Source organism: Fontibacillus forbon (genome assembly GCF_046559655.1).
Lineage (GTDB): Bacteria > Bacillota > Bacilli > Paenibacillales > Paenibacillaceae > Fontibacillus.
Window position 1 is genome coordinate 286,998 of record NZ_JBKGFV010000003.1, and the last position, 57,671, is coordinate 344,668.

At 52.1% G+C, this 57,671-nt stretch carries 51 protein-coding genes (2 of these 51 cut by a window edge); 30 read left to right on the forward strand and 21 right to left on the reverse strand.

Annotation, left to right across the window (positions count from 1 at the left end):
* Both ACLB09_RS13435 and ACLB09_RS13440 read left to right on the forward strand, forming a co-directional pair.
* Window positions 1–1,450 carry the 3' portion of a protein adenylyltransferase SelO gene (locus ACLB09_RS13435; RefSeq protein ID WP_410770342.1) on the forward strand. Its footprint begins 23 nt before the window's first position, so 1,450 of the gene's 1,473 nt are visible here — the last part of the coding sequence; its start codon lies off the left edge, out of view; the stop codon is at window positions 1,448–1,450.
* Window positions 1,451–1,703: 253 nt separating this feature from the next.
* Entirely contained in the window at window positions 1,704–4,088 is a 2,385-nt protein-coding gene (locus tag ACLB09_RS13440) for a GH36-type glycosyl hydrolase domain-containing protein (protein ID WP_410770343.1), read from the forward strand.
* Window positions 4,089–4,190: 102 nt separating this feature from the next.
* Here ACLB09_RS13440 and ACLB09_RS13445 read toward each other — a convergent pair whose 3' ends face one another.
* Together ACLB09_RS13445 and ACLB09_RS13450 are read right to left on the reverse strand one after the other, a co-directional pair.
* Entirely contained in the window at window positions 4,191–6,053 is a 1,863-nt protein-coding gene (locus tag ACLB09_RS13445; RefSeq protein WP_410770344.1) for a sialate O-acetylesterase, read from the reverse strand.
* A 108-nt stretch (window positions 6,054–6,161) separates the two neighbouring features.
* The gene (locus ACLB09_RS13450; protein WP_410770345.1) at window positions 6,162–7,076 is read right to left on the reverse strand and encodes a phosphatidate cytidylyltransferase; all 915 of its coding nucleotides are present in this window, start codon (window positions 7,074–7,076) and stop codon (window positions 6,162–6,164) included.
* Between the two features lie 96 nt (window positions 7,077–7,172).
* On the opposite strand from ACLB09_RS13450, the gene ACLB09_RS13455 reads away from it, so the two are divergent.
* Entirely contained in the window at window positions 7,173–7,715 is a 543-nt protein-coding gene (locus ACLB09_RS13455; protein WP_410770346.1) for a hypothetical protein, read from the forward strand.
* A gap of 95 nt (window positions 7,716–7,810) precedes the next feature.
* Here ACLB09_RS13455 and ACLB09_RS13460 read toward each other — a convergent pair whose 3' ends face one another.
* Both ACLB09_RS13460 and ACLB09_RS13465 read right to left on the reverse strand, forming a co-directional pair.
* A complete protein-coding gene (locus tag ACLB09_RS13460) occupies window positions 7,811–8,542 on the reverse strand; it encodes a glycosyltransferase family 2 protein (RefSeq protein WP_410770347.1) in 732 nt (243 codons plus the stop codon).
* Window positions 8,539–9,273, reverse strand: coding sequence for a glycosyltransferase family 2 protein (locus ACLB09_RS13465; RefSeq protein WP_410770348.1), 735 nt, complete (start codon window positions 9,271–9,273; stop codon window positions 8,539–8,541). Before ACLB09_RS13465 ends, ACLB09_RS13460 begins: the two co-directional genes overlap by 4 nt.
* A 244-nt stretch (window positions 9,274–9,517) precedes the next feature.
* On the opposite strand from ACLB09_RS13465, the gene ACLB09_RS13470 reads away from it, so the two are divergent.
* The 3 genes from ACLB09_RS13470 to ACLB09_RS13480 all read left to right on the forward strand — a co-directional run bounded on the left by ACLB09_RS13470 (window position 9,518) and on the right by ACLB09_RS13480 (window position 11,203).
* Window positions 9,518–9,928 carry a VOC family protein gene (locus ACLB09_RS13470; protein ID WP_410770349.1) on the forward strand — a complete coding sequence of 137 codons (411 nt, stop codon included), beginning with the start codon at window positions 9,518–9,520 and terminating at the stop codon, window positions 9,926–9,928.
* 163 nt (window positions 9,929–10,091) lie between these two features.
* The gene (locus tag ACLB09_RS13475) at window positions 10,092–10,685 is read left to right on the forward strand and encodes a bifunctional transcriptional activator/DNA repair enzyme AdaA (protein WP_410770350.1); all 594 of its coding nucleotides are present in this window, start codon (window positions 10,092–10,094) and stop codon (window positions 10,683–10,685) included.
* On the forward strand, window positions 10,682–11,203 hold the full coding sequence (locus tag ACLB09_RS13480) for a methylated-DNA--[protein]-cysteine S-methyltransferase (protein WP_410770351.1): 522 nt from the start codon (window positions 10,682–10,684) through the stop codon (window positions 11,201–11,203). Before ACLB09_RS13475 ends, ACLB09_RS13480 begins: the two co-directional genes overlap by 4 nt.
* Before the next feature lie 43 nt (window positions 11,204–11,246).
* Here the strand turns inward: ACLB09_RS13480 and ACLB09_RS13485 are convergent, their stop codons facing one another.
* Window positions 11,247–11,657 (reverse strand): VOC family protein, encoded by a 411-nt coding sequence (locus tag ACLB09_RS13485; RefSeq protein WP_410770352.1) that lies wholly within the window; start codon window positions 11,655–11,657, stop codon window positions 11,247–11,249.
* A gap of 263 nt (window positions 11,658–11,920) precedes the next feature.
* Here ACLB09_RS13485 and ACLB09_RS13490 point away from each other — a divergent pair, with 263 nt between their 5' ends.
* From ACLB09_RS13490 to ACLB09_RS13505, 4 genes are all read left to right on the forward strand, one after another.
* Entirely contained in the window at window positions 11,921–12,352 is a 432-nt protein-coding gene (locus ACLB09_RS13490; RefSeq protein ID WP_410770353.1) for a YciI family protein, read from the forward strand.
* Complete coding sequence (locus ACLB09_RS13495; protein WP_410770354.1) at window positions 12,349–13,623, forward strand: RNA polymerase sigma factor; 1,275 nt, start codon at window positions 12,349–12,351, stop codon at window positions 13,621–13,623. The genes ACLB09_RS13490 and ACLB09_RS13495 overlap by 4 nt, the downstream gene beginning before the upstream one ends.
* Before the next feature lie 134 nt (window positions 13,624–13,757).
* A complete protein-coding gene (locus ACLB09_RS13500; RefSeq protein WP_410770355.1) occupies window positions 13,758–14,162 on the forward strand; it encodes a VOC family protein in 405 nt (134 codons plus the stop codon).
* A 37-nt stretch (window positions 14,163–14,199) separates the two neighbouring features.
* The gene (locus ACLB09_RS13505) at window positions 14,200–14,541 is read left to right on the forward strand and encodes a DUF1801 domain-containing protein (protein WP_410770356.1); all 342 of its coding nucleotides are present in this window, start codon (window positions 14,200–14,202) and stop codon (window positions 14,539–14,541) included.
* A 1,129-nt stretch (window positions 14,542–15,670) separates the two neighbouring features.
* On the opposite strand, the gene ACLB09_RS13510 is transcribed toward ACLB09_RS13505, so the two are convergent.
* Complete coding sequence (locus tag ACLB09_RS13510) at window positions 15,671–19,408, reverse strand: glycosyl hydrolase family 18 protein (RefSeq protein WP_410770357.1); 3,738 nt, start codon at window positions 19,406–19,408, stop codon at window positions 15,671–15,673.
* A 399-nt stretch (window positions 19,409–19,807) separates the two neighbouring features.
* Between ACLB09_RS13510 and ACLB09_RS13515 the strand changes: the two genes are divergently transcribed.
* The 3 genes from ACLB09_RS13515 (at window position 19,808) to ACLB09_RS13525 (ending at window position 23,490) form a co-directional block, all read left to right on the forward strand.
* Window positions 19,808–20,824, forward strand: coding sequence for an SDR family oxidoreductase (locus tag ACLB09_RS13515; RefSeq protein ID WP_410770358.1), 1,017 nt, complete (start codon window positions 19,808–19,810; stop codon window positions 20,822–20,824).
* Window positions 20,825–21,021: 197 nt separating this feature from the next.
* The gene (locus ACLB09_RS13520; protein WP_410770359.1) at window positions 21,022–22,317 is read left to right on the forward strand and encodes a GntP family permease; all 1,296 of its coding nucleotides are present in this window, start codon (window positions 21,022–21,024) and stop codon (window positions 22,315–22,317) included.
* Between the two features lie 30 nt (window positions 22,318–22,347).
* Window positions 22,348–23,490, forward strand: coding sequence for a glycerate kinase family protein (locus tag ACLB09_RS13525; RefSeq protein ID WP_410770360.1), 1,143 nt, complete (start codon window positions 22,348–22,350; stop codon window positions 23,488–23,490).
* 60 nt (window positions 23,491–23,550) lie between these two features.
* Here ACLB09_RS13525 and ACLB09_RS13530 read toward each other — a convergent pair whose 3' ends face one another.
* Window positions 23,551–24,582, reverse strand: a complete 1,032-nt coding sequence (locus ACLB09_RS13530; protein ID WP_410770361.1) for a CdaR family transcriptional regulator — start codon at window positions 24,580–24,582, stop codon at window positions 23,551–23,553.
* A gap of 364 nt (window positions 24,583–24,946) precedes the next feature.
* On the opposite strand from ACLB09_RS13530, the gene ACLB09_RS13535 reads away from it, so the two are divergent.
* The 6 genes from ACLB09_RS13535 (at window position 24,947) to ACLB09_RS13560 (ending at window position 31,288) form a co-directional block, all read left to right on the forward strand.
* Entirely contained in the window at window positions 24,947–26,011 is a 1,065-nt protein-coding gene (locus ACLB09_RS13535; protein ID WP_410770362.1) for a hypothetical protein, read from the forward strand.
* Between the two features lie 30 nt (window positions 26,012–26,041).
* Window positions 26,042–26,623: a 4Fe-4S single cluster domain-containing protein gene (locus ACLB09_RS13540; RefSeq protein WP_410770363.1), complete on the forward strand. Its 582-nt coding sequence runs from the start codon at window positions 26,042–26,044 to the stop codon at window positions 26,621–26,623.
* Window positions 26,624–26,634: 11 nt separating this feature from the next.
* The gene (locus ACLB09_RS13545) at window positions 26,635–28,266 is read left to right on the forward strand and encodes an AAA family ATPase (protein WP_410770364.1); all 1,632 of its coding nucleotides are present in this window, start codon (window positions 26,635–26,637) and stop codon (window positions 28,264–28,266) included.
* An 18-nt stretch (window positions 28,267–28,284) separates the two neighbouring features.
* Entirely contained in the window at window positions 28,285–28,920 is a 636-nt protein-coding gene (locus tag ACLB09_RS13550; RefSeq protein WP_410770365.1) for a DUF2997 domain-containing protein, read from the forward strand.
* A 430-nt stretch (window positions 28,921–29,350) separates the two neighbouring features.
* Window positions 29,351–29,860, forward strand: coding sequence for an SRPBCC domain-containing protein (locus ACLB09_RS13555; protein WP_410770366.1), 510 nt, complete (start codon window positions 29,351–29,353; stop codon window positions 29,858–29,860).
* A 363-nt stretch (window positions 29,861–30,223) separates the two neighbouring features.
* Window positions 30,224–31,288, forward strand: coding sequence for an LLM class flavin-dependent oxidoreductase (locus ACLB09_RS13560; protein ID WP_410770367.1), 1,065 nt, complete (start codon window positions 30,224–30,226; stop codon window positions 31,286–31,288).
* A 120-nt stretch (window positions 31,289–31,408) separates the two neighbouring features.
* Here ACLB09_RS13560 and ACLB09_RS13565 read toward each other — a convergent pair whose 3' ends face one another.
* From ACLB09_RS13565 to ACLB09_RS13580, 4 genes are all read right to left on the reverse strand, one after another.
* Window positions 31,409–32,344 (reverse strand): helix-turn-helix transcriptional regulator, encoded by a 936-nt coding sequence (locus tag ACLB09_RS13565; RefSeq protein ID WP_410770368.1) that lies wholly within the window; start codon window positions 32,342–32,344, stop codon window positions 31,409–31,411.
* A gap of 97 nt (window positions 32,345–32,441) precedes the next feature.
* Entirely contained in the window at window positions 32,442–32,570 is a 129-nt protein-coding gene (locus ACLB09_RS13570; RefSeq protein WP_410770369.1) for a hypothetical protein, read from the reverse strand.
* A gap of 105 nt (window positions 32,571–32,675) precedes the next feature.
* Window positions 32,676–33,518, reverse strand: a complete 843-nt coding sequence (locus tag ACLB09_RS13575) for an aldo/keto reductase (RefSeq protein ID WP_410770370.1) — start codon at window positions 33,516–33,518, stop codon at window positions 32,676–32,678.
* A 61-nt stretch (window positions 33,519–33,579) separates the two neighbouring features.
* On the reverse strand, window positions 33,580–34,812 hold the full coding sequence (locus ACLB09_RS13580) for an MFS transporter (protein ID WP_410770371.1): 1,233 nt from the start codon (window positions 34,810–34,812) through the stop codon (window positions 33,580–33,582).
* 142 nt (window positions 34,813–34,954) lie between these two features.
* Here ACLB09_RS13580 and ACLB09_RS13585 point away from each other — a divergent pair, with 142 nt between their 5' ends.
* A complete protein-coding gene (locus ACLB09_RS13585) occupies window positions 34,955–35,329 on the forward strand; it encodes a winged helix-turn-helix transcriptional regulator (RefSeq protein WP_410770372.1) in 375 nt (124 codons plus the stop codon).
* A gap of 531 nt (window positions 35,330–35,860) precedes the next feature.
* On the opposite strand, the gene ACLB09_RS13590 is transcribed toward ACLB09_RS13585, so the two are convergent.
* Complete coding sequence (locus tag ACLB09_RS13590) at window positions 35,861–36,295, reverse strand: MarR family winged helix-turn-helix transcriptional regulator (protein ID WP_410770373.1); 435 nt, start codon at window positions 36,293–36,295, stop codon at window positions 35,861–35,863.
* A gap of 117 nt (window positions 36,296–36,412) precedes the next feature.
* Here ACLB09_RS13590 and ACLB09_RS13595 point away from each other — a divergent pair, with 117 nt between their 5' ends.
* The gene (locus tag ACLB09_RS13595; RefSeq protein WP_410770374.1) at window positions 36,413–37,000 is read left to right on the forward strand and encodes an NAD(P)H-dependent oxidoreductase; all 588 of its coding nucleotides are present in this window, start codon (window positions 36,413–36,415) and stop codon (window positions 36,998–37,000) included.
* Window positions 37,001–37,036: 36 nt separating this feature from the next.
* Here ACLB09_RS13595 and ACLB09_RS13600 read toward each other — a convergent pair whose 3' ends face one another.
* From ACLB09_RS13600 to ACLB09_RS13610, 3 genes are all read right to left on the reverse strand, one after another.
* Entirely contained in the window at window positions 37,037–38,563 is a 1,527-nt protein-coding gene (locus ACLB09_RS13600; RefSeq protein ID WP_410770375.1) for an aminotransferase class V-fold PLP-dependent enzyme, read from the reverse strand.
* A 141-nt stretch (window positions 38,564–38,704) separates the two neighbouring features.
* A complete protein-coding gene (locus ACLB09_RS13605) occupies window positions 38,705–39,184 on the reverse strand; it encodes a DsrE/DsrF/DrsH-like family protein (RefSeq protein WP_410770376.1) in 480 nt (159 codons plus the stop codon).
* A 93-nt stretch (window positions 39,185–39,277) separates the two neighbouring features.
* Window positions 39,278–40,336, reverse strand: coding sequence for a stalk domain-containing protein (locus ACLB09_RS13610; RefSeq protein WP_410770377.1), 1,059 nt, complete (start codon window positions 40,334–40,336; stop codon window positions 39,278–39,280).
* 230 nt (window positions 40,337–40,566) lie between these two features.
* Here ACLB09_RS13610 and ypfJ point away from each other — a divergent pair, with 230 nt between their 5' ends.
* Together ypfJ and ACLB09_RS13620 are read left to right on the forward strand one after the other, a co-directional pair.
* Complete coding sequence (gene ypfJ / locus ACLB09_RS13615) at window positions 40,567–41,406, forward strand: KPN_02809 family neutral zinc metallopeptidase (RefSeq protein WP_410770378.1); 840 nt, start codon at window positions 40,567–40,569, stop codon at window positions 41,404–41,406.
* A 71-nt stretch (window positions 41,407–41,477) separates the two neighbouring features.
* Window positions 41,478–41,762 (forward strand): alpha/beta-type small acid-soluble spore protein, encoded by a 285-nt coding sequence (locus tag ACLB09_RS13620; RefSeq protein WP_410770379.1) that lies wholly within the window; start codon window positions 41,478–41,480, stop codon window positions 41,760–41,762.
* 203 nt (window positions 41,763–41,965) lie between these two features.
* Here the strand turns inward: ACLB09_RS13620 and ACLB09_RS13625 are convergent, their stop codons facing one another.
* Window positions 41,966–42,496 carry a hypothetical protein gene (locus ACLB09_RS13625; protein WP_410770769.1) on the reverse strand — a complete coding sequence of 177 codons (531 nt, stop codon included), beginning with the start codon at window positions 42,494–42,496 and terminating at the stop codon, window positions 41,966–41,968.
* Window positions 42,497–42,684: 188 nt separating this feature from the next.
* Between ACLB09_RS13625 and ACLB09_RS13630 the strand changes: the two genes are divergently transcribed.
* Both ACLB09_RS13630 and ACLB09_RS13635 read left to right on the forward strand, forming a co-directional pair.
* On the forward strand, window positions 42,685–43,338 hold the full coding sequence (locus ACLB09_RS13630) for a glycosyltransferase (RefSeq protein WP_410770380.1): 654 nt from the start codon (window positions 42,685–42,687) through the stop codon (window positions 43,336–43,338).
* A gap of 155 nt (window positions 43,339–43,493) precedes the next feature.
* Window positions 43,494–44,714 (forward strand): stalk domain-containing protein, encoded by a 1,221-nt coding sequence (locus ACLB09_RS13635; RefSeq protein WP_410770381.1) that lies wholly within the window; start codon window positions 43,494–43,496, stop codon window positions 44,712–44,714.
* A gap of 101 nt (window positions 44,715–44,815) precedes the next feature.
* Here ACLB09_RS13635 and ACLB09_RS13640 read toward each other — a convergent pair whose 3' ends face one another.
* Together ACLB09_RS13640 and thrC are read right to left on the reverse strand one after the other, a co-directional pair.
* Window positions 44,816–45,382, reverse strand: a complete 567-nt coding sequence (locus ACLB09_RS13640; protein WP_410770382.1) for a DNA-3-methyladenine glycosylase I — start codon at window positions 45,380–45,382, stop codon at window positions 44,816–44,818.
* Between the two features lie 608 nt (window positions 45,383–45,990).
* Complete coding sequence (thrC, locus tag ACLB09_RS13645; protein ID WP_410770383.1) at window positions 45,991–47,382, reverse strand: threonine synthase; 1,392 nt, start codon at window positions 47,380–47,382, stop codon at window positions 45,991–45,993.
* Window positions 47,383–47,548: 166 nt separating this feature from the next.
* Here thrC and ACLB09_RS13650 point away from each other — a divergent pair, with 166 nt between their 5' ends.
* Entirely contained in the window at window positions 47,549–49,063 is a 1,515-nt protein-coding gene (locus ACLB09_RS13650; RefSeq protein WP_410770384.1) for a sensor domain-containing diguanylate cyclase, read from the forward strand.
* A gap of 12 nt (window positions 49,064–49,075) precedes the next feature.
* Window positions 49,076–49,621, forward strand: coding sequence for a hypothetical protein (locus ACLB09_RS13655; RefSeq protein WP_410770385.1), 546 nt, complete (start codon window positions 49,076–49,078; stop codon window positions 49,619–49,621).
* Here ACLB09_RS13655 and ACLB09_RS13660 read toward each other — a convergent pair.
* Both ACLB09_RS13660 and ACLB09_RS13665 read right to left on the reverse strand, forming a co-directional pair.
* On the reverse strand, window positions 49,608–50,498 hold the full coding sequence (locus ACLB09_RS13660; RefSeq protein WP_410770386.1) for a GNAT family N-acetyltransferase: 891 nt from the start codon (window positions 50,496–50,498) through the stop codon (window positions 49,608–49,610). The genes ACLB09_RS13655 and ACLB09_RS13660 overlap by 14 nt on opposite strands.
* Complete coding sequence (locus ACLB09_RS13665; protein ID WP_410770387.1) at window positions 50,485–52,614, reverse strand: S-layer homology domain-containing protein; 2,130 nt, start codon at window positions 52,612–52,614, stop codon at window positions 50,485–50,487. The genes ACLB09_RS13660 and ACLB09_RS13665 overlap by 14 nt, the downstream gene beginning before the upstream one ends.
* Window positions 52,615–52,864: 250 nt before the next feature.
* On the opposite strand from ACLB09_RS13665, the gene ACLB09_RS13670 reads away from it, so the two are divergent.
* Window positions 52,865–54,283: a hypothetical protein gene (locus ACLB09_RS13670; RefSeq protein WP_410770388.1), complete on the forward strand. Its 1,419-nt coding sequence runs from the start codon at window positions 52,865–52,867 to the stop codon at window positions 54,281–54,283.
* Between the two features lie 570 nt (window positions 54,284–54,853).
* Here ACLB09_RS13670 and ACLB09_RS13675 read toward each other — a convergent pair.
* Window positions 54,854–55,525: a hypothetical protein gene (locus ACLB09_RS13675; protein ID WP_410770389.1), complete on the reverse strand. Its 672-nt coding sequence runs from the start codon at window positions 55,523–55,525 to the stop codon at window positions 54,854–54,856.
* Between the two features lie 686 nt (window positions 55,526–56,211).
* Here ACLB09_RS13675 and ACLB09_RS13680 point away from each other — a divergent pair.
* Both ACLB09_RS13680 and ACLB09_RS13685 read left to right on the forward strand, forming a co-directional pair.
* Entirely contained in the window at window positions 56,212–57,468 is a 1,257-nt protein-coding gene (locus tag ACLB09_RS13680) for an acyltransferase family protein (RefSeq protein WP_410770390.1), read from the forward strand.
* Between the two features lie 55 nt (window positions 57,469–57,523).
* Window positions 57,524–57,671, forward strand: partial view of a Bax inhibitor-1/YccA family protein gene (locus tag ACLB09_RS13685; protein WP_410770391.1) — the 5' portion only. The gene runs 596 nt beyond the window's last position; only the first 148 of its 744 coding nucleotides appear in the window; the start codon lies at window positions 57,524–57,526; its stop codon lies beyond the right edge, outside the window.

Below are 57,671 nucleotides of genomic sequence, written 5' to 3' on the forward strand. Positions count from 1 at the left end.
GGAAGCAGGATGGAATTTCGATAACAGTTACGCTACTTTGCCGGAATCCTTTTTTGCCAAGCTTCCGCCAACCCCGGTGCGGTCACCGAAGTTGGCGAAGTTAAATCACTCGCTGGCCGAATCATTGGGCCTGGACGTTCAGGCGCTGCAAAGCGAAGAGGGCATAGCCGTGCTGGCGGGCAATGCGGTGCCGGAAGGGGCGCTGCCGCTTGCCCAGGCCTATGCCGGGCACCAATACGGCTACTTCACGATGCTGGGCGACGGCCGGGCCGTGTTGCTGAGCGAGCATATCACCCCTTCGGGCGCGCGGGTCGATATTCAGCTAAAAGGCGCGGGAAGAACGCCCTATTCCCGTTCGGGCGATGGCCGGGCGGCGCTCGGACCGATGCTGCGCGAATATCTCATCAGCGAAGCGATGCACGCGCTAGGCATTCCTACGACGCGAAGCCTGGCGGTGGCATCGACCGGACAGCCCGTGATCCGGGAGCAAGATCTTCCCGGCGCGATCCTGACGCGCGTGGCAGCCAGCCATATTCGGGTCGGCACTTTTCAGTACGCCGCGCAGCGGGGGATCGACGATCTCCGGGCGCTGGCCGATTATACGATCCAAAGGCATTATCCCGAGGCGGAGAGAGAGGATCACCGCTATCTTGCCTTGCTCAAGAAAGTGATCGAACGCCAGGCCGGGTTAATCGCCCAGTGGCAGCTCGTAGGATTCGTGCACGGGGTAATGAACACCGATAACATGACCCTTAGCGGAGAGACCATCGACTACGGTCCATGCGCGTTCATGGATACTTATGATCCGGCAACGGTGTTTAGCTCCATTGACCGCCATGGCCGCTATGCTTACGGCAATCAGCCGAAAATTGCAGCGTGGAATCTGGCGAGGTTGGCGGAAAGTCTGTTGCCGCTGCTCGATGAAGACGAGGATAAGGCTGTCAAAGCGGCCGAGGACGCGATTGAGGAGTTCGCCGAACTATTCCACCGGAATTGGCTGGCGGGGATGAGAGCGAAGCTGGGGCTGTTCAATGAAGAGACGGAGGATGAGGCGCTGATCAAAGACCTTCTCCGTTTGATGAAGGAACATCAAGCGGACTATACCAATACGTTTGTCTCGTTGACGTTTGGCCCTGCCGAGAACAACGTCTTGTTCGGCGCGGAGGAGTTTGCCCGCTGGCAAGAACAGTGGCAGGTAAGACTAGGCAGGCAGCAGGAGAACGAGGCTTCCCGGCTTAAGCTAATGCGCAGCAGCAATCCGGCGGTCATTCCCCGCAACCACCGGGTGGAAGAAGCTTTGGAAGCCGCGGAGAAGCAAGGGGACTACAGCGTGATGGAGCGACTTCTCGAGGTTCTCTCGAATCCGTTCGCGCACTCGCCCGAGCAGGCTGAATACGCCGAACTGCCTCCGCAATCGGCTTGTGCTTACCGGACGTTCTGCGGCACTTGATCAAGAAGCCGCAGAGCAGTTTACCGGTCGAAATATGAAGCGAATCGGCAAGTCAAGCAGGATCAGGACTTTCTAAAGAGCACCTTATTCGGGTGCTCTTTTTTGCTATTTGCGGCATAACGATTGTCTGAGCCAGGATGCCATATAGTATAATACACTAGAGAATTCCAAGTGGATTGATAGACCTTACCGGCACGCCATACTTCCAATCTGCGAACTTCGTACCGAAGACTATATGGAAAAGAGGTATACAATGATCAGAGCGTCGGAAAATCAGGAGTTTTATGAACTTGCGAGCCCGACCCTTCTTCCGAAGGCTTCCGGGTTTCTATGGAACGAGAAGATGATGATTCATATGAACTGCCGGGGATATGCGGTGGCTCAGTACATGCAGCCTGAACCGGCGAAATATTCGCATGCGCCGAATCTGGAAGCAAAGACGTTTATGCAGCCTGAACAGCCCTACTATGCGCATCATCCCGGCCGGTTTGTGTACGTGAAGGATGAGGAGAGCGGGGAGATTTTTTCGGCGCCCTACGAACCTGTCCGCGTACCGGCGGATCGCTATACCTTTGCCGTGGGGAAGAGCAGCATCGTTTGGAAGGTGGAATGCGGCGGCGTTCTCATCGAAATGAGCCTCAGTTTGCCTAAAGAAGATCCTATGGAGCTTTGGCGCGTGAAGGTGACCAACCTTTCGCAAAAGCAAAGAAAATTGAGCATTTATCCATACTTTACGGTCGGTTATATGTCCTGGATGAATCAGTCCGGGGAGTACCATGAGGAGCTGCAAGCGATTGTCTGTTCTTCGGTTACGCCTTACCAAAAATATCAGGATTACGCCAAAATCAAAGAATTCAGCGATAAAACCTTCTTGCTGGCGGACCGCAAACCGGTCGCCTGGGAAGTGAACCAGGAAGCGTTTGAAGGAGAAGGCGGCATTACGGGGCCGTCGGCCCTCCGCGAGGAGGAGCTGTCCAAAGGGGACGCGCGGTACGAAACGCCGGCGGGCGTCCTGCAGTATCGGATTGAGTTGGCGCCGGGCGAAGAAGAAGCTTACCGGTTTATTTTCGGCCCGGCCAAGAACGAGGAACAAGTCGCTCAAATCCGCAGCGATTATTTTATAAAGAGTAACGCGAACGGCGAGGACGGCTTCGCGGCGGCGGAGCGGGAATACGATCAGTACATCCGGGAGGGCAGAGGATGCATTCAAATCGCGACCCCGGATCCCGACCTCGATAATTTCGTCAATCACTGGCTGCCTCGGCAAGTGTATTATCATGGGCAAACAAATCGTCTCACGACCGATCCCCAAACCCGCAATTTCCTTCAGGATCATATGGGGATGAGTTATATCAAACCGCGGTTGGCCCGGGAAGCCTTCCTCATTGCGCTCAGCCAGCAAAAGTCCAACGGTTCGATGCCGGACGGAATTATTCTGCATAAGGATGCCGAGTTGAAGTACATTAATCAGGTTCCGCATACGGATCATTGCGTTTGGCTCCCCGTTTGTCTTAGCACTTATCTGGACGAAAGCAACGATTATTCGATCCTGGATGAACAGGTTCCTTATGCCGACGGGGCGGAAACGGAAACCGTTCTTGAGCATATCCATAAAGCGATGCGGTGGCTTGCAAGCGACCGGGATGAGCGGGGATTGAATTATATCAACCAGGGCGATTGGTGCGATCCGATGAATATGGTGGGCTACAAAGGCAAAGGCGTGTCGGGATGGTTAACCATCGCTACCGCTTATGCTTTTAAAGTATGGGCGGATATTTGCGAAAGCGGCGGACATGCGGAGATCGCCAAGGAATACCGGACGGCGGCGGAAGCCACCAATGAGGTCATCAACCGCTATTTATGGGATGGCGAATGGTATGCCCGGGGGATCACGGATGACAATGTGGTATTCGGGATTAGCACGGATCAAGAAGGCCGGATCTTCATCAATCCGCAAGGCTGGTCGCTGCTTAGCGGTGCCGCCGATCCGGAGAAGAAGGAGAAGCTGATGCGCGCGGTGACCGAGCAGTTGGAAACGCCGTACGGGGTTGAAAAGCTGGCGCCATCCTACACTTCGATGCGGGAGGACGTGGGCCGGGTTACCCAGAAGCATCCGGGATCGGCCGAGAACGGCGCCGTCTATAATCATGCCGCGGCATTCTATATTTACGCGCTGTACGCCGTAGGAGAGAAGGACAATGCGTATCGTCTGCTGAGAAAAATGCTTCCCGGGCCAACGATGGAGGATATCGTCCAACGGGGCCAGTTGCCGGTCTTCATCCCGAATTATTATCGCGGAGCCTATCGGCAATTTCCGCGTACGGCCGGGCGTTCCAGCCATTTGTTCAATACTGGTACGGTGCCATGGGTATACCGTTGCCTGATTGACGGCCTGTTTGGGGTTCAAGGAACTCCCGACGGCATCCGTATCCATCCGCAGCTTCCTGCCGAATGGAGCGAAGCCGCGGTACGGAGGGATTTCCGGGGCGCACAACTTGTTATCGAGATGAAGCGGGAACCGGGTGTCCAATCGACGGAGGTCTATGCCGACGGAATATATTTGGAGGATGGTATCCTTAGAAATATAACGCCGGATACCGAGTATAACATCCTGGTGAAATTACCGGAGACGGTGTAGTCCGAATTTCGATACGAGCACCAGGCATTGCAGAATAGAAAGAAGCTCTCTTATCCGTCGCTTTCATCACGGATAAGAGAGCTCTTTTTTTGCTATATCACTTTAGGATTCGGTAGTAAACGGCACGGCCGGTAATCCTTCCGCGTTATACAAATTGGCACTCGCCGGATTGTTAGACCAGGCATATCGCACATGAGCCGGTTGCTTGATAGAGTCATGCGTGACGATGACGATGTCGCCGTTAATGATAGCCTCAGCAGGCACAAAAACCCCGTCGGAACCGCATACTCTGAATCCCTGGAGTTTGCTCTCTCCGTTTCGCGTGCCAAGTCCGCCCCCCGTATGGTCAAAATGCAAATGAATGGCGTCGCCGATACGCTCCAAATGCGTGAACATCGGACCGCTATACACCAGATCCTCGTGGTATGCGATTTTTCGGGCACTAAGAGACAGCCGTTGTCCGAGCGTCTTTTTGTCCTGCGGGTGCAGATCGTTATATTCGCCGATATCCATCGCCACGGCCATGGCGGTGCCCGGAATCTTCAGGCCCTTTCTTTGTTCCTCCCGGAGTTCGGCCCAGTTGTGCTGGCGATCATCCTCCTGCCCCAAATTGGCGAGCTGTGTGAACACAAACGGGAAATCGCCGATATTCCAATTGGCGCGCCAATCCGTAACCATCGCTTCGAACAGATCGCCGTATCCGGCCGGATGCCCCGTATTGGATTCTCCTTGGTACCAGGCCACGCCTTTGATCGGGTAATTTCGTAAAGGCGAGATCATGCTGTTGTAATTGCCGGACGGCATATACTGAAAAAAGGTCTGGGATTCCAAGGTTTCCGTGACCGCGCCCACCCGGTATTTCCATACCCCTTGCAGATCGATCTCTTGCCCGTCAGTACCGGTAATAAGCTTGTAGGGCATGTCTTTAATAAACTCGCCCGTATTATGCGTACTGATGACGCGCACGGCGATGGAATTTTTCCCGGGATTCAACAGCCTTTCCGGAAGTGCATACCGCCGAGGCGGATACATGTACCCTGTGCTGCCGATGAGCGTGCCGTTAATATAGGTATCATCGGCGTCGACGATCGTGCCAAGCTTCAAGCGAGCCTCGCCGTTCAGCACGGAAGCAGGCAGGTCGAATTCTTTTCTGAACCAGACGGCGCCCCGCACCGACTCCAGCTCGCTGCTTTCCCAAGAGCCCGGAAGCTCGAAATCCGCCCAGTCGGCCGTATTCCAAGATTCGGCGTACCAGCCTTCTTTTAACCCCAAATCGGTATCATTTAGATGCGTATACCAAGCTTGATTACGTTCTTCATCTCTCCGCTTGGTATCGCTTACATATGCATCGTCTTTGCATTGTTCCAATACGGCCTCATACCCGCCGATTTGCCGGAGCGTGGGCTCGCTGATCCAGGACTCGATCGGCGTTCCGCCGACCGCGGTTAGAATCAAGCCGATAGGCACCCGGTACTTTTCATGCAATTCCTTGGCAAAAAAGAAGCCGGCCGCGCTAAAATTCAGCACGTCGTCGGAAATGGCACGGATCCATTGGCCTCCGGTCAGCTCATGCTGCGGAGCATGGAAATTGTAACATTGAGGCACCGAGAACTGGCGGATCATCGGCAGGTTTACGTTTTTTACCTCATCCGCCAGCAAATCCAGCGTTCTTCGGACAGGCAACTCCATATTGGATTGTCCGCCAAGCACCCACACCTCACCGACGAGAATGTCGCGGATGACCGTGTCCTCGCCGCCGGCGGAAATGATCATTTCAAAGGGGCCTCCCGGCTCCATTTCGTCCAAAGTGATCCGCCACTCCCCGTCGGGACCCGACTTCGTTTCGTATACTTTTCCTAGAAAAGAAATTTGTACGTCTTGGGGGCCGCTTGTTCTTCCCCATAAGTTTACTTTCGCGTTTCGTTGCAATACCATGCCATCACTCAGGATGCTGGATAAGTTCATGGTTCTCCACCTTTCAGAAGGATAGCTGAGTTGATTAGTATTTCATTCGCTGGTCTTCGCGCGATCTCCTTCTGATATCGGTTAATTTGATACGCCTTCAAGTTCCGGTTACATGAAATCAAAGAAATAGCGGATGACGTGGAAAAAGACCGGCGAGGTATAGGTTAAGGTGTCGACCAGGCTTAAGTAGCTTTTTTTCAGGGCTTGGGATTTATCGTCATCGCCGATCAGCATATCCCGCTTCAGCACGGAAACCGTCAGGCTGCCGAAAAAACCGCTCGCGCTGACCAGCATGCCGGACAAGAATCCGAACAGTGGATCAAGCGGCGTCAGGTACGGGTAGATGAGATAGGACGCGGCCGTCGTCAAGACAAATGCGCAGGCGAAGCCCTCCCAGGTCAAATGCGGGTTGGCCGTCGGCACGACTTTCCGCTTTCCGAATGAGACCGAGGCCAGGTAGTGCACGATATCATTCAACTGCGTCAGTACCACGAGGAAAAGGACCAGTCCCGCGCCATATTGCGGGGTGGCAAACTGATAATAGGCCAGGTGGCTGAGACCGAACACCATCAGCATGAGTCCCCACTGGACCCGGCTGACGCTGCGCAGAAACCCGACCGTTCCTTTGTTGATCATCCGGGGGAGGGGCAAGAGCAGGAATACATAGACCGGAATAAAAATAATGAACATGCCGTACCATTCGATATAAATCCAGTAAAATTGCACGGGGATGGATAAATACGCCCACAGAAACAGTCGGCGGTCGGCCTTTCTGGAGCGGATCATGGCGAAGTATTCCTTCAGGGCAAAGAAAGAGAGGATCATGAGGGCAAGCAGGGACACGACCGGATTGAACAGGGTAGCCAGGCAAAGGATCAAAAACATGCCCCACCAGGTTCTAAGGCGGCCTCCAAAGGCCGAGTAGTCTTTGTCCGGACGCGCTCTGCGCGTAAAATAATAAATCACGTGGATAGCTGCCAAGACTACGAATATGATAATTAACGTGAAAAGCAAGCTGTTCATTGCAATCACCCACTTGTCGCAAGGTAGGATTCCATGAAAGGGTTCCTATGTTATTATGAAGGAATAGTCCAAACTTGATAAGGGGAAATTTCGTAAATGGTAGCTGATCGCTCGGTTTTTATCTTGCTAACGAATACGGGGACGCTTTTTACGAAAATGATTCAAGGCTACACGAGAGCGCCCTACAATCATGCTTCGATTTCCTTTAACCGGGAGCTTTCGGAGCTGTACAGCTTCGGGAGAAAGAACCCGAACAACCCTTTGAACGGCGGATTCGTGAAGGAGGACATCTCGACAGGAACGTTCAGCAAGTATCCGAACACGACCTGCGTCATCTACGAACTGCACGTTACCGACCGGGAAGTCGAGAAAATGAAGCGGGTTCTGCAGCTATTTATACGCAAGCACAACAAGTATATATACAATATTCTAGGCGTGATCGGCATCGCGTTGAAAGAACCGGTCGAATTCAGCAACTCCTATTTCTGCTCGCAATTCGTCGCGGAAATTTTGGAGCGGTCCGGGATCAAGCTATGGAATAAGCTGCCCGCGCTGGTAACGCCGGACGATTTCCGGCAGAGCGAACGGCTGCACTTGATCTATGAGGGGAAATTGAGCCAGTACAAGCCCGGGACTTGAAGGCGGGGGAGTCTCCTTCACAACAATTACGAAGAGCCGCAAAGGGATCATCCCTTGCGGCTCTTATGCTTCCAAGAGGCCACGGCGAAAGCGGGTTAGCTTCGGCCGCGGCTCACGAATCTAAGTTTATTCGTCACTTTCAGGACCTTCACATGCCGGGTTAAAAGCGTTCTGTTGCTGACGATCCAGGTATGATCCTTGGAGTTGCTTCGGCGCATGGCGAGAAAGTTGGCCGGACTCCCCGAGTAAATTCTAAAGCCTTTGGCCCGGCTTCTGGAACAAAACCGTACGCATTCTCCCCGGGTCTGGTTGGGGAAGCGAACTTTGCTGAACACATGCCGTTTTACGAGCAACGTGGCTCCCTGAACGACAGACACATATTGATTCGCCTTGTTATTGTAACGATGCAGGAGAATCTTTTTCCCGCTCAGGCTCATATAATGGGATCTCTTTCCCGCGATATCGGCTTTCGACTTTATGAGGGTGCGTACACTGTCGCTCAAGTAGCCCGGAGCATAATAATCGTCATCATCGAATTTGGCAATGAGGCCGTATTTGGATAGCCCGACTCCATAATTAAGGCAACTGCCAAGCGATACATGATCCGGCAAGCTATAAATTCTAACGTTTTTATATTTCGCCGCTGCTTTTCTGTATTCGCTCACTTTCAAACTTTTGTGATTCAAGATGACTATCAGCTCTTTGTTTCCATAACTCTGTCTGCCATAGTTTCGAAAAAGGGATTTCATGCAGTACTGCCGTTTGGTGCAAGTGATGATAGAAACGCCGTGTTTACCACGAGCTCGGATGGGACGCGGCATGATCATACGCCCTTTCGATTTCTTCGTACGAATTTCTTGTAATTTCGGACACCGGGTATTACCTTGTGGTAAGCGATCAGTTCCCGGTCGCTGATGACCCAGGTATGATTGGCCGAGTTCTTTCTGCGCACCGCCGCAAAATGAAATCTGCTTCCCGAATAAACTTTGTATCCTCGCTTCCTGCTTCTCAGGCAAAAAGCATCGTCTTCGCCGACGCTCCTATTGGGGAATCGCACACGATCCAACACTTTCCGTTTGATGACGAGCGTGGCGCCGGGAAGCTGGGCTACGGGACGGTTCTCATCCCCCGGAAAGCGGAGAATAAGCGTCTTTGATCCGCGCAAATACATATAGTGCGACCGTTTTCCGATGACATCGGCGTTCGTTCTTCGAAACGCACGGAGGCTGTCCTTCAAATAGCGGGGAGCGTAATAATCATCATCATCGAACTTGGCGATATAACTGTACTTCGCCTTCTTGACCGCATAGTTTAAACAGGCACCGAGAGGAACCCGTCCCGGAATACGGTATACGTGGATGTTCCGATGTTTGCTGGCTAATTGTTCGTAGGGTGCAAGAGATATTTTACTACTATTGACTATAATTATAAGTTCTTTATGGGGGTGGGTCTGTCTGGCAAAATTGTGGAACAGGTTCTTTAAATACCCTTTGCGATTCGTGCAGGTAATAATGGAAACTCCCTGCGGTCTTTTGGCGTTTCTTGGGCCGGCTCCCATTACATCGCTCCCTTTTTCGTGATATTCGATAGTGTCTACTTCACAATATGTCAGGGCCAAGCAAGGGTAACGGCATAGCCACAAAATGAAGAATAAGCACAAGGGCTTAAGGCAAGGGGCCAGCAGGGTTTTATTCAGTTTGAAAAATACGGTAAAAAAACAGGAGAATGCTTCAAATTTATAGTATATAAATAAGGTAGAGTCATTTGCGCCTATCGATATCAAAATAATGGGAGGTTTGCCAATGAGCGAACAACGGACAACCGGGGAGGACTTGGCACGAACCAGCCCGGTCAAGAACAAGATCGGATCCGTATTCGTGCCGGTCCGGGATATCGAGAAATCCCGCGCCTGGTATTGCAAGATCCTTGGCTTGAAGGAAGAAGCATGCGAGATCGCCTTCGGACATCTATGCCGGCTTCCGATGGAGGGGGCCGGGATCATGCTCGATACGATGCCAAGGTGGGGCGGTGACCTGCCCGGTGGTGCGCCTTCGATTGAGACTCCCGCTTTTATGCTGCTCACCGGAGATTTGAAAGGCTCGTTTGAATACATGAAAGCACTCGGAGTCGAATTCGTTACGGACATTGAACACGATCAATGGTTTGTCATTAAGGATCCGGACGGGAATAAATTGATGATCTGCCGCGAATAAGAAGGAAGAGGGCCTCCGATTGGGAGGCTCGTTCCCTTTAAGACCATAAGCGCAAGAATCAGGACGAAAAGAATGTCTGATTCTTGGTAATATAGGTTCATGGCATGACGCGCTAGGTAGCTATAGCATGGGGTTTTTGGCTTCGGGAAGGGGAGGAGAACGGATGGTGCAGCAACTGAATCTTTCTTTTGACGAAATGTGGGAGAAGATTATCGCATGTGATCCAACCTATGACGGGTTGTTTTATACGGCCGTGAAAACGACCAAAATATTTTGCCGTCCGTCCTGCAGATCCAGAAAACCCAAGAAGGAAAACGTGGAGTTTTACTATGACATTCGGCAGGTTGAACAAGCCGGGTTTCGTGCCTGCAAAAGGTGCCAGCCCGAGGTGGTGCATTCCCCGCATACCGGAATCATCACGGATACGATTCAGTTTTTGGTCAACCACTATAAACAAAGACTGGTCTTGCAGGATATCGCCGACCATGTCGGGATAAGTTCATTTTACCTCGAACGTTTGTTTAAACAGGAGACATCGGAAACACCGCGCACGTATTTGGAGAAAATCAGAATCGATAAGGCGGCGCATCTTATAACCAGTACCAATCAGACTAATCTTGAGATTTGTTACGAAGCGGGCTTTCAGAGTCCCTCAAATTTCTATAAGGCATTCCGCCGTCTGAAGCATTGTTCGCCTAATGAATATCGTACGCATACAAGAATGGAGAATAGGTCAAAAGAGGGGGCTCCGCAATGAAAAAAGTGCATAAGCTGGATTACGTATCGCCCATTGGGATGATTGAAATACTGGGTACGGATGAAGCTGTCTATTCGATCCTGTTTTGTGATCGGGAGACGGCGGAGAATACGATTCAGGAGGATACCCCGCGGGCATTGGCGGAATGTTTCGAGCAAATCGATGAATATTTTAAGGGGGAACGCCTTACCTTTTCCTTCCCCTACAGCTATGAAGGAACCGATTTTCAAAGGACCGTGTGGCAGGCTTTAACCGGCATCCCCTATGCGCAGACGGGTTCTTATAAAGACATTGCGGTATCCATTGGCAATGAAAAAGCGATCCGGGCCGTCGGCAGCGCTAACGGAAAGAACAAGCTGAGCATCGTGATTCCTTGCCACCGGATTATTGGCGCCAGCGGGCAATTAACGGGCTATGCCGGCGGTTTGTGGCGAAAAGAATGGCTGCTGCGGCACGAGGCTCAGGTAGTTGCCAAGCGGTTGCAGTATGCAAAACAAGACCCCCTTCCGTTAGGATGATCCGGAAAGGGTTCTTTGTATTTTGTGGATGGCTCAGCCGGAATTATTCCTGCTTTTCTTGTGCTTCCGTACTGATCTGCCACTTGATGCCGAACTTGTCTTCCAGACGGCCGAACAGGGTGCCCCAGAATTGCTTCTCCAGCGGCATGATGACTGCGCCGCCCTCCGACAGTTTGGCAAACGCCTCGCGGGCTTCCGCTTCGCTTTTGAACTCCAGGTTTAAATCAAATCCGCTGCCGCGTTCAGGCGGTTCGTGCATGGTGTCCGCAATATAGAAGCTTACGCCTGCCGCGGTGAAGGACATATGAATGATTTTGTCTTTAAGCGCTGCGTCCGTGCCGGGGGCTTGACCGTAGGTCATCTGTTCATGGATCTCCCCACCGAGCGCTTGTACATAAAATTGCGCCTGCGCTTTAGCGTCCTCGGAATAGAAATACGGCGTTAATTTTGCCATCCTTCCAACACATCCTCTCGAAAATAGGTTCAGGTTATTATTGACGAGTCCGGCTTTAGTAAATTCAATATATTTACAAAATATCTATAGGAATATATATATTTTTATAGGAACTTCTTTTAAATTGCAATTAATATAAATGAATTTTGCCGGACTTGTCGATTTCGTTGAATCTCGTTCGTTGTTTATATTAAGGCGGAGGAATTCATGTTGTTGTAATCGCCGCAAAATCAACTCTGAAACGGACAAGGAGGAACATCGCGATGAGATTTATGATGATCGTCAAAGCGACGCAGGATTCGGAGGCCGGCATTATGCCAAGCCAGGAGCTTGTTGACGCCATGATGAAGTATAACGAGGAATTGGTAAAAGCGGGAGTCGTGCTGGCTGCGGAAGGACTGCATGCAAGCTCGGGAGGAATCCGGATTTCCTATCCGGAACCCGGGGGCAAGCCCAAAATTATGGACGGTCCGTTTACGGAGTCCAAGGAACTGATCGCAGGCTTTACGCTGATCGAAGTAAACTCGCGAGAAGAAGCGATCGAATGGGCCATGCGCATGCCGGATCCGCACGGCAACGGAGAAGGAGTTATCGAGCTGCGTCAGGTAATTGATACGCCGGAATTAACTTCGAATCCGGATTCCTTGCTTCTGCATGCTCAGCTTCGCGAGCAGGGAAGGCTGAAGAGCCGGTGACCTCCTCCTCCATCCATCGGACCGTCGATGCCATTTGGAGAATCGAAGCGGCCAAAATCATCGCAAGTCTTACCCGGATCGTACGGGATGTAGGGATTGCCGAGGATTTGGCACAGGACGCCCTCATCGTGGCGCTGGAGAAGTGGCCGGAAACGGGAATACCCGACAACCCGGGCGCCTGGCTCATGACTACGGCCAAGCGCCGGGCGATCGACCTGCTGCGCAGAAATCAAGTGCTAGGACGCAAGTACGAAGAGATCGGCAGGGAAATGGGCGTTCAGCATGAAGAAGATTATGATGCGGTGCTCGATGGCGATGTCATTGACGATCTCCTGCGGCTCATCTTTATGACCTGTCATCCGATCCTCTCGCCAGAAGCCCGTGTTGCGCTTACGCTCCGGCTGCTGGGAGGCTTGACCACCGAGGAGATTGCGCATGCGTTTCTCCTGCCGGAGCCGACGGTGGCGCAGCGCATCGTCCGGGCCAAGCGGAGTCTTTCGGCCGCGCGCGTCCCGTTCGAGGTTCCTCAGGGAAGTGAGATTAAGGCCCGTCTTTCCTCCGTATACGAGGTCATTTATCTGATGTTTAACGAAGGCTATTCCGCGACGTCCGGCGAGGATTGGATCCGTCCGGTTCTCTGCAAGGAGGCGCTGCGTCTCGGTCGCATTCTCGCGGAAATCGTACCCGGCGAATCGGAGGTTCACGGCCTGGTAGCGCTGATGGAGTTGCAATCTTCGCGCCTGAAGACACGGATAAGCGCCTCCGGAGAGCCCATCCTTCTGATGGAGCAAAACCGGGCGCAGTGGGATCAGCTGCTGATCCGCCGCGGGCTCGCGGCATTGGAACGTGCCGAGCAAATTCCGGGCGCGCTTGGTCCTTACTCGTTGCAGGCATCAATTTCGGCTTGCCACGCCCGGGCCCATACGCCGGAGGAGACCGACTGGGTACGGATTGCGGCGCTTTACGAAGCGTTGTCCATGGCCGCGCCTTCGCCCGTGGTAGAGCTGAATCGCGCGGTATCCCTGGCCATGGCGTTCGGTCCCGGAATTGGACTGGAAATCGTGGACACGTTGGTGACGGAGCCATCCATGAAGGAATATCATCTCTTACCGAGCGTGCGCGGCGACTTTCTGTTTAAGTTGGGACGGCTAAGGGAAGCTGCTGAAGAATTTAAACGCGCGGCTTCACTTACAAGCAACGCCCGTGAGCGGGCCATCCTGCTCAAGCGAGCCTCCGATTGCGTTTCCGGAATGGAAGGGTCTAATTCATAGCAAAAAATTTTTTTTGAAAATTTAATGGGAGCATGTCGATTCCGGTTTGTCCCGTTCGTTGTTTTAATAGATGCCGGAAGCAGGACACTTTGAAACCCGGCCAAATAAACCACTTGAAGGGATGTAGAAGTACCATGACCACGCAAATGAACCCGTATATTTTTTCGAACGATGCCAGAGCACAAGCTGAATTTTATAGCAGCGCGCTTGGCGGGGAAATCCAGTCGGTGATGACGTTCGGTCAAATCCCGGGCACCCCGGAAGAAAATAAAGACAAAGTGATGCACATGGTGCTGACGGTGGCGGGAGGGAACGTATTGTTCTTGTCCGATTCCTTCGAGCCCGTAACCGCGAACTCAAGCCGGAGCATGGCCCTCGCGCTGACATTTAATGACTTGGCTAAAGCGCAGGAGGCTTATGCTGGCCTTGGTAAAGGCGGCACGGATAAATATCCGTTGGAACTGCAGCCTTGGGGAGCCCATTATGGAGAGGTGGAGGACAAGTTTGGCATTCTCTGGCAAGTCACTACCCAAGGCTAAATCCAAATCTGAATGATTGAACAATAGGAGGCTAACTATGAGTCAGGAAGTCATCGATTTTATTAACGCAGTCAAAGAACCGTGGCAGGCCGAGATTTGCCAACGCTTACGCGAAGTGGTTCTCCAATCGGTTCCGGAAGTCCACGAGCGCATTCAATATAACAAGCCTCATTTTTTGAAAAACGGAAAATACGCAGCGGCAATTTCAACGTCCAAGGCGGCGGTCAGCTTCACCATCTTTAACACTGCCGATCTAGAAGTAAAGGAAGAGTTGTTTGAAGGGCCACCCGAGCGAAAAACGATCAAAATCAAGAGTGGCCAAGCAGTGGATTATGACGAACTGGGTTCGCTGCTAAGCCGGGCATCTGCCTCCTTGTAATAACGTCTCAGGTGGCCCATCCCATCTTCTTCGTGTCTCAACAACGACCTTTTGGGTTCTTATTTCCTCGAATGGGGCAGGAAATAGGGAATAGTGTCCTTTTGGGCCTTTATTTTAATGCAAACCTGCCAAAGCAGCTTTAAATGGTCATTTCTTGCGAAAATAAGGTCCCAAAAATCCGCTATTTCATGCTACGTGACCCCAAAGCGCGAAATAGCGCCCAAAAAGGACGCTATTCCAGCAGTTAGGAATTTCAATGTGAAGGTGAGCCCCGCTCTTGCATTCTGGTACTCATTAGGCCGAACTTCGGCCCTTTATGTAATTTGGGAGTGCCTCCTATGGAGGCACTCCGTTTTGTCGAGAAACCCTGTCCTTTTATAAGCACAGGGTTTCTTAGGTGGCCTATCTTCTTTATGTCTCAATAACGACCTTTTGGGTCCTTATTTCCTCGAATGGGGCAGGAAATAGGGAATAGTGTCCTTTTGGGCCTTTATTTTAATGCAAACCTGCCAAAGCAGCTTTAAATGGTCATTTCTTGCGAAAATAAGGTCCCAAAAATCCGCTATTTCATGCTACGTGACCCCAAAGCGCGAAATAGCGCCCAAAAAGGACGCTATTCCAGCAGTTAGGAATTTCAAAGTGAAGGTGAGCCCCGGTCTTGCTCTCTGGTGCTCATTACGCCGAACATCGGCCCTTTTTGTAACAGGGAGTGTCTCCAATGGAGGCACTCCGTTTTGTCGAGAAACCCTGTCCTTTTATAAGCACAGGGTTTCTTAGGTGGCCTATCTTCTTTATGTCTCAATAACGACCTTTTGGGTTCTTATTTCCTCGAATGGGGCAGGAAATAGGGAATAGTGTCCTTTTGGGCTTTTATTTTAATGCAAACCTGCCAAAGCAGCTCCAAATGGTCATTTCTCGCGAAAATAATGTCCCAAAAATCCGCTATTTCATGCTACGCGACCCCAAAGCGCGAAATAGCGCCCAAAAAGGACGCTATTCCAGCAGAGAGATCAATGTGAAGGTGAGCCCCGGTCTTGCTCTCTGGTGCTCATTACGCCGAACATCGGCCCTTTATGTAACTGGGAGTGCCTCCTATGGAGGCACTCCGTTTTTGTTACAGTGCTTTGGATCAATCAGCCATATTTAAAGCGCGGAGCGTTCTCATGACGGTCACGACGATTTGCTCCCGGGTTACGTGGGCTTGCGGCGCCAGTTCATCAACCGATAAGCCGAGGATGATATGATGGCTCACCATCCGGGCCATAGCTTCCTGGGCGAATGGAGATACCTTACCCTTATCTTTAAATGGGTCCAGAGTTGACCCAGCCGCTTCATTCTTCTGACCGGCATATTCCATCGCACTGGCCAGTATGACCGCCAGTTCCTGGCGGGTTACCAGTCCGTCGGGGTCGAAGGTGCCATTATTTCTGCCCTTCACCAGCCCTACCGCATAAGCGGCGGCAATATCGGCGGCAAAAACCGATTGCGGATCCACATCGCTGAATACCGATGGATTACCGGAATCCGGGATAATGCCCAGACCTCTCACGATCATGGAGACAATTTCGCCGCGCGTCGCGTTTTGTTTGCCCCCGAAGTTAGTCTCACTGTTACCCGCCGTGATCAGTTTAGCCACGGCTTGGGAGACGTCCTTTTGCGCCCACGCGTAAGGCACGTCGGAGAAGGCAGGGCTCTTACTTTGAAGCAGGGCATAAATCCCGCTGCCCGTTTTCTTGATTTCCACGGTGATCGTACCGTCGGAATTGGCTTTGGCGCGCGTCGGTACCGGGCGGATTTCGTTTCTCCCCGGGACATAAACGACTCCGGTCAGACTCTCAACATCGACGCCGTTCCCGGCGAGCGTAATAAATTCGCTGACCGTAGATTTGCCGAATTGCTTCAGTTCGACCGGCTTTTGACTGCCTTTTAAGGAGTGTATGCTGAATACGGTCGGTGCCGCCAATACGGTTTTCCCTCGCAGCCATGGCGAGACAGCGGCAGCATCGGCTTCCGATGGAGTCAGAATCGAGATCTTAACGTTGCCTGCACCGGATAGCAGAGCGGCAGGAATGCGGTACTCTTTTCCGCCGACCAGAATGGATAAGCTGGCTTGATCTTCTTTAGCGGACAATGCCGCTATTACTTCTTGCGGAAGCTCGATTTCCGCTTGCTTTGCTTCATCGCCGGCGGAAATTTGGAAGTTCGAAGCGTTGGAGCCGTTTATCGTACCGACGGCAGTATTTACGGGCAGGGTTAATACCGCCTTGTCACCCTCCAGAACGACCTTCACGTCAAGCTGGTCATCGGGCTTGGGCTGTTGAGGCTTCGGCGCGTTGGAGCCTGATCCGCTCGATCCGCCGGAACCGCCTGAGCTTCCCGATCCTCCGCTGTTGCCGCCTGAACCCGATCCGGTCGAAGTTTGAACGCTTATTACCTGCGATGCCGGGGATACCTGGCTGATTTCATCCCCCGATTTAGCGATTGCCAGCACATGAATGTTGTAAGTCGTGCCAGGGACAAGGGAGGCAATCGTGTACTTGGCCGTCGTAGTGGTTCCAACCATAGCGTTATTTACGTATATTTCATATTCATCGGCATCAGGTGCGGTCGTCCACTCGATCCGGATGGAATCCGCTGTTTTGGATATGCTCGTAAGTCCGCTTGGAGCCGCCAGCGCGGAAGCATTCACGCTGCCGTCGATCGGCAAATCATGAATCAGTTGGGTGGTCAGCGTCCGGTTACGGTCCCCGCTGATATCCCAGCTCATGACCCCGGCTATGTCCAGGGATTTGACCATGGATGCCGTATACATCATGGTGGTTTTGTCATTATAAGTGATGAAGTGTTGCTTCTCCTTATTGTACAAGTAAGCTACTTTCGCGGCTTCGTTCCAGTAACGGATATATCCGTTTTTGTTGACGAAATTACTTTCGATATCGGTGTAATCCAGGATATTGGGTTCCCATGTTCCCGGCATAACGTCGGTACAGGTATCATATTGCCCGTTTACCGAACAGCCCGCCCAGCCCTTGCCGTAGAGGGGAACGCCGGCAACCAGCTTATGCGTCGGCACGCCGCCGTTCAAATGGCCGAGCAAACCCCCGAGCACGTTATTTCTTGGGGCGGAAGATGTCGCTCTCGGATGTTTATGATCAAAGAATAAAGGCGAATTATGGTATGCGAGCATCTCCCAATTTCCGCTGTAATCGTAGGTCATAATGTTAATGAAATCGAGATATTGGACGGAGTCGGCAAGATTCGCATTTTTAACGAAGTTGTCTCCTTGTCCCGAGGCGATCGTCAGTAAATAGTACTTTCCGTCCTCGGAACCGGCGGCATCCAACGCTTCGCGGACGGTCTTCATAAGAAGCGTGAAGTTTTCCGTATCTTCCGGCCCTCGGGAATTATCGTCCTCTCCGCCTTCCACGGGATACTCCCAGTCGACATCGAGGCCGTCAAAATGATACTCCCGGAGAAATTGAACCGCAGAGTTGGCAAACGTACGCCGGTTTTCTTCCGTCTTAGCTGCATTGGAAAAATTGTTGGACCAGGACCAGCCGCCGACGGAAACCATGAGCTTCAAGTGAGGATGGGCCGCTTTGACGGTTTCAAAAGAGGCAAAATTTCTGAAATCCGCTTGCGGATCACCAATGATGATTTCCCCGTCATACACGTACCGGTTTTGGGAAGGAATATCAGGGTCTTCGCATGCCCGGACCGTGCTGCCGAACTTCTTCCAGCACAGATCGGCGAAGGCGTAATTAATGTGAGTGACTTGCGATACATCGATATCGGAGGGTTTGAAATTGCGTCCGGAGGCACTCTCGGACCAGGACGAGTAGTAGGTGATATTATTGTAGTTTGCTCCGGGGACGGCCGTAACCGGCTCGCTTGCCGGAGAAGTCCATAACCGGTTTTTGGCTACGACGGTATATTCGTAAGTTGTTCCTTCATCCAGGCCCGTTGCCACATGGCGGCTTTCGGCGCTGGAGCCGATGCTTACCCCGTCTTGGTAAATTTCATAGCTTGTAGCGCCAGGGACAGGGGCCCAGCCCAATGCCACGGTTGACCTTGTGGCCGTAACGATTTGCAGCCCTTGAGGTTGAGCGAGCTCGCCCCACTTGAGGATTAGGGCATTACTATTGGCGGATGCTTCAACCACGCCATCCACGCTCTTTTGAGCCCCTACCTCGAATTTATAAACCTTGCCGGGTTCAAGCGTTGAATACGTGGCTGTAGTCGCCGTGTTTTCCCAGGTGCCGCCCTTCCAGACTTCGTCCACGTAAATGTCGTAGCCTGTGGCTCCCGGACTGGAACCCCAAGCCAAAGTCACCGAATCGGCGGTCAGATCGCTGACCTTTAAATAACTGGGAGGGGCTAACGGTGCATCTTTATACTGGCTTGTATCCGCCAGAGTGGTGAATTCAAGAACGTTGCTTTTATGTTCTTTTTTGGAGTCGCTATTCCAGGTGATATAGATCCTGTAGGTAGTTTCCGGCGAAAGCCCGGTTACCGATCGGGTCCACAGATTCCCCCAGGCCTTCCAGCCGTTCGTGTCGGCATCCCAAACCTGGATATCATTATCCCCTTCGACAAAATCCCATTCGAACGTTGCGGAATTATGGGTTACGGTGGTTAGCCTGAGATTTTGCGGCGCGAGCGGGTCTTGCGCTTGTGAAGCGGTTACATTTTCATAAGTAGAACTGGTTGCTGTCGCAGGATTATCGGCGGGGGTTATAACCGGGGGAGTGGCGGATCCTTCTTCCGCATAGGTTACAGCCGGACTTAGCAGCGGAGAGAACGTAATGACAAACAGGAGAAACCATACTATCCATTTCGAACGTTGCCTGGGTACCAATGGAGTCACCGTTTTCACCTCTATTTATTTATAGATTTCAATTCAAAAGCCGCTTAAGGTACTTGGATCGGATGCATGCGGAATTCTTGGAAGCATCGTACGGTCACTTCGCTTTGAAATTTTCAAAAGGTTATCAGCCTCCTTTGACATGAGTGGTCTTTCCGGTACGAAATGCAGAATGCAGTCGCCAGCTTCCCCCTCTCTTTGAGAAGTGTGATGTGTTCATAGAAAGTTCACCAATTTAATCATGGAACCTCGCCCAGGAAATGAGAAGGGGTAAAATATTATAAATCAGGGATAAAATTTAATAATTGCTATAAATGTAAAAATATTCACAAATGGATGGATTGTCCGAAGAGTGATACCATAAGGAAGCAAGGACAAGGCATACTACTTGGAGGGGATTATTTGAAGGCGCTTTTTATCGGAGGAACGGGAACCATTAGTTCGGCTATTACGAGACAACTGGCTGAAGACGGCTGCGAGCTTTATCTCCTGAACCGGGGCAGCCGGAACGAGAACTTACCGGCCAACATTCAAATCATCCAGGCGGATATCAATCAGGAGGCCGAAGTAGCGAAGCTGATCAAGAACCATACGTTCGACGTCGTAGCCGATTTCATCGCGTTTGAACCGGCTCAACTGGAACGGGATTACCGTTTGTTTCAAGGGAAAACCAAACAATTCATGTTTATCAGCTCGGCGTCGGCCTACCAAACGCCCTTATCGGATTACAGAATAACAGAAGGGACACCACTATCGAATCCCTACTGGGCTTATTCCAGAAATAAAATATCCTGTGAAGATTATTTGATGAAACAGTACCGCGAGCAAGGCTTTCCGGTAACGATCGTAAGACCGAGCCATACTTATGATGAGCGCTCCATACCGCTCGGCGTGCACGGGGGCAAGGGCTCCTGGCAAGTAGCCAAGCGGATGCTGGAGAACAAGCCGGTCATTATTCATGGGGACGGGACTTCCTTATGGACCTTGACCCATAATAGCGATTTCGCCAAAGGCTTCATCGGCCTGATGGGCAATATTCATGCCATCGGCGAATCCGTCCATATTACTTCGGACGAAAGCGTGACCTGGAATCAGATTTACGAGGTGATCGCAGACGCTCTTGGCGTGAAACTGCAGGCGGTCCATGTGTCTTCGGAATTTTTGGCGGCTTGCAGCAAAGAGGATTTAAGGGGCGGGCTGCTTGGTGATAAAGCGAATACCGTCGTGTTCGACAACGCCAAGCTGAAGCGGCTGGTTCCCGGATTTGTCGCGACTACGCGGGTAGATCAGGGCATCAAGCAAACGATACAGTATATTCTGACCCATCCCGACCATCAGATGGAGGATCCGGAATTCGATGCCTGGTGCGACAAAGTGATCGGTGCATTGGAAACGGCCCGAAAATCCATCCTGGAATAGAATACGTGTCAAAAAAGGTGCCTGAATGGATGTCAGGCATCCTTTTTGCGTTCGATGCATGATCTTTGAAGCGAGCGATTGCTCTTCCTTCCCCTTGTGCATTTGCACAATACATTTCGTCCTTTTATCAATATTCTTTAACCGGAACAAACTATATACTGAAAGCGTATTCAACATTTGCATGGGGGGTAAGACAGATGGAAGGATTAACGATCAGTTGGATAGGCGCTTTGGCGGGACTGGCTATCGCGATCATTCTTATATTAAGAAAATTAAATCCGGTATATGCTTTGTTTTTGGGAGCTATTGTAGGCGCTTTAATCGGCGGCGCAAATCTGGAACAAACCGTCGGCGTCCTCGTCAGCGGAACGCAAAGCGTAATGGGTACGGTGCTGAGGGTACTCGCGGCGGGCGTATTGGCTGGCGTAATGATGGAATCGGGAGCCGCCGAGACGATCGCCCAGGCGATTGTGAAGAAATTCGGCGGAGGCAAGGCGATTCTGGCGTTGGCTTTAGCGACCATGATTATCACGGCGGTAGGCGTGTTCATTCCCGTAGCCGTATTGATCGTCGCGCCGATTGCCTTGTCGGTAGGGAATAAGATGGGGATTTCGAAAATCGCGCTGCTTCTGGCTCTATCGGGCGGAGGCAAAGCGGGGAATATCATTTCCCCCAACCCGAATACGATTGCGGCCGCGCGGGGCTTTAACCTCGATCTGAGCAACGTAATGTTGGCTGGCCTTGTTCCTGCAATTTGCGGTTTGATTGTAACCGTTATCGTAGCTTCCCTTCTGAAAAATAAAGGCGTGAAGGTCACCGACGAGGAAGCGGTCGACCATGAAGTCGACACTTCGAAATATCCGTCGTTGGGTAAGGCGATTGTAGCACCTCTGGTAGCGGTAGTTCTGCTCATGATCAACCCGATCGGTTCGATCTCAGGCATCGAAGCGCTGGCTAAATTCAAAGTCGACGCTATGTATATCCTGCCGATAGCAGGTATCGTCGGCATGCTGGCCATGGGTCAAGGCAAGAAAATTTTGGAGTATACGGCTTCAGGGTTGAATAAAATGACGGCGACCGTCTTGATCTTGATCGGTGCGGGCGGGATTGCCGGATTGATCTCCGCATCCGACCTGTCCACGCAAGTGGTCAGCCTGATCGAGGCATCGGGCATTTCCGGGACGTTCCTGGCACCGATTGCCGGTATACTGATGGCAGCGGCCACGGCTTCGACTTCGACGGGCGTTATTTTGGCCACCGGTTCGTTCGGACAGGCGATCCTGGACATGGGCACGGCTCCATTGGCCGCGGCGGTTATGGTTCATACAGGTGCAACCGTCATTGACTCCTTGCCGCAGGGCAACTACTTCCACGTTACGGCAGGGGCGATGAAAATGACCATTAAGCAACGGATGGGACTCATTCCTTACGAAGCGATTGTTGGCGGAACAATGGCGATTGTGGCGACGTTAATCTACGGATTTTTCTTGTAATCTTCTATAGATCATAGATGGGGTGAGAACATGAGAGAGAAAACATTTGTGCTGGCGCCGGATTCCTTCAAAGAAAGCATGACGGCAAAAGAAGTATGCGTGGCTATGGAAAAAGGACTGCGCAAAGTGTATCCGAAGGCGAACTATATCCACGTCCCGATGGCGGACGGCGGGGAAGGAACGGTTCAGTCCCTCGTCGATGCCTCGGGCGGCCGAATCTATACGAAAGAGGTCATGGGACCGCTGGGTCAACCGGTGACCGCGAAGTATGGCATTCTGGGCGACGGGACGACCGCAGCCATCGAGATGGCGTCGGCGAGCGGCATCCATTATGTGACCAAGGAAACTAAAAACCCTTTAATCACTACGACGTATGGCACGGGGGAATTAATCCGCGAATGCCTGGACAAAGGAATCAAGAAGATTATCATCGGCATCGGCGGCAGCGCGACGAACGACGGCGGCACGGGGATGGCCGAGGCCCTCGGCGCCAAATTCCTGGATGCGGACGGCAACACGCTTCCTCGCGGCGGCGGCAGCCTGGACAAGCTGGCCCGCATCGATATTTCGGCGCTCGACAGCCGTTTGCAGCAGGTGAATCTGATCGTGGCTTGCGACGTGACCAATCCGCTCTGCGGCGAAACCGGCGCTTCCCATGTGTTCGGCCCGCAAAAAGGGGCCACACCGGAAATGGTTAGCCAGTTGGATGCGAACCTCGCCCGCTATGCGGACATCGTGAAGCAGCAGCTGAATAAAGATGTGCGCGACATTCCGGGTGCCGGTGCGGCCGGCGGATTGGGCGCCGGGCTGCTAATCTTTACGCAGGCCGTGTTGCAGAAGGGAATCGAGATCGTTATTGAATACACCGGCTTGAAGCAAAAAGTAGCGGATGCCGATGTAGTGTTCACCGGCGAAGGCGGCATCGACTTCCAGACGAAGTTCGGCAAAACGCCTTACGGCGTAGCCAAAGCAGCCAAAGAAGCGGGCAAACCCGTCATTGCCGTGGCCGGTTACATTGGAGAGGGGATCGAAACCCTCTATGCCGAAGGCATCGATGCGGTCATCGGCATTGTCCCGGGCGCCGCGGAGCTGGAAAAGCTGCTGGCCGAAGGGCCGCAGAACGTGGAGCGGACCTGCGAAAATATCGCCAGAGTCCTCCGCATGGCCGAATAATCACAAATTAGAGAACGGGCTCGAAGATACCCTCTTCGGGCCCGTTTTTAATTTTCGGCATTATTTGTAAAGGGAGAGTAATCCATGCGTAAGTTCGAACAGTTGCAGTAGATTTCTCGGATCTTTTCCGGTCAAGGTTTCAATCCGCTTCAGGCGATATTGCAGCGTATTGCGGTGTATATTCAGTTCCGCCGCCGTCAGGGAGATGCTGCAACTGTTGTGAATGAAGCTTCTCAGCGTCTCCATCAGATCCACGGTATCCTCCAGTTTGCTGACCGCATTGGGCCCGGGAGCCAGATTGGCGCGGCTCATTTTGACCAGAAATTCGACTTCTTCGAAATGAATGACCCGGGCCGGAGGCTTCAAAGCAAGCAGAATGCTCATGGCCGATTTGGCTTGGCGGTAACTTTCGGAAATACTTGCCTCCATGTTGCCTATGGAGATCAAACCGCCAGGCTGGTGCCTGATCAGCTGTTTGGCAAGATGCTCCGCCTCGTTCATGCTGCTTTGGATCAGGAGCAGATGGGTGTCTTTTTCCATAATAAAAGAAGGATAAGGCAACAGCAGCTTGGACAGCTCGTCATTCCATTCAAAATGGTTCAAATACAACACCACGGTTTTTAAAAGCAAATCGATTTTAAAGGCTGCGGCTTCTTTCTTGGTTTTCTGGGAGTAGGTTCCTTGGTGGTTCAGCAGCATTTCGAGGAAAGCCTTTTTCCGGTTCGCTTCCTGGGCCAGGCTTTCCAGCGCGGTTTTTTGCTCGATCAGGAGAGAAACCGTAGTTCTGACGATATTGCAAAACGGACGGACCTCATCCGGATTGCCGGTAATTCCGATCACTCCGACGCGCTCATCGTCGATCACGATCGGCTCGTTAGTCCCCTTTTTTTCGTTGCGCCCGTCTTTCCACACCTCCACCATTTTTCCCGTAGACAAAGCCTTTACGGCTCCCTGGTGAACCGTGCCCACTCTTTCCTTGATCCCGCTTCCGACGATAACGCCATGATCATTCATAATATTGATGTTATACGGGATATCCTTCATCATTTTATCCACGATTTCCTGGGCCTGCTTCTCGGAGAGTTGAAACAAGGGTGTACCTCCTTCGGAAAGTGATTCTCCAATGCCTAACAACGGACCGATTTATGCATCCGCAGTTATTTTGTGCATATGAACGAAATTATAGCCAATTTTCGGCCGGATGTCTGCGAGGTTAGATAATGAATTAATTAATCGGGCTCTATTGGGAAGTCGGGTGGCAATAGTACTTTAGAAGCAGGGAAATTGTGGGTTCGTGGAGAAATTATAAGCATCTGCGTGTTAGCGTAGGAAGGCAACCGCGCATTGAAGCAGACCGGCAAAAAACCGGAAAATCAGACGAATTCAGCCTTGCCAAGTGCAGCGACCGGTAAGGGCAACAGGCGTACCATCGACTTATAGTTAGGAGTTTTGAAACATGGACATGTACACTTTGAAAAAAATGAAAACAAAAAAGACCTGGTTATGGTTCGGGCTCTTCTTTTTCGGATTGATCTTTATTTTTTGTTTGGTTGAAGGGGAACTATTGATGGGGCTCTTATCGGGATTTATGTTCCTGATGGGAATTGTGGGCCTCGTGAATATCAAAAAACAGATTACTGGCGAAATCACGCCATACTTGCCGGGAAAAGGGTATTGGTATTACCGTCAATCCCCTCAGAGTAAAAGCACTTATTTGACCGTGACCCAATGGCTGCTCTTACTTTTTATCTTAGTATTTTGGATGAGCGGTTATTTTAGTTGGTATGTTTCTATAGTCGCACTGTTAGGCATCTATTACATACAGACTTTGTTTAAGCGGCGGATCCGGCTGCATACGGTGATTGACGACGCCAGCCTTTTCGAGCTGGAGGAACTGGGAATTATCGAACCGGAGGAGCCGGTGAATGCTTTATATAAGGACTTTGCCAATTGGACCGAGGTACCGAAGGATGCCAAGTTATGCCTGATTACGCCGGACCGTTTGATCGTCATCCGAATGGCTTCTTCGGAATCGGGCGAGCGTTATGATATCCTTTTATGGGAAATTACGGGGCTTGCCATCATAGGGACGGGAAGTTTGGGTCAAGGAATGATCATCACCCTTCGCATGGCTGATAACGATCAACTGATTCGCCTCACTTTAACCGGAGATAGCCATCAAGATTCTCCCGAACAGTTTATATTTTTCCTGTTGAAATCACTGGATCGGGTAAATGCGGAGACGTTTTCTTCCGTAATGTCGGGGGAGGAGGAGCATAGACGTCACCATCCCGTTGAATCCACGCTTACGATAGGGACGTCGCGGCCGGTCATTCGCAGCCTGGATATCCATGAAAGCGATCCTTCGATCCAACGCTCTGTTCCGCCATCGATGATGAACGAAGAGGCGTCCATGAACCCGGCTCCCGACAACAAAACCGGGGGAACAAGCCAGCCAACCCAATCCAGCCAAACAGATCCCGCCCAAAGTACTCCTAACCGGCGTATTATTGATTTTTAAAATGGCTAAAGGATGGGATGTGAGAAGCGCATGAACCTTGATTTATTTGTCCATGACGTCAACCGCTGCAGCTTTGTTAACGGTCCCGGTGCCCGGGCGGTTGTTTGGGTGCAAGGGTGCAGCATAGGCTGCCCGGGTTGTTTTAATCCCCAGACGCATACTGCCAGGCATCCCGCGGCTAACATAGCCGATCCCGTAAGTTTGGGAGAGGAACTGGGACGGCTGAATGTGGACGGGCTGACTTTGTCCGGCGGTGAACCTTTGGAGCAGCCTGAGGCGGTCTCCGCGCTAATCCGGTCCTTTCGAAGCATAAATTCCGGGACCGTATTGGTATTCAGCGGGTTTTCTCCCGAACGGATTTTTGCCTCGGAAGCTGCGCGTTCCGTAATACTGTTGGCGGATGCCGTACTGGCCGGTCCGTACACGGAAGGACCAGACCCTTACGAAATCTGGAACTCCAAGCGTCTTATCCTGGTGACCGATCGGATTGAGCCGCACACGCTGATGCCGGAACGGCGTATGGAGGTGTCTCTGCAAAACGACAGCATCTTGAGGCTGTCCGGTTACCCTGATACGTTTCAATATCATAGTTTCTATAATTTTATAAAATAGGAGATCCGATCATGACAAAAGATGAGTTTATCAGCGAGTTGGAAGTATTGATACGTGCTCGATACGGCGTTATCTTGATTAATACTTTGGAAGAGGAACGGGCGCTTGATTTGCTTACCGAATTGGCGCGCAAGCTGAACAAACGGTTATTGACGTGGTCTTGTACCAAAGGATTGGTGATTGACGGAAATACGGCGGTTCACCCGGATACGGTCGACCTCATGTCCGCCATTGCCAAGGCCGAGCAGCTTGCGGAAGAGCCATCCTTATTCGTTTGGCTTGATCTGCAGTCGCATTTGAATAGCTCCCCGGTCTATATTCGGAGGTTTAAGGAGCTTGCCCAGGAAATCCGGGAAAGAATGCCGTCCAATTCGATTGTCGTCGGACCGTTGATGGAAATTCCAACGGAGCTGCAAAAAGAAGTAACGATCATCGATATGCCTTATCCCGACCTGAATGAACTCAAGACGATTATTTCGCAGTTTGCCCGTCAATATACGGATCGGAATGATCTTGTGATCGATTGCACGGAATCTACGCTGGACGCTTTGGGACGGGCATCCATCGGCCTTTCGAAGACCGAGATCGAAAACTGCCTGGCCAAATCGCTCGTTCGGCACAAACGAATTTCCGCGGAAGATATCGATTTCATTTTGGAGGAAAAGAAGCAAAATATCCGTAAATCCGGCATTTTGGAATACGTAGAAACCGAAAAGCTGGAGACGGCCGATATCGGCGGGCTGGACAATTTGAAAAAATGGCTGGAGATTCGGAAGCAAGCCTATACCCCCGAAGCCGAGCAATTTGGCATCGGCTGGCCCAAAGGCGTTCTGCTCGTCGGCGTTCCCGGTTGCGGTAAGAGCCTTAGCGCCAAATGCGTGGCGGCCTCCTGGAAAATGCCGCTTCTCCGGCTCGATTTAGGCCGCGTCTTCGGCATGTATGTCGGCTCCTCGGAGGCCAATATCCGGGCCGCGCTTTCCATGTGCGAAGCCGTGTCCCCATCCATTCTCTGGATCGATGAGATCGAGAAAGCACTATCCGGCCTCGCCAGCAGCAATCAGAGCGACGGGGGAACGACCTCCCGTGTGTTCGGTACGATTCTGACCTGGATGCAGGAGAAGAAAAGCCCGGTCTTTGTTTTTGCCACGGCAAATAACATCGCCAGTCTTCCGCCCGAACTATTACGCAAAGGACGCTTTGATGAAATTTTCTTTGTTGATTTGCCGAATGAACAGGAACGCGCGGAAATCTTCAAGATCCATATTAAGCGGATCGGCCGTAATCCGGAGCATTTCGACATTCCTAAAATGGTGAAGTTATCGGGCGAGGCCAATTTGGGCGACGGAGTAAGACTAACCGGTTCCGAAATCGAGGCTTGCGTGAATCAGGCATTGCTGGAAGCCTTTTTCGTCAAAAATACGCCCGAGCATCCTGAAGGTGACGTCACTTCTGCGGATATTGAGAAGACGATTGTCCAGTCCGTACCGTTAAGCCGGGTCCGGAAAGAGGATATAGGATACATGCGGACTTGGGCGGCGGATAACGCGGTTAGAGCCAGCCTTGCTCCGGAATTGAAATTACAGGCTGCCATGGAGGGCATTCCGGCCGATGAAGAGACGGTTGGGCGAAATATCGACTTCTAGGCGAGGAGGACATGAATTATGAGTCACTGTACGACATTTCCTATGGCTTTTCGGGACAAGAGATTGTTGTTTCGCGCAATGCGGGACACGGGCTTGGAGCCGGAAAACCAGGTATGGAATTCCTATAGTACGGAACTGCAAAAAAAGCTGGGGATCGGAGGGGAATCCCTCGGCAAGCTGCTCACCGGCACCAGGGACCATTTGAATCTGATTATTTTGGAAACGGAAGAGGGCTTACAAGCATTCGTAGAGTCGAGCGAGTTGTCCGGCGAAGCTCTGGATCTCGCGGGCGGGCAGCTATTATCCGAAGTTCAAACCGCCTATCTTCGCTGTGCGGTCGAACAAGCCTGCAAACGTTACAGGGAGGCGGGGTTGCATGCGGAAGCGCATGAGAGCAGAACGACGGAAGGAGCATCGTTCGTCATCCGCTTCGGAACGGGAGCCAAGTCGATTACGGTAACGCAAACCGTAGACGGCCTTATTGAAGAGAGCGTGCAAGGTGTGGCGGGCAGCTCTTGTACCGATGCGACGGCTGAGCTTGAGAGATTGCTGGCGGACTCCGATGTGTCCGCATTTCAGCGGACCTGGACGCCTGCTTACCAGGCGACGGTCGAGGATCGGGAGCTGCAGGTTTTGCGGTTGACCCGCGGGTAACCGGCTGGCGGAAGGAATGAGCGGGATCGACCGGTGTACGGGGCGATCTCGCTCTTTTTAATAAGGGGGAGTTATGGGATAGTTATGGGGAATTTCAAATATTCCTTTACAGGGAATATTCCTGTCATGTTATATATTAAATATAAAATTTAAAATTTTAAAATTTGCACTACAAAGGAATGTCCGAATGATGGATGTAGCAGCCTCAAGCTTCGAAGCATCTGCGCGTTCTGCTCGAGGCCGATATCGTCGATGCGGAGGCCGTTTCCAACCGCCGGAATAATCGTCTCCGGTGGAGCCGTTTCAGGGGATGGATGCCTGGCTGGACAAATACCGCATGGTTTGGAGCAAACGGTATGACAACCGGGATCACTACTTACGGCAGTTGCAATCCGAAGAGAATACCAATAAATCTTAGGAGGAATTTTCAATGTCAAACCAAACGGTTACCCGGGTAGAAGGCAATGAATTTATTTTGGAGCGCATTTTCGATGCACCGCAGGGACTTGTCTTCAAAGCGTTTACCGAAGCGGAGCATCTGAAGCATTGGTGGGGTCCCCGAGGCTGGACCTTGAGCGTGTGCAACATCGATCTTCGGGAAGGCGGCGCCTGGCACTATTGCATGAAATGCATCGACGAGAACATAACCGACTTTTACGGCATGGAATCCTGGGGCAAAGCGGTATACAAAGAGATCTCCGCCGGTGAGAAGATCGTCTACATGGATTATTTCTCGGATGAAGAGGGCCGTGAAAACGATGAAATGCCTGCGACGGAGGTCACTTTGATCTTCGAAGATCATGAGGGAAAGACCAAAGTCATAAACAAGGGCAAGTACGATTCCGAAGAAGCCCTCCAAACTGTCCTCAACATGGGGATGGAACAAGGCATCACCGAGACATGGGATCGTCTCGCCGAACATTTGCAATCCGTACAATAACATCCACTCCGGTAAAAGGCGGGGCAGTGCATTCACTGTCTCGTCTTTTTTAGGACTTACCGCAAGAACAGTAAACAAGCCGCGAATCGGCCAACTTGAAAAATACGCGATAAAAGGCCAAAATATAGACACTTGGTGCTCTATAAGATGAACAAACAATACGGAGCAGGCAAGAGAGTAAAATGACTCCGAGGAAGAGGAGCGTTCGCCTTTGGTTCCGGATTTCTTCCGAATCAGATTTTAAAAGATCAAGAAATCTGGACCCAACAGCGATCGTAGGAACATTTTACGTACTTGCCATTACATCAATTTCAAAGTTCATCTTGTATAGAAGCTGCCAAGGATAAGTCGGGAGGGACGTCTATGGAAATAGGAATAAGCACATTTGTGGAAACAACGCCGGACGTTGTGACCGGCGAAGTTATAAGTCACGCGCAGCGTTTGCGCGAAGTCGTCGAGGAAATTGTTCTTGCCGATCAGGTAGGATTGGATGTATTTGGCGTAGGCGAGCATCATCGGAAGGACTATGCGGCATCTTCACCGGCCCTGGTGCTGGCAGCGGCTGCACCGCAGACCAAATGGATTCGCCTGACTAGCGCGGTCACCGTGTTGTCTTCCGCCGATCCGGTGCGGGTGTTCCAGGATTTTGCGACGCTGGACGGAATTTCGAATGGACGCGCGGAAATTATGGCGGGCCGGGGTTCCTTTATCGAATCTTTCCCGCTGTTCGGATATGATTTGGACGAATACGATGAGTTGTTCGAAGAGAAGCTGGATTTGCTGCTGACCTTGCGCGAATCGGAAAAGGTCACTTGGAGCGGCGGCAAACACCGTCCGGCAATCAACAATCTGGGCGTGTACCCGCGGCCGGTGCAAGAGCCATTGCCGGTATGGATCGGCAGCGGCGGCAATACGGAGTCGGTCATCCGTGCCGGGCTGCTCGGCCTGCCGCTGGTGCTGGCGATCATCGGCGGCAAACCGACCCAGTTTGCCCCGCTCGTACAGCTATACAAGAAAGCGGCGGCCCAAGCCGGCCATGATGTATCGAAGCTGCCGGTGGCCTCGCATTCGCACGGCTTCGTCGGCGAGGATACGGAAGGGGCGGCGGACAAGTTTTTCCCTTCGACCCAGGCCAGTATGAACGTCATCGGCCGGGAGCGGGGCTGGGGGCACTACGGCCGCGCCTCGTTCGATGCCGCGCGCAGCCTGGAGGGTGCGCTGTACGTAGGCGATCCGGAGACGGTGGCGCAGAAGATCATTCACCTGCGCAAACACGTAGGCATCACCCGTTTCATGCTGCATTGCCCGCTCGGCACGATGCCTCATGAAGATGTCATGCGTTCCATTGAGCTGCTCGGCAGCGAGGTAGCGCCGCGGGTGAGGGAAGAAATAGCCCGCTGGGAAGCGGAAGGCGAGCCGAAGGAATAACCCCCGGCTCCGTACTTTTGTTTCTTTGACTGAAGCAAAATACAGTTTCAGCGTAAAAGGACGCTTCTCTCGGGTTATTAAAGCAACCGGTTGAAGCGTCCTTTTTGAGATGGCATCATTTTAATTGAACGGTTTAATCTCATATTTGGCGGCCATTGCGGCAATATGGCGTTTTAACTGTTCTACCAGCTCGGGGGGATCGATGAGCGTGGCATGATAGCTGTATTTCAAAATCTGCCGGATCGCCTGCTCCTCCGAGGAATAATGGGCGATCACCGTTAAGGTTCCATCGGGATTTGCAGTGATTTCGCCGAAACCGAACTCGTCTCTCACCCGGGTTTTGAGCTCGGGGCTGAAGCAGAGGACGGCTCTAACTTTTTGAAAATCGACCCTTTGCATAAACTGCCTCTCAACATCGCGCAAAGAGTATTCCCTTCGTTCGAACTTATCCGGCAATATGGTGGTCTCAAGGATCCGGGAGAGCCGGAAAACCCGGATATCGGAACGGGTAAGGCAGTAGCCGTAAAGATACCAGACATAGCCTTTGAGGAACAGCCCCATCGGTTCGACGGTACGTTCGGTTTCCAACCCTTTGCCGTCCAGATATTCCAGCCGGACCAGATTCAAATCTTTAATCGCACGCCCTAATGGAGCGATTTTGTCCCGGTCGTTCGGACTGGGGGTAAAGTCCAGATCTACGGCAGCCTCTGCGCCCGTAACGCCGGTTGGATGAGTCATCAATGCCCCTAACTTCTCCATTAACCCGTCCAGATCGGAATTGTTGGTTGCAGACCGGGCACCGCGCAGAGCGGAGTAAATCGCGGCAAAATCGTCCAGGGACAACATTTGCTTATCGATACGATAGCTTGGCATAATTTCGTATCCTCCGTCCGACCCCGGAAAAGAGACGACCGGAATGCCGGCCTGATTGATTGACTCCATGTCGCGGTAGATGGTGCGCAGCGATACTTCAAAGCGTTCCGCCAGTTCGGTGGCGTTGACGCGGGGCTGGTTGAGCAAAGTCATCGTGATCGCAAGCAACCGGTCCAGCTTCATGCGGCATTCCTCCTTTTCGGGAATAAGGGATTGCGGTCTATATTTAACGAATATTTTTCGACATGGGGAGGGCAGGGCCCTCTTTCATTTAGAAGTTTTATCTTAATTTTCGGAAAAAGGTTTGGATATCCCCTGCCAGAACCTCCGGTTTGTCCATCGACGCAAAGTGAGTGCCGCGCTCAAACTTCGGATCTTTCACGGAAGATGGCTGATGAGTATGGGGCATGGATTTGGGTCTCCTTGGAATACTTGATTTTTATATACTCATCATAAAACGGAGACCCTGACAGCATTGTGTCAGGGTCAAAAAGAAATGTTGGCATTTCTCGGTTTAAAAATCGAAATTGTCCGGGTCCGGACCGACACGGCGGTTTTCGTTCAGACCATCGATTCGGCTCATATCGTCTGCCGTCAGCTCGAAATCGAAGAGTGCCGCGTTCTCGATGATCCGCTGCTCTTTCGTAGACTTTGGAATGGTGATGACACTATGCTGCACATCCCACCGCAGGATGATTTGGGCTACGGATTTTCCGTGTTTTTCGGCAATGCCCTTCAATACCTCGTTATCCAGAAGCTCGCCCTGCATGAGTGGGGACCAGGCCTCCATTTGAATGCCGTGTTCTTGGCAAAAAGCTATTAATTCTTTTTGCGTCAGGCGGGGGTGAAATTCTACCTGATTAACCATAGGCTTGATTGCTGCGTCTTTCATAAGATCCTCAAGATGATGAATTTGGAAGTTGCTCACTCCGATGGCTTTGACCCGCCCGTCACGGTACAGGGTTTCCAGCGCACGCCACGCCTCTTTGTATTTGCCTTTGACCGGCCAATGAATGAGATACAGGTCGAGGTAGTCCAAGCCGAGCTTGTACAAGCTTGTCTCATAGGCTGAGATCGTTGACTCGTAGCCCAGATCGGAGTTCCATACTTTAGAAGTAACGAACAGTTCCTCTCTCGAGACCGTGGACTCTGAAAGCAATTCGGCAATGGCTTTTCCCACGCTGCTTTCATTTTGATAGACTGCCGCCGTGTCGATGCTGCGGTAGCCATGCTTCACTGCGGCTTTTACTGCTTGGATCAGTTCCGAGCCTTCCTCGACTTTAAAGACGCCCAAACCTAATCCCGGCATGTTTACCCCGTTATGCAAAGTAACCGTATCTTGCAAATGTTTTATCATTTTTTATTCCAACTCCTATTCATTGATATATCGATTTCCAAAAAATTCAGTTCCTTTATCGTTACCCTTTTTGCGGGACGGGATTCATGGAGCGAGTCTCCGTAATAGTTACAGTGCTGTCCCTTTTCTCCAGGGTACGGGCCCGAGCCGTAAGGAATACGGCGCTCAGGACCATGATCGCTCCGACCCAAGTGGTATGAACAAGCCCGATGTGGTCGGTCACGATACCGCCCAGATAGGCGCCGATGGCAATGCCCGCATTAAAAGCCGCGATATTGAGCGCGGAAGCCACGTCTTTTGCTTTTGGAGCAAAGCGCTCCGCCAACATGACGACGTAAATTTGCAGGCCGGGAACGTTCATGAAAGCAAACAAGCCCATCAGAAAAATGGTGATCAGCCCGGCTGTTTTATAAGGGATGGTAAAGGCCAGTATGAACAGCACGAGCGACTGAATCGCGAACATATAGAACAAGGCTTTTACCGGCTTACGATTGGCCGCTCTGCCTCCAATAACATTGCCGATGGCAATGGCGATTCCGTATATAAGAAGGATAACGGCTGCCGTTTCTTCCTTGAACCCGGTTATCTCATGAAGCAGCGGGGATAAATAGGTAAAGACGACAAAAGTGCCGCCGTACCCCAAGGCAGTAATGGCAAAAGCAAGCAGCAGTCGTCCGTTGGTAACAAGGTTTAGCTGGTCGCGAAACCGCGTTGGCGTTCCCTTGCGGATGTTTCCCGAGACCAGGGCCAAATTGGCGATGAAAGCCAACACGCCGATCGCCGCAATCGCGATGAAGGCCGTGCGCCAGCCCCAATGCTGACCGATCAGGGTCCCGAGCGGGACGCCGGTAACGGTCGCCACGGTAAGCCCGGAGAACATGATCGCGATCGCGCTGGCTCTGCGGTCCTCGGAGACGAGATCGGCCGCAATCGTAGATCCGATGGACATGAACACGCCATGCGCCAAGGCGGAGATGACGCGTGCGATGAGCAGCATGCCGATGCTTCCCGCGCCAGCAGCCAGGCTGTTTCCGGCAATAAAAACAATCATGATCCATAACAGCAGCGTTTTTCGAGAAACGCCGGATGTCAGGGACGTTAGCACCGGGGCACCGAAGGTCACGCCCAGAGCGTATAAAGTTACAGTCAGACCTGAGGTCGTAACGGATATATGAAAGTCATCAGCGATCAGAGGGAGCAACCCTACACTGATGAACTCGGTTGTGCCGATCGCAAAAGCACTGACGGCTAAGGCCAGAAGCGCCAGAGTACTGCGTCTTCTCTCTAGGGTCATAGGTTCCACTCCTCCAAATTGTCTTCGCCGGCCGGCAAATGCTATTATCAGGTATCGGGATAATAATGAACAGTACGTACTTCAAAGTAATATAGGTACTAAAAAGTGCCTATTGACTATTAGATATCGGGAGGCAACGAAGATGGCTGCGGCAAACAAGAACAAGAAGTACAACATATCGGTAGAGGCCACCTTGGAAGTGATCGGGGGAAAATGGAAATGCGTTATCCTCTGCCATTTAACGCACGGCAAGAAAAGAACGAGCGACTTGAAGCGCCTCATGCCTGCCATTACCCAGAAAATGCTGACCCAGCAGTTGAGGGAGCTGGAGAAGGACGGCATCGTGAACCGGATCAGTTACAACGAGGTACCGCCGAGGGTCGAGTACGAACTTAGCGAATACGGCATGAGTCTGAGAGGAATCCTCGATTCCCTGTGCGCATGGGGCGAGCGGCATATTATTAAGGAGTATGGAGACAAGTTCGCGGTGTTGGAGGAGAGTATTCTGAATCAATGAGCGGCTACCCGATCCGAAACGACGGCTATCGAATCGCCAATGAACGGGAATACCGGGGGATTCCTTCGAACTGGCTCTGACTCTGCTCCTGACTTGGAACAGGCGGTCCGGGCAGATGGATTGGCTTTAATCTCTAACGGACACCAAAGCCCTTAACTCGCCTTGTTTTGTGCTTTTGAAATTTTAACGGACACCAGAGCCCTTAAACGGGTAACGTGCCTTCGATTTATCACATTTTCCGGAAATTAAGGTCTCCTGTGTCCGTTAGCCGTCTAAAAACGCGTTTTCACAACAAATAGCGTCTCTGGTGTCCGTTAGAATTTTCCGGTTGGTTTGCCGCCAAGGAAGTCGAAGGTAGCGGAACCATTGGCGATATTGGCTAGTGGAATTGTTGATGGATGGGTGGATGGGTGGTAACTAACTGACCCGTTTATCACGCGGATTGGGTACACGGTGCCAAAAGTGCAAAAAGTTAGCCGCAACTTCCGTAAAAGTAAAAAAGCCCCCCGCCAATCGGCGAGGGGCTTTCTCTTATTCACCCAGAAAAACTTTGCTTTGCAGCAAGTTTAGCGCCCGGCCGACCTCTTCCAGATCGGCATCAGAGAGGCCGCGGACCTGCTCCAGAAAGCGGCTTTCAACTCGCCCGAAAGCTTCGTCCATCATAGCCTGTCCTTTCGGGGATAGGCGTATATATTGGACGCGCCGGTCTTCCTCGGCGGTATATTTTTCGCAAAGCTCTTTCTCTACGAGTTTGCGGATCTCCCGGCTCGTATTCGGCATCGACATATGCTGGCAATCGCTGATTTGGCTGAGGGTCACGGGCTGGCTGACCGCGATGTACTCCAGAATGTTGTATTGAACCGGCGTGATCTCACCGGTTTTAATGTCTTTGGTCATCTCGTGCTTCACTTGATGCACGGCCGCCGTAAAGGCTACGAATTGTTGAAAAAGCTGATGTTTATCCACCAAACCACCTCCATTCAACGATAGCAAAATTGTTATCATAAAACAATTATCATTTGACAACTAAACAGGAATCGTATACGATTTGCTTATCAAATGATAAGTAAAGAGGTGGCAAGAGTGAATCTGCTGGTGATTTATACTCATCCGAATCATAAGAGCCTGAATTATGCTTTTTTGCAAAAAGTGCTGGAAGGTAGCGGTGAAAATCCACTGGTCTCTGAGATCCAGGTGCTGGATTTATATGAGGAGCAATTTGATCCGGTGCTGGTCTTCCATGAACACAAACGCAGACGGGATATGCACGCCGACCCGGCGCTGGAGAAGTACCGGAATCAGCTGAAATGGGCGGACAAAATCGTATTCGTCTATCCCATTTGGTGGGGGCGTCCTCCGGCAATGCTGCTGGGCTATATCGATAAAATGTTCGCTTCCGGCTTCGCTTACCGGGACAACGGTAAACTTCTGCCGGAAGGACTTCTGAAAGGCAAATCCGTGGTTTGCGTATCCACCATGAAGGGGCCGACGCTTTATCCATTGTACTGGCTTAACAATTCCCATAAGGTACTGATGCGAAAAGCCCTGTTTCAATTCGTGGGCATCCGGAAAATCAAATTTTTTGAAATCGGAAATATGGAGCGGCCAAATGGAAAACAGAAGGAGAAATTGCAGCAAGTCTACCGATACTTTAAAACCGTTGCCCGATAACGGCGTTTGCAGTAAATCCAACTGGCCCCATCAAATTCAAAAAGAAAACCATTCCTGGATGCGCATCTGCTTTGGTTGCTGCTCCGCTTTCTCCTGCTGCGCCTCTTGAACGTGCTGCCACTCCCCTGAAGAGGGATGATAGGCGTAATCTTTTTTCCACTCATCGATATGGTCTACGACGTCATGGATGGATGAGGCGATATAAGCGATCTCCCGGTCGGTCATGGTGGGATAGAGGGACACGCGCACCCATCCCGGTTTCATGGACAGATCTCCCGCCGCGATGAGCTCGGCGATCTGGTTAGAGTGCGGCTGGTCAATGCCCAGCAGATAGTGCCCGTAGGTGCCTGCGCAGGAACATCCCCCGCGGACTTGAATGCCGAAGCGGTCGTTCAATAGCTTTACCATCAGATTGTAGTGTACGGATTCCACGGTAAAAGAAAGGATCCCCAGCCGTTTGCGGCTGTTTCCTCCAAGGACACGTAGACCCGGGATTTTTTCAAGCGCGGCTAGCAGCTGCGAGGTTAGTTCCCGCTCGCGTTCCCGGATACGGGGGATGCCCATGTCCTCCTTTAGCCGGACGCACAAGGCGGTTCGGATCGCTTGTATGACGCCCGGAGTACCGCCGTCTTCGCGGGCTTCGGTATCCTCGTTGTAGAAATAATCACCCCACGGATTGGTCCAGGTGACGGTGCCCCCTCCCGGATGATCGGGAATCCGGCTTACGCACCGCCTTGCATCCATGATGAGGACGCCGCTCGCCCCGGGCCCGCCAAGAAACTTGTGGGAAGAAAAAAGAATGCCGTCCAGACTGTCCATGGGAGGCCCGGGATGCATATCCATCGACACATGCGGAGCGCTCGCCGAAAAGTCGATAAAGCACATGCCGCCGTGCTGATGCATTTTGCGTGCCAGTTCATAATAAGGCGTTTCAAAACCTGTTACATTGGAACAGGCCGTAAACGCACCGATCTTCACTTGCCGGTCCGAGAACCGCCGCAGCAAGGCCTCCAGATGATCCGGCTCCACCATCCCGCCGGGGCCCGGAGGAATGCACACCACTTCTCCGATCGTTTCGGCCCAGGAAATATGATTGGAGTGATGCTCCATATGGGTCACAAAAATAATCGGAATCTGCTCTTCTGGTAATTTCACAAAAGGCTTCAGGTCTCCGGGAACTTTCAATCCCAGCAGACGCTGCAGTTTATTGACGGCGCCCGTCATTCCGGTTCCCGCAAAGAGCAGGATATCATGTTCACCTGCATTAACGTGGTGCTTAATGATCTTTTTCGCTTCCTCATAAGCCAAAGTCATCGTCTCTCCGGACACATTGGAATGCGAATGCGTATTTGCCGCAAATGGCCCGAAATTACTTCCGAGTTTGGATTCGATCGGTCCGTACAGCCGCCCGCTGGCCGCCCAATCGGCGTAAACCAACGGCTTCTTTCCATAAGGCGAGGCGAAAGTATGCCGGTTACCGATGATATTTTCACGATACCGCTTAAAACTTTGTCCGGCCGAGGTATGTAACGCATAAACATTGCTTCCGATTCTGGCCTGCATATCCGTGCCCTCCTTACAGTCATTCGGTTTAAGGTACGCAGGGGCGCCCAGATGGGTTAAAGCAAATCAGACGTTGTCATGAAATCGCCACAAAAAGAACGGGCCCAAAAGTTCGGACCCGCCGTTTTATGCCTGCAACTATCAGATGAACAATTGAACGTCGGACTCAAGCGCATCGCGAAGATACGTCTGAGCATCGACGATTTCGAGTTCCGGAATGAACTCCTGCTCCTTGAAGCCCATGATATCTACGGACAGTTTGCACCCGTAAAATTTTACGTTCTTTTTCCGCGCTCCCTTTAAGAAATGGATCAATTTCGGCGCCTCATTATCCTCGATCATTTCCGTCAGCATCCATTTGCCCAGCCCGCTGAAATTCATTTTCGACAGTGGGAGTTCCTCGGGACCTTTCGGGGTCATCCAGCCCATGAGCTTCTCGTACACCGTTTTGTCTTCCTGCGTCATTTGATCGGGATCGCGCAGCAGAAACAGTCCCCAGAACGCGAAGAACATCGTCACTTCGACGTCAATATCCCGCGCTGCATTGGCCAGGATCAGCCCGGCCATCGCTTTATCGTAATCCCCGCTAAACATGAGCAGGCTCATTTTCTTATCCGCCATATTCCGCCTCCGTTTCTGATGAATGCCATTAGTATGGTCCCGAAACGGAAGGATATGCCAAGTTCATGGAACGGTCATTTTTTGAAAAGAGCCCTAAAAAACCCGCCGCGCGGTTACGAACCGCTCCTTCCATTGGCCGGTGAATTCTCCGGTCATAACCCCGTACTTTTTCGAGTAGGTGTGCAGAAGTTGATTGTTGCCCGCATAGATGGCGACATGGCCGATGTCCAGGCCTCTTGCGTCAAAGAACAACAAATCTCCCTTCTGAAGCTCGTCCATGCTGACCTCCTTGCCTTCCTTAGCCTGGTCATAGGAAACGCGAGGCAGGTCGACCGACAGGATTTCGCTGAAGACGCGTTTGACGAAGGAAGAACAGTCAAAGGTTTTGGTCTGGTCCGGCGAAGCGCCGAATTCGTAAGGAGTGCCCAAAAAGGTCTTGCCGTATGCAATCAGCTCGTCTGCTTGCTGCTCGCGGAGCGAAGCGCTGGAATAGTCTGTGTATTTCGGTTTAGCCGAAATAAATCCAGTCCGGTTGTCCTTGGTGCGCACTTCCAGCCAGAAGGGAGATGCTTCGCGAAGAACCTGTACCTTCTCGCCGACGGGCAGCAAATCTCCGGTTGCCTTGCTTTCGGAATCGGGGGCGCTACGCAGGTTAACGCCCCAAAGAACGGTTGCTTCTCCATGAATGATGGAAGAGATGGTGACCTTGCGGGTATTTTCGTCCAATTCTACTGTGCTTCCAAGCGCTTCGCTGACAAACCGCAGAGGCACGAGCGAATACCCGTCGGAAATTTGGCCGGGGACGGCGAGATCCAACGCTTGACCGTTCAACTCTGCGGTGGTCTCACCGATGCGGTAGACCAATTTGGTGTTGTCCTTGGTTGCGGTAACCGTCTTGCTGCCGCTATCCCATCCCAGCCTGGCGCCCTGCGCTTCAAACAAACTGCGCATCGGAACGAGTACGGCTCCGTTAACCAGGATCGGATTGGTCTCCGTTGCAAGCTGGCTGCCGTCCAGATAGATGGACACCTGAGCGGCACCTGCCGTTGACGAAGTTTGGTCCGCGGATTCAGCATGGGCGGAAGAAGAATAGACTAGCGAAGCCGCTAATAGACTTAACAGGATTGCTTTGTTTTTTACCTTATTCGTCATCTTGTTCATCACCTTGTTGTTCAGTTTTATTTGCATACTTGTCTATATAGTTGGACGAAAAAGGATCGATATAGTTTTGGTGCTAAATGATGGAAAATGTCTATTTTTGCTTTGAAATGTCAGTGTGCTGCGTTCTCCTTGACGACACCGAGGGCAAACTTGGGTATTAAATAGGACAAATGTTTATTACTTCGTAAGGATGCACACATCAATAGTCAGGGGGAATCGCGATGCAATGGAAAGGGAGAAGAGGCAGTTCCAATGTGGAGGACCGGCGGGGGAAAGGGGGCGGCGCACTGATCGGAGGCGGTATCGGCGGAGTTATTATTTTGCTCGTAGTGACGCTGCTGAGCGGTGGAAATGCCGGAGATGTGCTGAGTTCCTTGACCTCCGGGGTTCCGGAATCGAGCGCGCCGTATCAGGAAACACAGGAAGAAAAGGAATTGGCACAGTTCGTATCTGTTGTCCTCGCCGATACGGAGGAGGTATGGACGGAGTTGTTTGAGAAGGAAGGGCTTGTTTACGAGAAGCCGACGCTAGTATTGTATACGGACAGTGTTCAGTCCGCTTGCGGCACCGCAGGCAAGGCGGTCGGCCCCTTTTATTGTCCAGGGGACAGCAAATTGTATATCGATTTAAGCTTTTACGATGAGCTTCGGCAAAAATTCCAAGCCCCCGGCGACTTTGCGATGGCTTACGTCATCGCGCACGAGGTAGGGCATCATGTGCAGCACCTCATGAGAATTACCGAGAGGCAGATGTCGGGCAGCGCAGACAACCAAGGGTCGGATGGACAATCCGTTCGGTTGGAGTTGCAGGCCGATTATTTTGCGGGAGTCTGGGCTCATCATGCCCAGGATATGAGTGTGCTGGAAGAGGGCGATTTGGAGGAGGCCCTGACTGCGGCGACGGCTGTCGGCGACGATACCCTTCAGAAAAGGGCCCAGGGTTATGCCGTTCCGGAAAGCTTCACCCACGGCACGTCCGAGCAGCGGAAGCGCTGGTTCTATAAGGGGTTTCAAAACGGTACCATCGCTGGCGGCGATACATTCAAAACCAAGGACTTATAAATTCAAGATCAGGATGAATAGCCCCGCTCCCGGGCATCTTAATTGAAAACAAGATGAAGGAGTGGGGCGAATTGTCCAGAAGGAATCGAAAATACGCAATTCAAGGAGCGGAACGGGGAATGCAGGCGTTTAAAGCGGAAGTAATGAAGCGGGAAGGATATGCCGTCGATCCCAGCCGGCCGGACGATGTGAAATATGAGGTGGCTAAGGAATTGGGCGTCCCGCTGCAGCCTGACGGCAGAAACGGCCATTTAACCACGGAATCGGCCGGGCAGATCGGCGGGAAAATCGGCGGATCGATGGTCCGCGAAATGATCCGCCTTGCGCAGCAGCAGTTGGCGGACCGGGAGCAGTAGCAAGCAGGCTTTTTACAGTCTATTCATTACATCGGATGAAACCTCGGTCCCCAGATAGGCAGAAAATCGTTGGAGACAGTCGAAGATACTTTGTTTCATAGCCGGGGCAGCGGTTGCATGATCTTCCCACCACCAGTTTTTGATGGAGAGTGGGGAGTTTTTTTTGTGCTTCTCCGGTTGAACCGGAGGATAAGGGGATATAGTTATTTCCGTCGTCTATGCCGGGATCTTTTCGTGCCTTTGCCGAACCATTTGTTCACCGCGCTGCTGCCCGGGCCTCCGCCAACGGCATGCTGCTGCTTGGTTCCGGGACTTTCAATCGCGGCGTTCGTTCCTCCTGAGCTGTAATTTCCGGCGCCGCTGGTAACCTGCGTGGCGGACGCATTCGTAAAGCCTTTGGGGAGCTTGACGATCTGATCGTTAATGACGATTACGACTTCTTTACCGTGCGGTTTCGAAAGAAGAGCATAACCGGCAGGGGATAACCGGCCTTTCCGGCCTTTTGCGTCCAGGTTTTTCGCTTTGCCGCCCGCCCCGACGCTCTGCTGTTGCCGCGTTAAGGGAGAGAGAATGGCTGCATTGTTTCCGGCCGCGCTGCTTCGTCCCGCCCCGCTGGAAATTTGTGTCGTATTAGGCGCGTTCGTAAACTGATGGTTAATTACAAACACGACCTTATCAACGCCGGGCAGCGGGGTTTTGGTGACGATCTTGCGCTTACCTTTTTCCAAAATAATGGTGAGCCGGTCTTTATGCTTTCTTTTCACCCGAACATCTCCTTTTTTACTAATCATATGCGGCGGAAGTCGTTCATTGGCCCGGGTAGATGTCGGGGGCGTCGGAAAAATGGGTGGGACGATGAATGAAACGGAAGGAAGTGTTCAAAATATAAACGTTCAACTTCAACCTGGAAAGAAGGGTCTGCATGAAACGTAGATTGTTGATATTCACGATGATCTGTTTGCTCACCGGGCTGGTGTCGCCGGCAATCGTTGGAGCGGCGGAAGTAGAAAAACCGTCCGTCAAAAACACCTGCATAAGTCCGGCGGCGTTCAAACTAGCAAGCGAAATGAGGAAGCTTTGGATCGATCATGTGGTTTGGACGCGGAACTATATCGTCAGTGCAGTAGACGGACTTCAGGATCAAAAGGCGGTATTGGCAAGGCTGCTGAAGAATCAGCAGGATATCGGAGACGCGATCAAGCCTTATTATGGAGAGGCCGCAGGAAACACGCTGGCTGAACTGTTGAAGGAGCATATTCTGATAGCGGGTAAAATTGTCGACGCGGCAAAAAGCGGCCAGCAGGCAGAGGTGGAGAAGCTCAATAAAGAATGGCATCGCAATGCGGATGATATCGCGAAGTTTCTGAATAGTCTCAATCCGTACTGGACCGTAAAGGAATTTCAGACATTGCTGTACCATCATCTCGAGTTGATTACAAACGCATTAACAGCAAGATTGAATAAAGATTGGAATGCCGATATCATGGCTTTCGATCAAGGCGAAAATCATATTATTGTATTGGCCGATGCGCTTACCCGGGGGATCATCCGGCAATTCCCGGACAAGTTCAAATAAAATGGACTAGAAATGACAGGAGTCGCTTACACAAAAGTAGGCGGCTTTTTGTCTTCCTCAAGTTAAATACAGGGACCCGGCGCCGTAGCCGCGTAACCTTTCCTACATGAAGTGCGTCTAAAGCGTATATTAGGAATAAGGGGGGATCCCAATCCGTGAAAAAACTATCGGGCATATTGTTATCCGCGGTTATTGTTCTAAGTCTGGGTGCCGGTTTCGCACTTGTACCCTCTTCTGCTAAAGCGGAGGTTCCCGTTTCGCCGGGAATTAAGACAGAGCCGCCGCAAGGAGACATTGCCAAAATGTACCGCGTGAAGCACGAGATGAAATTCAGTGCGCAAGGCACATCCGCGATGCTCGACGGGAAGTCTGTTGATGTGGACAAGGCGCTTCGGAAAAACGGCCGTGTATTTGTACCATTACGTACGCTGCAGTTAAGCGGGGCTGCCGAATCCGTAACTTGGAACGCGAAAAAGCAGGAAGCCCGCGTCATCATGAAGCGGGAACTCGCTCCGGTCTGGCGGGAACTGATCTTCCGTTCCGGTTCGGATCAAGTCTATACGGAGGATGGGCAAGCGATCTCCGGCGAAGAAATACCGATGCCGTTTGTTTCCGGCGGCAGAGTGTATATTCCGGTGAAGGCGCTGACTTGGCTGGGGGTATCGGCCTCCACTTCGCAGGGAAAGATGACATGGACCTGGAGCGATAAGGTCATCGAGACTTACGTTTCCGATTGGGAAGCGGACCAAAAGACGGCGACGTTCACCATGCTGTACCAGCAGGACATGTATACCCCGCAGATCTTGTCCTCCTTGGGTAACGGAGCCTGGGGCGGCGGCACCGGCAAAGTGACGGATAAAAACATTGCCCTGGACGGACGCCTGTATAACCGTATGGAATTCACGGTGGATTTGCGCCCCGGCGTCAATCCGATGCAGCTGTTCGCGATCTCTGCGGGAACCGCCGATTTTAGTGTGCTGCGCAAAGTGCCGAACCCTGAGGATGTACCGGTCGCGTTGACGGAGGAGGGCAAAATGCATGTAACCTTTACCTCACCGGGAGCAGGATATGTAAGGGTCAAGCAAGGCGAGAAGATTCATTTTGCGGGTAACATTAGGAAAGCAAGCGACAGCTTCGATCAGGTGACGCTGGCGGTTCAGAAATACGAACCTGTTGCGGGAGGCTTGGGTCGCCAGGTATACAGGAGCGTCGACTCGAAAGAGTTGGCCATCAAGAACAGCAAGTTTGCCGGCGATATCCGGCTGGACGATCCCGGATATTATCTGATTACCGTCAATAGCCCACGTTATATTCCGTTTCCTGAACATGGACCGGCGTCGACGGCATGGGCCGAAGTCGTGGTGGAAGTAGAATGAAATAACTAAAAACACCTTTCCATTCATCGCATGATACACGCTCTATGGCGTCTCTCCTCGATGTCGGTAAGGTGTTTTTTGGCATTCGGATGGTTCGAGGTTTACGCTTTCCCGCTTCTGCAGAAGCAATCGAGCGTGTGATCGTTCACCATGCCGGAGGCTTGCATGAAGGCGTAAAGAATTGTGGAGCCGACGAATTTCATCCCCTTCTTCTTCAAAGCCTTGCTCATGGCATCGGAGAGAGGGGTGGAAGCAGGGACGCTGGCGATGGTTTCCCAGTGGTTTACGATGGGCTTGCCGTCCACAAAACTCCATAGGTATTCAGCGAAGCTGCCGCCATCCTTGACGATATCCAGGTAGATTTGCGCATTGGTGATGACCGCCTGGATTTTCAAGCGGTTTCGGATGATTCCCGGATTTTGCATTAATTCCTCTACCTTGTCCGGTCCATACAAGACAATACGTTGGGGGTCGAAATGATCGAAGGCCTCTCTGAAAGTTTCGCGTTTCTTCAGAATGGTATACCAGCTCAATCCCGCCTGCATCCCTTCAAGCATGAGCAATTCAAACAGCTTTTGGTCATCGTAAAGCGGCTTGCCCCATTCTTCGTCATGGTAGGCGATGTATAGCGGGTCGGTATTGACCCAGGCGCAACGGGTAGGACTCACGGTGCCAACACTCCTTCTCGAACATTTGTTTGCCTATTGTATAATCACATTTTATCTCAATTCGGGAAAAAAACATAGTTGTCGCGGAACCGGTTCTCGCGAATTGCTCTTGGTCCTCCTCCTGGGCGGCTCCGCCGGTTTTCTTTCCGTTATGTCCGCACGGCGGGTCCCTTAAGGTAGCGGATTTCTCTAGTGCCTCCGCTCGCAGTCTCCTCGGTACCGGGTCTCTCTGGTGCCTCAGCTCGCAGTCTCCTCGTTGCCGGCTTCTTCCCCGATATTTTCTGTTCCTGCCTGTATCTTCTCCGCGGATACCGAATGGCAGGCCTGCTCGCCACCGACTCGTCGCCCTCTGCAAAAAAATAACTGGATTTCATCCAGTTATTTTCCCGTTTTCGGCGTTCTGGCCAGGATTAACTGTAAAACCTGCAGTTAATCTCCTCAAAACCGGCCGAAAGGGTCATAAACCTGAAAATTACCTGCAGGTTATCCAGTTAATTCGCGAATCATGGGCCTAAGCTCCAAAATAACTGGAGGTTTTCCAGTTAAATAAAAAGACCGGCCCCACAATCATCTAGAGATGACCGGGGCCAGCCTTGGCTAGCGCGTCATTAGAAGAATTTCAGCAGTTCCGCCTTCACGGCGTCGTTCGAGCCGTCGACAAGCTTTTGGTGCTGCGGCTTGTCAAACAACGCTTGAATCTGCGCCGGGAACGTCTGCTCGATTTGGATCAGCTCGATAGCCTCGTTGAACTTGGCCGGGTGAGCCGTTGCCAAGGCCACGGTGACTTCGCCTTTTGCGGTGAACCGGTCCGCGGCGGCCACGCCGCAAGCGGTATGCGGGTCCAGCAGGTAGCCGAAATCATCGTGCACCTGTCCGATCGTAGCGAGACAGTCGTCGTTCTCCACGCTGGCTGCGGCAAAATCGCGTTGCACTTGCGCAAGCGTCTCGCCGGACACGGTAATCCGGCCTTCCTGCCGGAATCCCTCCATGAGATCGGAGACGGCTGAGGCATCCTCCCCTTGCAGGTAGTACAAGTAACGCTCGAAGTTGCTCGCGACCTGGATGTCCATCGACGGGCTGTACGTCATATGGAATTCCCCCGGCTGGTAGACGCCTTCGTTCACGAAGCGTTCCAGAATGTTGTTTTCATTCGTGGCGAGAATGAGTTTACCGACGGGGAGCCCCATTTTTTTGGCCAGAAAGCCTGCAAAGATGTCTCCGAAATTGCCGGTAGGCACGCTGAAGTTAACGGTTCCTGTCCCAGCACCCGAGTCCGCAAGCCGGAAGTAGGCGTAGAAGTAATATACGGTCTGCGCGAGAATCCGCGCGAAGTTGATCGAGTTAATTGCCCGCAGGTGATATTCCTGCTTGAATGCTACGTCCGCGAACAATTCCTTGATGATCCGCTGGCAGTCATCGAAGTTGCCTTCCACCGACAGGTTCAGCACGTTGGCGTCATCCACCGTCGTCATCTGCAGCTCTTGCACTTTGCTGACCTTGCCGTTCGGGTGCAGAACGCAGATCTTAATTCCTTCTTTACCCCGTACGCCCTCGATGGCCGAAGCCCCGGTATCGCCGGAGGTGGCGCCGAGAATGTGGATGATGGAATTTTTTTCGCGGGAGATGTACGAGTACAGGTTCCCCAGAAATTGCAGCGCGATATCTTTAAAAGCGAACGTCGGTCCGTGGAACAGCTCAAGTACATGGAGCCCGTCTTTTACCCGGCGCAGCGGAGTGACTTCCTTGTCGCGGAACGTCTTGTAACTGTCGTCCACGAGTTGCTTCAAATCCTCGCGCGGGATTTCCCCGTCAATATACAACGCAAAAATTTCAAGGGCCAGCTCCGGGTAGGAGAGCTTTTGCCACTGTGCCAGCGTGTCATCCGATACTTGCGGGATATGCTTCGGTACGAGCAGACCGCCGTCGTCGGCCAGTCCCATCAGGACCGCGTCGATAAAGCCGATGCCCGCTACTTTCCCCCTAGTGCTGATGTATTCCATAATGATCCCCTTTGCATTCAACGATTTTCAACCATTGTAACAAAAAATGTCCGCTTTCCCAACAGGTTTGCGTCATTTTTATTTCGGCTTGATGGGATAAGCAATGGTGGTACAATGGAATTAGGTCGAACTAACTAAGTCACCTTGGAGCCAGGAGAGATTGCCGATGATTGCAAAATATAGTCTGGTTTTTTTTCTAACGATCCTGATTGCGGTTTTGGCCAACGTTTTTCGTTTTAAACTGAACGCTACGCTGAATAGATGGATTCTAATCATGTCTTCGCTGGTGCTGGTCGAAGTCCAGGGGTATCTGTTTGATTTTCAGCATACGAATTGGATGCTGCTCCTGTTTATAGGTGTCTCGGTGCTAAGTTTCGGGTTATGGGGAGGCGTCATCAGCACCGGCGTGGCCTGGTTGATTTTATATGCGCAATGTCGTGTAAGCGATTTATCGGTCGGACCGACTTACCTTTTGTTTACGGCGGGCATTTATATGCTTATCAGGCATATCGGGCATTTACAAAGCGAAAGCGAGGGCTGGCTAGGTAAGCTCACGGAAAATTCGCGCCAGCTGAACGTGTTTAAGGAAGTCAGTCTATCCATGCAGCAAACGTTTAATTTGGACAAACTGCTGCAAACGATTTTGACTTCGGTGACGGCGGGACACGGCCTCGGCTTTAACCGGGCCTTCGTCATGCTGATGAACGAACAGGGGACGAAGCTGCACGGCATTATGGGGACGGGGCCGATGAGCGCCGAAGAAGGATACGCAATTTGGGACAGGATTACCAAGCATAAATACAAGCTCGTGGAATTGATAGAAATTAAGGAGAAAGAGAAATCGTCGTCGGATTTGAAGCTGAATGAACGGGTGAAAAGAATTCAAATTCCGCTGAACGAGCCTAATTTTCTGGCGGAAGTGCTGGAGGGAGACACTCCGCGGCATCTTCAGGAAATCAGGGCCGATGAACGCGATCCGGTGCTGCAAATGCTGGGCCGGGAATTTAATATGAGCGAGCTGGCCGTGTTTCCGCTGGTAAGCCAGGGGATCAAGGTCGGAGTGCTTCTGATCGACAATCCGGTCAACAAGAAGCCGATCACGGCGAACGATATCGACAGCGTGCTGCCGCTGGCTAACCAGGCCGCCATTGCGATCCACCAATCCCGGCTTTATATGAAGGTGGAGGACATGGCACTTAAGGACGGATTGACCGGACTACATAATCATCGCGCATTTCAGTCTCTGCTCACCCAGCATTGGCCGGTTTCCGGCGAGCCGCCGATCGCGCTCATTCTTTTGGATATCGATTATTTCAAACATTTTAATGATACTAACGGTCATTTGCTCGGAAACGAAGTATTGGTTCAATTGGCCGACGTCATCCGCGGCTCGATCCGGAAGCGCGATCAGGCGTTTCGTTTTGGGGGCGAGGAGTTTGTCGTTCTTCTTCCCGATACGGAGGAGAAAGAGGCTGTGCTGGTGGCGGAGCGCATACGGACCCAGGTGGAGAGCGCTTCGTTCCCCGGCGGAGAGAAACAGCCGGCCGGACGCCTGACGGTGAGTCTGGGCGTGGCTTCGTCCCGCAAGATGCCTTCATTGACCCCGCATGAGCTAGTGGATACCGCGGACCAGGCGCTCTATCAGGCAAAAGAGTCAGGCAAAAATCGAGTGGTGTGCTAGGAGGGTTGAAGGATGGTCACCGGATTATCTTCATTTATGATTGTGTTGCTGTTCATACTTATGGTTGTAGGGAGCGGGCGTTATTTTTATGGTCAGGAGTTAAAATCCAGGGCACGTAAGCTAAGCCGTATGCTTCATCTGGAAATTCCGAATATGGACTATTCCTTTGAGCAAATCGTTTATTTCGTTTCCTTGCCCACCAATATTCCTTCGATCCGGAATGCGAGCCGGGAGAGTCTCGTCATCAAGCTGGATTACAAGTCTTTGATTTTCCCCCGGTTATCCGGGCTTAAAATGTATATCAAAACGGAAAAAGAAAAGATCCTGCTTGCGTATTTGCCGATCAAGGATTTTCGCCTCCCTGCGCTGGATCAGATTCTGGAACAGGGAAAAATCAACGAATCCGACTACCAGAACATGAGTACCTGCAAATTGATCCACCCGGCTACGCTGAAGGAAATTAACGAAGAGGTCTATCGGCAAATTCAAGTCGGCCGCAAAAGACGCAAACCGGCTGGGGCTGCCGATCCGGAGCAAAGAACGGTCAAAGCGATTTGACCGTTCTCCACAAAATCTCTTTATGAATCGCAGGGTGGTCGATATGCCGATTCATGAACCGGACCATGTCTTCGTTATCCGCCTCCACGAAATAAATGCCTTCCGTAAGTTTGCCCTCCGCGATAATCCGGCGGCCGGCTTCAACCCCGAGCGCTATGGCACGGGCAAGACGCTGATGCTTCTCCCGCACGAACATACTCTTGAAGAGTACGGTGCGTTCGTCAAACCTCTCCAGAATGATCCATCCCACGGGTACATCCCGATACCGCAAAATCAAGCTGTGCTCCTGATCAATGCACTCCTCTTCCGCAAAAGGGTCGAGGATCGGTGGATACCAGACGCCTTTTCCCTGGGCAATCGCGGCACGTTCCCCGGGGCGGAGCCCGGACAGGGGCCCGCAGGAAAACTCGGCCGGCATTTCGAGCCGCCTGATCCGCGGGAGATCCTCAAGGATCTCCCGCAGCGGGCCGCTCCAGACATGAATGCCGGGCGTCGGCGCCGCAAAGCCGCAGTTGCGCAAAAAGGCGGCCTTCATAGAGTCCGGCTCCGCAGGGCCGACATACTCCGCCCTGATCCCGGCCGCGCCGTTCTCGCGCAGCAGCTGCTCCAGCATGCCGAGCAATTGGCGGCCGATGCCTTGGCGGCGGTAGCGCGCGTCGATCTCGAGCGCGCGTAAATTCGCCGCCTTCGCGGCAGCCGGGCCGTCGGCATGCAAGCTGGCCACGGCCAATCCGACGGGCCGTTCGCCCAGGCTCGCTCCCAGCGCCGCAAAAGACGGAGGGAGCTCCTGCATGAAAGACAGGAGCTCCTTCGGCATCAAGGCACTATACGCTTGGGGCAATGCCCCGCGATAGGCGCGAACCTCAATCTTGCTCATAAGGAGGAAGCGGGAAGGAAATCGGGATGATCACAGGTTCCGGCTTATTTCCCACAAAGTCCCCCATCTGATTGAAAACGATTTGGAATGCCGGAACGGGAAGCGGAAACGGCGGGTATTTCATCATACCCTCTGTCGTGAGGGCAATGATGATCGTATCTTCTCCGTTCCTATGCGCAATGGTGAAGTCCGTAAGATCTAACGGAATGGGGTGAGCCGGATCTCCGGCAAGCAAATAATCAACTCTGATACTTCCCGGTAACGGGGTTTCATATCCGATAGTGTACAGAGGCTCGTCCATGGTGACCGTCATGACCCCGCTATCGTAAGTGGCGCTGGTCGCGGTCGGTTTTTGGGCATCGAATCTTACCGGGATAATAACCTCTTTAACCGTCGTTCCGGCTTCCGTTACGGTAAAGATCAATTCGGCCTCCGATTGCTCGGTGGCTGAGGCGCTTGCGCTAACGGAAAGGCCATCACTTCCCATATTGCTTACGGTGACCCATTGCTCGTCCGACGAACGTACCTCGATACTGCCGATCACCTCGCCGTTCGTCATCAAACCGAGGGACGCATCTTCACTGTTGTTCACCGTGGTAAAGAACTGATCTTCCCCGTTCCGTTGAACCTGGATCAAATTTTTCAGGCTCTGTTTGGTATAAGTGTTATTCCCCTCGGCAGGCACAATTTTTGTGGCGGTGCCCGGCTTCAGGAAGAACTCCCCGGCCACCTGGGTGACCTCCAAAGGTTGGATCAAGGAGCCTTCGAACTCATCAAGGGCCTGGTTCAACGCATCGATCGCTTCCTTGATTCGCTCCTCCGTCGCCATGGAATCGTGTTGTACCTCGATGGCGGTGTTTACAGCGCTGCCCAGGTACTCGACCGCAAAAGGAGAGTATTTCCCGGTGGTGTTTCCGCTGTTCCCTTCGGCCGAGCTCAGAAGACCCTGCGCCTCATCAATAACTTTACTTAACAAAGCCAGGGGGTCATCCGTCCGGTAAACCACCTGCTTGTTTGAAAATACAGGGGACAGCTTGCCGGACGCGCTGCGAATCGCACGGTCGGGGTCCAGAGGCTGGTAGGATACCTCGACTTCGGCATCCAAAGCTTGGCCCCGTTCCAGTTTCACAAGGACGGACTTGCCTTGGATGGCGATGCTTTGAATGGAAAGAGGGTATATTTGCTCACCGTCCATGCCGCTGACTTTGATATCCTCTTTTGTGGGAACATGCGTGGTATCCAGCGTTTCGCTGTAAGCGACGGCAATGGTACTGGAATCGGAGAAAGACAGCGAAGGGGCGGCCAATGTGGTAGTATCGGGATTCGTGCCCGGGTTGGTGGTTCCCCCGCCGCCTCCGCTACTCCCGTTGCTGCCTCCGCTACCGCCGGTATTCCCGGTAGTCGCCGGAGGCGTTGTCGGAGCCGGCGTTTGAGGTGGGGATGTCTGACTTCCCGTCCCCGGATTTTCCGACGGAGGCGGAGTCTGGTTTTTTAACTCTTCGGCTTTTTTGAGGAATTTGGAGGCGACTTGAGCGACGGCTTGCCGTTCCGCGTTTCCTGCAGGGTTAAACGTCCCGTCCGTGTTGCCCGAAATCAGCCTCAGTTCCAAGGCCGCTGCGACGGCGTCCTTAGCGTAGTCGGCAATTAGGGCGGCGTCGGAGAATTTAAGATCGGCCCCTTTCCCCGCGGCGTCAACGCCCAGTGCACGTACGAAAAGAACCGCCATATCCTGGCGGGAGAGATTTTGGCCCAAGCCGAACTTGCCGTCTCCTTGTCCCTTGATTAAGCCTGCTTTTGCCGCGGCCTCCACGAATTGATAGGAGTAATGGCTGGCCGGCACGTCGGTGAAGGTAGCCGTTGCCGGAGCGGATTGCAAATCAAGGTTCAAAGATTTGGCCAAAATGATCGCAAAATCCTGACGCGAGATTTTTCCCGTAGGGTCGAATTTGCCCTCGCCTTTCCCGTTGATAATGCCGGCTTGCACCAGTTCATTGATGGCATCCTTGGCGTAAGACCCGTTGATGTCGGTCAGTTCCGCCGCCGCGGATACGGGAAAGGCAAAAGCGCTGAGGAGTGCTGCTGTAGTCATGACTTTAAATATGATTTTGTTGTTCATCCGTACGATGACCCCCTTGGCTAATTTGATACCCTTAGCTGTTGTTTATCTATTTTTGATGTCTATTGAATCTACTAAGGAAATTACTTCCTATTAAGCATAAAGGATTGCTATATTTTTGTAATTAACTTTTTTTAAAAATAATATATTAAATTTCGAAATATTATCCGAGGCCGGTTCCGAACCGATGCCCAGGCCCACGCATAGCATATAGCACCACTTTGGAAGCAAGGAAGGGCGTGGTTGGGTAATGGGAATTCAGCTTACGGCGATCCATTACGTTTATTTGGCGTTTATCGTGTTCATTCTGGCGCTGCTGATCAAGCGGCGCGATACGACGATGATTTGCGTGGCGGGGATTTTCTTGCTCGGCCTGCTTGCGACGGAGACGCTCGGCGGCTCGGTTTCGGGAATATTTAACTCCTTTATTTATGCTACAAAAGAACTCATGGGGACGATCATGATCATTTCGATCATTGTCGCCATGAGCCGGGTTCTGATCATCACGGGGATCAATGAAACGATGGTCGCACCGCTGACCCGGTTTATCCGTACGCCGGCGGTCGCTTTTTGGGGAATCGGCCTCATTATGATGGTGACCTCTTTCTTTTTCTGGCCATCTCCGGCGGTGGCGCTGATTGGCGCCGTGCTTTTGCCGGTGGCGCTCCGCGTCGGGCTTCCCGCACTCGGGGCCGCGGTGGCGATGAATCTGTTCGGCCACGGGATCGCGTTGTCCGGCGATTATATCATTCAAGGAGCGCCGAAATTAACGGCGGACGCGGCGGGGTTGCCGGTAAACGAGGTGATGGCGGCAAGCGTTCCATTGGTTATCGTGATGGGGGCTGTCACCACGGTGATCGCGTTTTGGATGATGCGCAGGGATATGCAGCGGGGAACGTGGAGAGACGGGCTTGTCGCCGAAAAAAGCGCAGCCGGCGCCTTGCGATCTTCCGGAAGTGCAGCAGAGGAGGAACGAGCCGTTATTTCGCCGGGCGCGAAAAGAACGCTGGCCATCCTCATCCCGCTTCTGTTTCTGGCCGATGTAGCGGCCATGTTCTGGCTGAACCTGCAGGGCGGAGACGCCACGGCACTTGTAGGGGGGACCGCGGTGATCATTCTGATCGCGGTCACGTTGCTGGCACATCGCAATCAGGGGCTGGAAAAAGTGACGTCCTATCTGATTGACGGTTTCGTCTTCGGTTTTAAAGTCTTTGGTCCGGTCATCCCGATCGCCGCCTTTTTTTATCTGGGCGACTCGGCCTTCACGGACCTGTTCGGCAAAGTGCTCCCGGAAGCTTCGCACGGGATCGTGAATGACCTCGGCGTCGCGCTGGCGGGCAGCGTTCCGCTAAACGGAGCCGTTGGCGCCGTAACGTCGGTCGTGACCGGGGCGATTACCGGCCTCGACGGCTCCGGCTTCTCAGGCATCTCCCTCGCCGGGTCGATCGCCCAACTGTTTGCGGTCGCTACGCACTCCGGCGCCGCCACGCTGACGGCGCTCGGGCAAATCGCCGCCATCTGGGTCGGCGGCGGCACGCTGATCCCGTGGGCCCTGATCCCGGCCGCGGCCATCTGCGGCGTCAGCCCGTTCGAGCTGGCGCGCCGCAACTTGAAGCCGGTGCTGATCGGCCTCGGCGTAACGACGGTGGTGGCCATGTTTCTGGTGTAACAGCACCATAGGGGTGGCAACGGCCGGCTTGAGGCTGGCGCGCCGCTAATTTGAGGATGTCGCGCTCCGGCCAGTGGCTCGCGCCGTCTTATTGCAGCCGGTCGGCCCCACGCATAGTGGCTCGCGCCGTCTTCGAATAGCGCGTCCAGTCAGTGGCTCGCGCCGTCTTCAAGTAGCGCTCCAGCCCCACGCCTGCCTCCTGTCTGAACGCATACTCGGCCCCTCACCCGCCCTCTCACGCAGACCCTAATTAACTGGATTTCCTACAGCTAATTTCGAACAAAAGAAGCCCGGGGCTAAAATAACTGTAAAACCTACAGTTATTTCAACCCAAACTTAGCTAATCCTCGCATTTCGGCCGAATTACCTGTAGGTTTTCCATCTAAATGCCGCCAACCGCCTCAAACGCACAAATTACCTGTAGGTTTTCCAGTTAGTTAAAGTAACTTGGCAAGAATAATACCTGCTCGCACTAAAGTATCGTGAATCGACTAGAGGTCCGCAATCTCCTCCCCATTTTCGCCGCGCTAACCCCCGTACTATCCCGGCACCCGCCCAACTCATCTCCAGTCAATTAAAGTAATCCAAAACATGATGAGCCAGCTCGTATCGCACGAGCCTTTGGCCGGTTCCCCGAGAAGAGGGGAGCAGCCAGCCTTTGTCGCACAGCTTTCGCAGCATTTGGACGGCTGTTCTGTGATCGACTCCAAAATGAAGCTCTGCATCTTTGGGGCGGATTTGCCCGCCCATTTGAACGGCAAGACGAATGAGCTCCTTCTCGGCGAAAATAGCACGGCTAGACGGAGCCAGTTCAGCCTGATACCGGCTCATTGCCAACCGTAATAAAGTGATGCAGAGCTCGGGCTGCTGCTCCACATCGTCATAAGCAAAGGAGATCACGTTACAGCCCATTGCGTAAAGGAAGGTCTCGCGGTTTAGTTCGTTGCTGAATTTTTGCCGGTCCATGTCCCGTGCGTGCGAGGCATATCCTTTGATTTCGATCATTAGCTTTACATACCCCGGTAACCAGGCGAAATCTGCAAAATAAGGCCTACCGCGCCAATCGGATACTTCGTATTCCGGATGGAGATGTTCCAGGTTACCCCGCAGCGGCCACCAGACGTTGCGCAGAAAGAGCTTTTCGGCGTGGGCATGGCCTCGCTCCAGCCGTCCCCGGCGTTCCCCCGATCTATTCGCCAAATGTCGTTGAATCCACATACCGTGCGCTTCCCCAAATTCCATGCCTATTCATCCTCTCGCTAAAAAATAAAAACGCCCCGCCTCACTCTTCCGAGTGATACGGGACGTTCTTCGTCTCTTCTAGACCCAGTATATGCTAAATTATGCGTGGTGACTATATTGGATTTGGTGTTAATAGTAAATTTTTAAAAATAACTGTAAAACCTCCAGTTAATTTTACGCATACTAGTTACGGGAAAGAATTAACTGTAAAACCTCCAGTTATTTTAACCCGAATTCAGCTAATCCCCGCCTTTCGGCCGAATTACCTGTAGGTTTTCCATCTATTTGTTGCGCCCCGCCTCAAATGAGCGAATTACCTGTAGGTTTTCCAGTTAATTGGGCTATCCATATCGGTGTTCATACTCATCGAAAGTAAGAAATTACACTTCCGAAAAGAAGAACTTACTCTCTTCCGAAGTAAACCACCTGTGGTAGGATAGGAAGAAACAGGGAGAATGGTCGGACTGCGGTTTATCTTGAATGCTGCGCTCGGATGGAATATACATACTGATATAGTACGGGAAGACCGTAAAACCGTTTTATTCGCGATGTTCAACGGAGGTGAATTATCGACAACATCTGTCTGCTGGCGAAGAAACTCAGGCGTGCAGATGTTCCGCCGACAGGTTGCAAGACAGAAGACAGTACTACATAGAAAAGTCAGATAACTAAAAGGAGGATTCACGTTGAAAAACTCATTGAGAGAACAGCCGAACCATTTGTCCGGTGCCGACGGGCTCCGGGCCTTGGCGTGTTTGGGCGTTATTTTTCATCATCTTGCACAAACAATGGCAGTATACCTGCAAAAGCCTTCGGTTCAGGAGCTGCAATCATTCCTGATTCTGGGCAATGTAGGCGTCAGCATCTTTTTCGTGCTTAGCGGGTATTTGCTGGCCTATCCTTTTTGGAAGCGCTACCTTAACGACGCGGAATATCCCAGCATCAAACAGTACGTCGTCCGCAGAGCGGCAAGGATCATGCCGGGTTATTACTTCGCTTTTATCCTCTGCATGATTCTGGTGCTAACCTTAAACATTGATTCACAGCATTTTTGGCTTCGCTCCTTAACCGGCTTGACCTTCACCTCTGGATTCCACTACACCACCTTCTTCCCTTCGGAAATCAACGGACCGTTCTGGTCGATCAGCTTTGAAGTCTTCAGTTATATTCTTATGCCGCTCTTTATGTATGGTCTGTTTAAACTGTTTGGCAAAAAGAGATCATTTCCGGCAGCGATGCTTTACTGGGTCGGCGTGCTGGTTGTGATTGTTGCGGCCAACCAGTTGATTCACCGGTTTTTCACGCCGGGTGAGGAATTGCGAGGTTGGGATTACGGGCTCATCGGCGGTGCGAAATTCTGGATGCCCAATTACAATCCGGTCGGGTTCTTCGGCCATTTTTCAATCGGAATCATGGCGTCCGGTCTGGTTTGCCGTTTTCAGAAGGCCGAGCGTACAGCAAAGCTTCGTGCCACGGGGCTTTTCGATGTGTTGAGCGCAGTCGCTCTGATTACCGCCGCGCTCTTTCTCTGGATATCCCGGCATAAACCGGAATTCAGCTTGAGCATCCAGCACCAACCTTTCTTCTTTCCGTTCTTCACGATCCTCATCGGCTGCTTCCTCATGACGGTTCCGTTCTCCCGCTGGGTCGGCATAGGTATGGACAATCCTTTTTTCCGGTATACGGCCAAGGTGTCATTCGGGCTATATATTTGGCATAACCTGTTAATGACGCTAGCGGTCAAGTATTGGATCAAGGATTTTCACTTTGGGGGCATCATGGAGCTGGACCGCTGGATTTGGCTTTCGCTTGGCGTCCTTGCAGTTTCTTACGCGATCGCTTCATTATCGTATTTTCTCCTGGAGAAGCCGATTTTGGACCGTTCTCATCGGTATAAGGGTTCACGAGGGGTACCAAAGCACGGGGCTAAAAAAGCTGCATAATTCTTGGACGAAATATGATATTATGAAAGAAATTCATGAATGAGGTGGTAATTTCTTGATTGGACGCAGTGGTAATCCTACATTGAAAGACACTACTTTTGAAAGACCGGAGCAATATTCCTCCGGCATGAATGCAATGACCATCGAAGGAACCGTAAACAAAGCGTTTATTACGCTGGTAATCCTTTTGGGCAGCGCGTTCG

What these genes read in the sequence shown, in the direction of transcription:
- ACLB09_RS13440 (WP_410770343.1), top strand. Translation starts at nt 1,704, where the DNA reads ATGATCAGAGCGTCGGAAAATCAGGAGTTTTATGAACTTGCGAGCCCG.
- ACLB09_RS13445 (WP_410770344.1), bottom strand. Translation starts at nt 6,053, where the DNA reads ATGAACTTATCCAGCATCCTGAGTGATGGCATGGTATTGCAACGAAAC.
- ACLB09_RS13450 (WP_410770345.1), bottom strand. Translation starts at nt 7,076, where the DNA reads ATGAACAGCTTGCTTTTCACGTTAATTATCATATTCGTAGTCTTGGCA.
- ACLB09_RS13455 (WP_410770346.1), top strand. Translation starts at nt 7,173, where the DNA reads ATGGTAGCTGATCGCTCGGTTTTTATCTTGCTAACGAATACGGGGACG.
- ACLB09_RS13460 (WP_410770347.1), bottom strand. Translation starts at nt 8,542, where the DNA reads ATGATCATGCCGCGTCCCATCCGAGCTCGTGGTAAACACGGCGTTTCT.
- ACLB09_RS13465 (WP_410770348.1), bottom strand. Translation starts at nt 9,273, where the DNA reads ATGGGAGCCGGCCCAAGAAACGCCAAAAGACCGCAGGGAGTTTCCATT.
- ACLB09_RS13470 (WP_410770349.1), top strand. Translation starts at nt 9,518, where the DNA reads ATGAGCGAACAACGGACAACCGGGGAGGACTTGGCACGAACCAGCCCG.
- ACLB09_RS13475 (WP_410770350.1), top strand. Translation starts at nt 10,092, where the DNA reads ATGGTGCAGCAACTGAATCTTTCTTTTGACGAAATGTGGGAGAAGATT.
- ACLB09_RS13480 (WP_410770351.1), top strand. Translation starts at nt 10,682, where the DNA reads ATGAAAAAAGTGCATAAGCTGGATTACGTATCGCCCATTGGGATGATT.
- ACLB09_RS13485 (WP_410770352.1), bottom strand. Translation starts at nt 11,657, where the DNA reads ATGGCAAAATTAACGCCGTATTTCTATTCCGAGGACGCTAAAGCGCAG.
- ACLB09_RS13490 (WP_410770353.1), top strand. Translation starts at nt 11,921, where the DNA reads ATGAGATTTATGATGATCGTCAAAGCGACGCAGGATTCGGAGGCCGGC.
- ACLB09_RS13500 (WP_410770355.1), top strand. Translation starts at nt 13,758, where the DNA reads ATGACCACGCAAATGAACCCGTATATTTTTTCGAACGATGCCAGAGCA.
- ACLB09_RS13505 (WP_410770356.1), top strand. Translation starts at nt 14,200, where the DNA reads ATGAGTCAGGAAGTCATCGATTTTATTAACGCAGTCAAAGAACCGTGG.
- ACLB09_RS13520 (WP_410770359.1), top strand. Translation starts at nt 21,022, where the DNA reads ATGGAAGGATTAACGATCAGTTGGATAGGCGCTTTGGCGGGACTGGCT.
- ACLB09_RS13525 (WP_410770360.1), top strand. Translation starts at nt 22,348, where the DNA reads ATGAGAGAGAAAACATTTGTGCTGGCGCCGGATTCCTTCAAAGAAAGC.
- ACLB09_RS13535 (WP_410770362.1), top strand. Translation starts at nt 24,947, where the DNA reads ATGGACATGTACACTTTGAAAAAAATGAAAACAAAAAAGACCTGGTTA.
- ACLB09_RS13540 (WP_410770363.1), top strand. Translation starts at nt 26,042, where the DNA reads ATGAACCTTGATTTATTTGTCCATGACGTCAACCGCTGCAGCTTTGTT.
- ACLB09_RS13545 (WP_410770364.1), top strand. Translation starts at nt 26,635, where the DNA reads ATGACAAAAGATGAGTTTATCAGCGAGTTGGAAGTATTGATACGTGCT.
- ACLB09_RS13550 (WP_410770365.1), top strand. Translation starts at nt 28,285, where the DNA reads ATGAGTCACTGTACGACATTTCCTATGGCTTTTCGGGACAAGAGATTG.
- ACLB09_RS13555 (WP_410770366.1), top strand. Translation starts at nt 29,351, where the DNA reads ATGTCAAACCAAACGGTTACCCGGGTAGAAGGCAATGAATTTATTTTG.
- ACLB09_RS13560 (WP_410770367.1), top strand. Translation starts at nt 30,224, where the DNA reads ATGGAAATAGGAATAAGCACATTTGTGGAAACAACGCCGGACGTTGTG.
- ACLB09_RS13565 (WP_410770368.1), bottom strand. Translation starts at nt 32,344, where the DNA reads ATGAAGCTGGACCGGTTGCTTGCGATCACGATGACTTTGCTCAACCAG.
- ACLB09_RS13570 (WP_410770369.1), bottom strand. Translation starts at nt 32,570, where the DNA reads ATGCCCCATACTCATCAGCCATCTTCCGTGAAAGATCCGAAGTTTGAG.
- ACLB09_RS13575 (WP_410770370.1), bottom strand. Translation starts at nt 33,518, where the DNA reads ATGATAAAACATTTGCAAGATACGGTTACTTTGCATAACGGGGTAAAC.
- ACLB09_RS13580 (WP_410770371.1), bottom strand. Translation starts at nt 34,812, where the DNA reads ATGACCCTAGAGAGAAGACGCAGTACTCTGGCGCTTCTGGCCTTAGCC.
- ACLB09_RS13585 (WP_410770372.1), top strand. Translation starts at nt 34,955, where the DNA reads ATGGCTGCGGCAAACAAGAACAAGAAGTACAACATATCGGTAGAGGCC.
- ACLB09_RS13600 (WP_410770375.1), bottom strand. Translation starts at nt 38,563, where the DNA reads ATGCAGGCCAGAATCGGAAGCAATGTTTATGCGTTACATACCTCGGCC.
- ACLB09_RS13605 (WP_410770376.1), bottom strand. Translation starts at nt 39,184, where the DNA reads ATGGCGGATAAGAAAATGAGCCTGCTCATGTTTAGCGGGGATTACGAT.
- ACLB09_RS13610 (WP_410770377.1), bottom strand. Translation starts at nt 40,336, where the DNA reads ATGACGAATAAGGTAAAAAACAAAGCAATCCTGTTAAGTCTATTAGCG.
- ypfJ (WP_410770378.1), top strand. Translation starts at nt 40,567, where the DNA reads ATGCAATGGAAAGGGAGAAGAGGCAGTTCCAATGTGGAGGACCGGCGG.
- ACLB09_RS13630 (WP_410770380.1), top strand. Translation starts at nt 42,685, where the DNA reads ATGAAACGTAGATTGTTGATATTCACGATGATCTGTTTGCTCACCGGG.
- thrC (WP_410770383.1), bottom strand. Translation starts at nt 47,382, where the DNA reads ATGGAATACATCAGCACTAGGGGGAAAGTAGCGGGCATCGGCTTTATC.
- ACLB09_RS13650 (WP_410770384.1), top strand. Translation starts at nt 47,549, where the DNA reads ATGATTGCAAAATATAGTCTGGTTTTTTTTCTAACGATCCTGATTGCG.
- ACLB09_RS13655 (WP_410770385.1), top strand. Translation starts at nt 49,076, where the DNA reads ATGGTCACCGGATTATCTTCATTTATGATTGTGTTGCTGTTCATACTT.
- ACLB09_RS13660 (WP_410770386.1), bottom strand. Translation starts at nt 50,498, where the DNA reads ATGAGCAAGATTGAGGTTCGCGCCTATCGCGGGGCATTGCCCCAAGCG.
- ACLB09_RS13665 (WP_410770387.1), bottom strand. Translation starts at nt 52,614, where the DNA reads ATGAACAACAAAATCATATTTAAAGTCATGACTACAGCAGCACTCCTC.
- ACLB09_RS13670 (WP_410770388.1), top strand. Translation starts at nt 52,865, where the DNA reads ATGGGAATTCAGCTTACGGCGATCCATTACGTTTATTTGGCGTTTATC.
- ACLB09_RS13675 (WP_410770389.1), bottom strand. Translation starts at nt 55,525, where the DNA reads ATGGAATTTGGGGAAGCGCACGGTATGTGGATTCAACGACATTTGGCG.